Here is a 56749-nt window from a genome sequence, read left to right as displayed (position 1 = left end):
CAGCAGCCAGAAGTAGGGGAACGCGCTCAGCGCGACGACGAGGGCGCCGGTGAGGTAGATCGGCCTGCGGCTGACGCGGTCGGAGATCGCCCCCGCCACGGGGATGAGCGCGAGCCCGAGGAGGTTGTAGAGCACGACGCCCGTGAGCGCGACGCCGGATCCGTACCCGAGGCTCGTGGTCACGTAGCTGATCGCGAACGGCTAGTAGATCTGGGAGCTGCCGGCCTCGCCGAGTCGCACGCCGAACGCCACGGCGATGTTGCGCGGGTAGCGGCGCAGCGCCGCGAGCAGCGGGATGCGCTCCTCCTGCCCGGCTTCCTTGACCCGCTGGAACGCTGGCGTCTCCTGGATCTTGAGCCGGACGACGAGGCCGACGACCAGCAGTACCGCGCTGAACAGGAACGGGACCCGCCAGCCCCACGACAGGAACTGCTCCTCCGGCAGTGCGGCGAACAGGCTGACCACGCAGACGGCGATCAGGTAGCCGATCGGCCGCCGGTCTGCGGGAGGCTGCCCCAGAACCCGCGGCGGTGGCGCGGCGCGTGCTCCACCGTGAGCAGCGACGCCCCGCCGAACTCGCCGCCGAGCCCGAGCCCCTGCACGAGCCGCAGGAGCACGAGCAGCGCCGGGGCCCAGAGACCGATCGTGTGGTAGTCGGGCAGCAGCCCGATGAGGAACGTCGCCGTCCCGATGATCATCATCGTGGTCACGAGCACCTGCTTGCGGCCCAGGCGGTCGCCGAGGTGGCCGAAGACGAGCGCCCCGATGGGACGGGACACGAACCCGACGCCGAACGTCGCGAGCGATGCGAGGGTGCCGAGGACGGGGTCGATGTCGGGGAAGAAGAGCTTGCTGAAGACCAGCGCCGCCGAGATCCCGTAGAGGTTGAAGTCGTACCACTCGAGCATCGCGCCGGAGAGGCTCGCCGCCACCACCTTGGGCATGGGTTGGGTGGTCGGTCGCTGCGCCATCGCTGCCTCCCGTGTTATTCGATTAACACGGCACGGTAGGGGTTCTCGCCTCCGCTGTAAAGCCGGGTTACGGTCTTCGGCGTGCCGCCGCGCCGCCCCACCCAACGCGACATCGCCGAGCGCGCGGGCGTCTCCACCGCCACGGTCTCCTACGTGCTCTCCGGGCGGAGGGGAGGCGCGAAGCCGCCCCCTCCCGAGACGCGGGAGCGGGTGCTGCGGGCCGTCGCGGAGACCGGGTACCAGCTCGACCACGCCGCCCGCAGCCTGCGGCGGCAGCGCACGGACGTGGTGGCGCTGATGTACCCGGCGCCGTCCAGCCCGTGGTCGGACCGGCTCGCCGAGGAGCTGCAGGTGGCCGCGGCCGGGCGCGGGTTCGCGGTCGTCGCGCTTCCGGTCATCACCGGTGCGTCCACGGCGGCCATCCTGCGGGTGCTGAAGCAGCGCTACATCGACGGCGCCGTCCTGTTGCCCGACTGCCCGCTCGACGGCGCCGAGCTCGCGGCGCTAGCAGCACAGGGCTGCTCGCTCGTGGTGTTCGACGACGACCTCGAGCCCGGCGGCTTCGACGTGGTCCGCCAGGACCGCGCGAGCGCCTGCCGCGCCGCGGTCGAGCGGCTGATCGGCGCCGGCCACCGTCGCGTCGCCTTCCTCGCACACGCCGACGAGCACGGTGGCGCGCTGGCCGACGTCAAGATGCGCAGCTACACCGACGGTCTCGTCGCCCACGGCATCGCGGTGGACCCGGAGCTGGTCCGCCCCGTCGCCGACTCGCGCTCCGATGCCTATGCCGCGGTCCGCGACCTCCTGCGCCGCCCGGAACCCCCGACCGCGCTGCTCTCGGCCACCGACCGGGCCGCGGTCGACGGCATCTGGGCGGCCCGCGACCTGGGTGTCGCCGTGCCCGACCAGCTCGCGGTCATCGGCATCGGCAACATCCCCGAAGGCCTGATGATCTCGCCCGCCCTCACCACGGTCGGCGCCGCCGCCCTGGACTTCTCCCGCGAGGTCGCCCGCCTCTTCGAACGCCTCGACGCGTCCGCCCCGCTCCCCGGCGTGGAGCTGGCCGCGACGTGGGAGCTCATCACCCGCGCCTCCGGCTGACCGCCCGCGAGGCGCCCTCGACGCTCAGGTCGCGGCGAGCAGCACCGCGCCGGTGAGCACGGCGAGCACGGCACCGGCCTGACGCAGCGAGAGCCGTTCGCGAAGAACCATCCGCGCGAGCAGCACGCTCACCGCGGAGTCCAGCGAGGCCAGCACGCTGACGACGGCGATGTCTCCCCGGGTGAACGCGATCGCCAGTGCGACGTCGCCCGCCGCGGCCAACAACCCGGCGACGAGCAGCACGGGCAGAGCGGCACGGGGCACGGCCAGCCGCACCAGGGGCCCGGCGAGCGCGATCGGCAGCAGGCCGAGCAGGCCACCGGTCTGCAGTCCGGCCGCGACCCACAGCGGTGACGTCCCGCCGGAGCCACCCAGGTCGATCAGAACGAACGCCGATCCGAACGCCGCGGCAGCGAGCAGTGCGCCCAGCGGCGGCGGGATCCGCGGCGATCGGGCGGCGCCCTCGTCCATGCAGCCCGGACGGGCGCCGGGGCAGGGTGGGTTCGGCTCCGCGGTCCGCCGCCGCATCGCGGTCGCGAGCACCAGCACGCCGAGCACCGCGATCCCCAGGCCCACCTACCCGAGCGCGCCGGGTACCTCGCCGCGAGCCAGGCCCACCGCGACCGGGACCACTGCCCCGGACGCGGCCAGGGGAGCCACGATCGACACCGAACCGCGGGCCATCGCCCCGTAGAACAACACCAGTCCGATCGCCGCGACCGCACCCGCGAGCAGCCCGAACGCCAGGCCGCCCAGCGGTGGCCGGCCTGCCACCGTCCACGCGATCGCACCGACGGCCAGCGTTCCCGCGAGGTGGCCCCAGAACGCGATCGCGATCGGCCGGGCGAGACGGGCGGCGAGCCCGGCCGCGAGGTCGCTCGACCCGTAGGCGATGCTCGCGGTCAGTGCCAGCAGCGCCGCGACTACCAAGGCGCACGACCCCGGCACGCGACGACTCGGTCCCGGATGCGCGCCCCACCATCCGGCGCGGCCCTGCTCACCCAGGACAACCCCGTCACATCGATCCCTTCTCGCTCACGTCGACCGAAGGTTCGGATCGATCCTGCGGTAATCCAGCGGGTGCGTCCAGTGATCAGGAGGATGCGCGGGTGGGCACCCCGGCAAGCCTGCCGTGGCGCCGGGTGGTGGCGGGTTTCAGGAGGTTGCGGGGGTGCGGTCGACCGGCCGGTACTTCATCAGGACGACTCCTGAGCCGAACGGCTCGGCGGAGATCAGCTCCAGTCGTTCCGGTGGCCGGCCGTCCTCGAACAGAGCTTTGCCTGCCCGCAGGAACACGGGGTGCACCAGCAGATGGAACTCGTCGACGAGCCCGAGTTCGACGAGGGACCGGATCACTGTGAGGCTGCCGTAGATCACGATGTCCCCGCCGTGGCCGCGCTTGAGTTCGACGATCTCGTCCGGGTCGACGCGTCCGAGCCTGCGGGTGTTCTTCCACGCCGCGATGTTCCCCGAGTCGGAGACGACGATCTTCTCCATGCTGTCGACCCGTCGGGCGTACCCGCGCACTTCATCCGTCTCGTCGGGGTTCTGCGCGGCCCGGGGCCAGTAGCCGGCGAAGTCGGCGTGCGTGATCCGCCCCAGCAGCAGGCTGCCGGAGTCCTCCACCAGTTCCCGCTCGTACCTCTGCAACTGGTCGTCGATCAGCAACCAGTCCATCTCGTCCCGCGGGCCGGCGACGAATCCGTCGAGTGTTGTCCACACGGTCACAATGATCTTGCGCATCTGTCGACCTCCATCGCGGTGAACCCGGTGTCGTGCCGGACCGACGCTCGGACTCTCGGGGTGAGCTCCGGGCCAGGCCCGGGAGTGCCCACTACCGGCCGGCACCGAGAGCCGCGAGAACGGGTTCGGGCGTGAGGACCGGGAACCGCTCCTGGAAGTCCAGGACGCCGACCCAGGCCGGGCGCAGGGCGATCCGGACCATCCGCAGTCCGGGCTTGTCGATCGCCGCCACGTAGGCGCTGCCCGCCTCCTCGCCCAGCCCGGCGCGCTGGATGGTGGCGTACTCGGGCAGGACGCCCTCGACCTCGGCCAGGGTGACCTTCCCGCGCAGCATCAGCGCCTGTGGGGGGCTGTCGGCGATGTCGATGGTGATCGCCACCTCGGGGCGGGCCCGCAGGTCGCGGACCTTGTAGGTGTCGGCGAACGCGGCCATGACCACCTCGTCGCCGTTCCACAGGAAGTTCATCGGAATCAGCCGGGGCGCGCCGTCCTTGGCGGTGTAGGCCAGTCGCGCCATCAGAGTGCTGTCGTTCAGCAGGCGCTGCGCCGTGGGGGTGCCCAGCAGTCGCACATCGCCCTGCGGCATGCCCGCCGCCTGGGTGTCGGAGAGGCTCATGGGCGTCAACGTAGAGGGAGTAACTCCTGAAGAGCAAGTAGGACTCCTGAATTAGGATCGCTGAGATAGCATGAGCGGCATGCGCAGCTATGGAGACCCATGCGGGGTCGCCCGTGGCCTGGACGTCATCGGCGAACGCTGGGCCCTGCTGGTCGTGCGCGACCTGCTGCTGGGCCCCAAACGCTTCAACGACCTGCACGCCGGCCTGCCGGGCGTCAGCCCCAACGTGCTCAACCAGCGGTTACGCGAACTGACCGAGCACGGCATCGTGCAACGCCGCGACCTTCCGCCTCCGGCCCGGGTTCGCCTCTACGAACTGACCGACCGGGGCCGTTCCCTGGAACCGGTCCTCCTCCACCTGGGCCGGTGGGGCAGCCAGGCCCCCACCACCCCCGACGGCGCCCTCGGCATCGACTCCATCCTGCTCAGCATCAAGGCGTCCTTCGACCCGGTGCGCGCCACCGGGTCGGGCTGCGTCTACGAGCTCTGCATCGACGCTGACACCTACTGCGTCGAGGTCACCGACGACTCGCTCCACATCAGCCGCGACACCGCCCCGAGGCCCCCTGACGCCACCCTCGTCACCACCCTCGACACCCTCCGCGCCATCAGTGACCACCGGATCACCCTGGCGGCGGCATCGGACTCGGGCTCACTGCACCTCGACGGCGCGGAACATGCCAAGCAGGGCCTCACAGGCCTGCTGCTGGCCACGTTCGACCCCTCACCCCACGCGACCGACGTGCCCCGCCGCTGAGCTGCCCGGCCTGCGTCTCCTGCCGTCTCGGCCTGGGCGACCGACCGGCACGACGGCGCGGCATGATCCGCGGTTTCGGTCGTCCATGGTTGTGGCAACTCGAAACCGAGATCACTGGGGATGCGGGGCCGGAACGGCCCGGCGGCCGCGAGCATGACCGCGTCATCGCCCGCGCACCGACGCGGCAGCGTCACGACCACCGCGGCCGCGTCGTACTGCCCGCGCCCACCTATCCGCGCCTGGCTGGTTCGTTGCCGAACATCTCGAGCGCGCCGATCTTGTTCGTCGCGTCGAGGGCGGCCACCTTGTACGCCGCTGTCCCATGTTATTCGATTAACTCGGCACGGTAGGGGTCCTCGCCTCCGCTGTAAAGCCGGGTTACGGTCATCGGCGTGCCGCCGCGCCGCCCCACCCAACGCGACATCGCCGAGCGCGCGGGCGTCTCCACCGCCACGGTCTCCTACGTGCTCTCCGGGCGGAGGGGAGGCGCGAAGCCGCCCCCTCCCGAGACGCGGGAGCGGGTGCTGCGGGCCGTCGCGGAGACCGGGTACCAGCTCGACCACGCCGCCCGCAGCCTGCGGCGGCAGCGCACGGACGTGGTGGCGCCGAGCTCGCGGCGCTGGCGGCACAGGGCTGCTCGCTCGTGGTGTTCGACGACGACATCGAGCCCGGCGGCTTCGACGTGGTCCGCCAGGACCGCGCGAGCGCCTGCCGCGCCGCGGTCGAGCGGCTGATCGCCGCCGGCCACCGTCGCGTCGCCTTCCTCGCACACGCCGACGAGCACGGTGGCGCGCTGGCCGACGTCAAGGTGCGCAGCTACACCGACGGTCTCGTCGCCCACGGCATCGCGGTGGACCCGGAGCTGGTCCGCCCCGTCGCCGACTCGCGCTCCGACGCCTATGCCGCGGTCCGCGACCTCCTGCGCCGCCCGGAACCCCCGACCGCGCTGCTCTCGGCCACCGACCGGGCCGCGGTCGACGGCATCTGGGCGGCCCGCGACCTGGGTGTCGCCGTGCCCGACCAGCTCGCGGTCATCGGCATCGGCAACATCCCCGAAGGCCTGATGATCTCCCCCGCCCTCACCACGGTCGGCGCCGCCGCCCTGGCTTCTCCCGCGAGGTCGCCCGCCTATTCGAACGCCTCGACGCCGCGACCATCCTCCCCGGGACCGAGCTCTCCGAGCCGTGGGAGCTGATCGTCCGTGCTTCCGCCTGACGGCGAGTTCGCCGACGACGGCGGGTAGAGCTCGACCGGCGGGGTGGTCCGAGGCAGCGGTGACGGCCGTCCGCCGGGAACGGGTACTGCCCCCGGTGTGGACGCACCGAGCGACCGGACGAACCCCGGCCATGGGCAGCCCGCCCCGGCATCCGCACCACGACCACAACGCGGCCGGTCGGTACTGGTCGCATTCGGTATCGGGGTCGGGATCATGGCCGCGATCGACGAGATCGTGTTCCACCAGATCCTCGGCTGGCACCACTTCTACGACCGCTCCACCCCGCAGATCGGGCTGCTGTCGGACGGCTTGCTGCACACGGCCGAAATCGTCGTGATCGTTGCCGCGCTCTTCGCCCTCGGCGACCTCCGCCGCCGCCGCGCCCTCGCCCCGATGTCCGCCTGGGGCGGGTTCTTCCTCGGGCTCGGCGCGTTCCAGCTCTTCGACGGCATCGTCGACCACAAACTCCTCCGGGTCCACCAGATCCGCTACGGCGTCGACGACCTGCTCGCCTACGACCTCGCGTGGAACACCGCCGGCGCCGTCCTGCTGCTGATCGGCGCCGCGCTCGTGTGGCGGGCTCGCGCGGACAGCACCCGCTCGTCGGCCAGCCACAACCGCTGACCCCGGCGATGCCGCTCACCCACGACGTCCATGCATCCGGTGACGCGGACATCGCCGGCTGGCTGCTGGTCGCGCTGGTCGTCCTGGTCCCGTCGATCGCATACTGCCGCGCGGTCCGTTCCCGCAGGGTCGCAGGCCGGAACTGGTCCCGCCTGCGCACGGCCGGCTTCGTCATCGGGTTCGTGCTGGTCGCGGCCGCCGTGTCCCCCGCCATGCACGCGCTCGCCCGGCGCGGCCCGCGCGGACACGTGATCCAGCACCTGCTGCTGGGCATGTTCGCGCCGCTCGCGCTCGTGCTCGCCGCTCCGATCACGTTGCTGCTCGCCGTACTCCCCGTGGCCTGCCGCGGCACGGTTCGGCGCCTCCTGCGCAGCCGGGTCCTGCACGGCCTCGCCCACCCGGCCACGGCGGCCGTCCTCGACGTGGGTGGGCTCTACCTGCTCCACCTGACCCCGCTGTACGCCATCACCACCACCAACGCCCTCGCCCACCACGTCGTGAACCTGCACTTCCTGCTCGCCGGCTGCGTGTTCACCTGGTCGATCGCCGGCCCCGACCCCGCACCTCGCCGCCCCACGATCACGACTCGCGCTCTGGTGCTCGTCGCGGCCGGCGCGGCGCACGCGTACCTCGCGAAGCTCCTCTACGCCCGAGCACCCGGACCTCCATCGCACGGGCCGGACCAGGTGCGGGCGGCCGCCCAGCTGATGTACTACGGCGGAGACCTCGCCGAGCTCGCACTCGCCGTCGCACTGTTCGCCATCTGGTATCGCCGCACCCCGGTTAGCGGGGATGCCGCGGGTTACCCGGACAGCGCGACCGAGTGGGCATGGAGGAGGCGCCGATGCGGGCGATGGTGTACCGGGGTCCGTACAAGATCCGGGTCGAGGAGAAGGACGTCCCACGCATCGAGCATCCGAACGACGCGATCGTCCGCGTGACGCTGGCGGCGATCTGCGGCTCGGACCTGCACCTCTACCACGGGATGATGCCGGACACGCGGGTCGGCACCACCTTCGGCCACGAGTTCATCGGTGTGGTCGAGGAGGTCGGCCCGTCGGTGCGCAACCTCGAGCGCGGCGACCGGGTGATGGTGCCGTTCAACATCTTCTGCGGGTCGTGCTGGTTCTGCGCGCGCGGTCTGTACTCCAACTGCCACAACGTCAATCCGAACGCCACCGCCGTCGGCGCCATCTACGGGTACTCGCACACTTGCGGTGGTTACGACGGTGGCCAGTCGGAGTTCGTCCGGGTGCCGTTCGCCGACGTCGGGCCCAGCCGCATCCCGGACTGGATGGACGACGAGGACGCCGTGCTGCTGACCGACGCGCTGGCGACGGGCTACTTCGGGGCGCAGCTCGGCGACATCGTCGAAGGCGACGTGGTGGTGGTCTTCGGCGCGGGCCCGGTGGGGCTCTACGCCGCGAAGTCCGCGTGGCTGATGGGAGCGGGGCGGGTGATCGTCATCGACCACCTGGAGTACCGGCTCGAGAAGGCGCGCACGTTCGCGCACGCGGAGACGTACAACTTCACCGAGTACGACGACATCGTCGTGCACATGAAGCGGATCACCGATCACCTCGGTGCCGACGTGGCGATCGACGCGGCGGGCGCGGAGGCCGACGGCAACTTCCTGCAGCACGTGACGTCGGCGAAGCTGAAGCTGCAGGGCGGCTCGCCGGTGGCGCTCAACTGGGCGATCGACTCGGTGCGCAAGGGCGGCACGGTCTCGGTGATGGGTGCCTACGGCCCGATGTTCAGTGCGGTGAAGTTCGGCGACGCCCTGAACAAGGGACTGACGCTGCGCATGAACCAGTGCCCCGTGAAGCGGCAGTGGCCGCGCCTGTTCGAGCACGTCCGCAACGGCTACCTCAAGCCGAGCGACATCGTGACGCACCGCGTGCCGCTCGAGCACATCGGCGAGGCGTACCACATCTTCTCGGCGAAGCTGGACGGCTGCATCAAGCCGCTCGTCGTGCCGAGCGCAGGCTGAGGGAAAGGCAGTCATGGCGTACACCCGCGAGAAGCCGTCACCCATCGAATCGCGCGACCAGCTGCGGGCCCGTATCCCGGGCTGGGGTGTGGATCTGGACCCACAGGACCGCCCCTCGGTGCCGAAGCTGCGGTCCGAACCGGACGGGAACGGCGCGCACTGGGACTTCCCGGAGCGGCAGCTCGAGCACCGGCCGCGGGAGAGGTCGGTCGAGCACGCGTTCCTCACGCCGGTGTTCGGCACCACGTGTCCGGCCAGGGGAGTGTCCGGCCTGATGAGGAAGGCGGCGTACCGGCGCTACAGCGAGGGCCGCGCCGCACACTGGTTGCTCCTGCTGGCCGCCGACCGGGTCGACGCGTGGGAGAGCCACGTCCGTTCGTTCCTGACCCTGCGCCCGGACAACCCCATCACCGAGACCGGCGTGCTGAGCGAGTTCTCCCACCACGGGATCGCGTCGCGGATCGGGAAGAGGCGTGCCGACGTGGGACACCAGCTGCTCGATCCGCTCATCGTCGCCGGGCCATGGGTGGTGGCGTGCGGCGTCGCGTACTCGGCCATCAGGTCGATTGCCGGGCGGCGCCGCTGACCATGGAGTCCGGGGAGGTGTCTGGTCACCTCGAAGGGGTAATCCCGGCTCCATGGTTGCTGGCGAGCACGGCGACGACGGCAGCTCGCTGACGTTCGTCGGGACCGCGACCACACTGCTGCGGCTCGGCGGTTCACCGTGCTCACCGATCCGAACTTCGTGCGGCGCGGCGAGCGGGTGCACCTGGGGTACGGCCTGACGGCGAAGAGGCTCGGATCCCGCGATGCGGATCGATCAGCTCCCGCCGCTGGACGCCGTGCTGCTGTCCCACCTGCACGGCGATCACTTCGACCGGGTGGCGAAGCGGGATCTCCCGCGCGAGCCACCCGTGGTGACCACCCCCCACGCCGCCCGGCGCCTGCAGCGCTGGGGGTTCGCTGCCGCGACCGGCCTGGCGACGTGGGACGACTGGGAGGTCGTGCGCGGCGACGAGCGGCTGCGGGTGACCGCGGTGCCCGCCCGGCACGGCCCGGTCGGGGTCCACCGCCTGCTGCCGCCGGTGACGGGCACCATCGTGGACCTGGAGCGCGGCGGCATCCGGGTGCTGCGGGCATACGTCACCGGCGACACGCTGCGCGTCCCCGAGCTGCGCGCTGTCCGCGAACGCTTCGCAGGAATCGACGTGATGATCACTCACCTCGGCGGCACGAGGGTGCTCGGCGTGCTCGTCACGATGGACGGCCGCCAGGGCACCGATCTGGTCGAGCTGATCGAGCCCGCCACCGTCGTCCCCGTCCACTACGACGACTACCGGGTGTTCCGCAGCCCGCTGGAGCACTTCGTCGCGGAGATGCGCCGCCGCGGGCACGACGACCGCCTGCGCACGGTCGCGCGGGGCGACACGGTGGAGCTCGCTCCCCGCACTCGCTGAGGCACCGCGGCCCGGTGATCAGAGGCGCCGCCGATGGAACAGGCGGCGGTGGAGGCAGCCGCGCGCTCCGTCGCCCGTGCTCCCGGGCTCGCGGAGCAGCCCGCCGACCCGGTGCATCCTCCCGAGGCTGCGGTTGGTGTCGGCTCCGGTCGCCTACGCCGGTTCGTTGCCGAACATCTCGAGCGCGCGGATCTTGTTCGTCGCGTCGAGGGCGGCCACCTTGTACGCCTCGGAGAGGGTGGGGTAGTTGAGCACCGTGTCGACGAGGTAGTCGACGGTGCCGCCGCATCCCATGATCGCCTGGCCGATGTGCACGAGGTCGGTGGCGCCGGTGCCGAAGACGTGCACGCCGAGCAGGGTGCGGTCGTCGGTGGAGACGATCAGCTTGAGCATGCCGTAGGAGTCGCCGACGATCGCCCCGCGCGCCAGCTCCCGGTAGCGCGACATGCCGACCTCGTAGGGCACCGCCGCAGACGTCAGCTCCGCTTCGGTTCGGCCGCAGAAGGAGATCTCGGGCACCGTGTAGATGCCGATCGGCTGCAGTTCCTGCAGCTCACGGGCCGGCTCGCCGAAGGCGTGGTAGGCCGCGAGCCTGCCCTGGTCCATGCTGGTGGCCGCGAGCGCGGGGAAGCCGATCACGTCGCCGACGGCGAAGATGTGCGGCACCTCGGTGCGGTACTGCTTGTCCACGGTGATGCGGCCGCGCTTGTCGGCGGACAGCCCCGCCTTCTCCAGGTCGAGCTCGTCGGTCACGCCCTGGCGACCCGCCGAGTACATCACCATGTCGGCGGCGATCCGCTTGCCGCTGGCCAGGCTCGTGACCGTGCCCCGCGGCGTCACCTCGACCTTGGCGACCTCCTCGCCGAACCGGAAGGTGACGGACTGGTCGCGCAGGTGGAACTTCAGCGACTCGACCACCTCCGGGTCGCAGAAGTCCAGCATCGACGGGCGCTTCTCGACCACCGTGACGCGGGTGCCGAGGGCGGCGAACATCGACGCGTACTCGATCCCGATCACGCCTGCACCCACGACGACCATCGAGCCCGGCACCCGTTGCAGCTTGAGCACGCCGTCGGAGTCGAGCACGTGCTCGTCGTCGAACTCGACCTCGGCGGGGCGGGCCGGCTTCGTGCCGGTGGCGATCACGACGTTCTCGGCGGTGACGGTGCTGCGGTCGCCGCGTGAGTCGCCCTGCACGGTGACGGTGTGCTCGTCCTCGAACCGGGCGGTGCCGCCGATGATCTCCACGTGGTTGCGCAGCAGCTGGTTGCGGATCACCTCGACCTCGCGCCCGACCACGTGCTGCGTGCGCGCCAGCAGGTCGGCGATCGTGATCTCGCTCTTGACCCGGTAGCTGGCTCCGTACAGGTCGCGCTGGGCGAAGCCGGTGAGGTACAGCACCGCTTCCCGCAGCGTCTTGGACGGGATCGTGCCGGTGTTGACGCAGACGCCGCCCATCATGTTCCGGCGCTCCGCGACGGCGACCCGCTTGCCCAGCTTCGCGGCCGCGATCGCGGCCTTCTGGCCGCCCGGTCCGGATCCGATCACGAGCAGGTCGTAGTCGTACACGCGACGGTCCTCCCCACGGTCGGCGGGCCGTTCACGCCCCGCAGGAGGACAGCGTTGCCGCACTCCTGCCCCGCGGCAAGCGCAAGAGGTTAACACTCGTCGACGACATGACCGCGGACAGAACCGGGCCGTGGAGCGGACGTGTCCACATCGGCCCGATCCAGCCCGTTCAGCCGCACGTTGTCCACAGCCGAACGGGGCAACGCCCCCATCGCCGGCCCTCGCCACGCATTCTCGCCGCATGACGCCTCCCGCCGACCGTCCTCCCGTCGCACTCCCGGTCGACGACCGCCCCGTGCTCCGCGTCCGCGACCAGGGTGAGCTGGTCGCCGCGGTCCCGGCCATGCTCGGGTTCCACCCCCGCGAGTCGCTCGTGCTGATGGCCACCGGCGGCCGATCCGGCCGCAGGCTCGGCCTCACACTGCGGGTCGACCTGCCTCCACCCGAGCACCCCCAGTACGCCGAACACGCCGAGCTCGTCGTCGCGTCGGCCGTGCGGGGCCTCCTCCTCGACGAACCCACCGGCGCGATCGCCGTCGTGGTGAGCGAAGCCGGGCCGCTCCCGCATTCGCTGCTCGCCTGTCACGTCGAGTCGGCACTCGACGCGCAGCGCATCCCGATCCAGGCCCTGATGTGGGCGGAGCGCACCGCCGGTGGAGCAGGCTGGGCCTGCTACGAGTCGTGCGGGTGTGCGGGGCTCGTCCCGGAACCCGCCGCCACGCCGTTCGTGGCCGCGGTGGTGGCGGAGGGCAGGGTCGTGCACGCCGACCGGGCCGCGCTGGAAGCGGTCGTCGCTCCCGCCGACCCGGCCGTACTCCGGCGCCGCGAGGAACGGCTGATCCGGGCGGCGGACGGAGAGCTCGACGGCGCCGAGGGCGGGATCGTCCTCGATCCCGCCGCGGGGATGTCCGTGGTCGACGCCGCCATCGCCGACGCCGCGGCCGGGCGGCTCGCACTGGCCGACGACGGGATCGTCGTCGCACTGGCCACGGCGCTCGGGATGCCGGAGGTGCGCGCATGGGCGCTTCGGCGCAGTGCGGCCCAGGACGCCGCGGTGGTCGAACAGGTGTGGGCCGCCCTCGCCCGGGAGACGCCCGACCCCGAGGCGGCCGAGCCCGCCACGCTGCTCGCGGTGTCGGCGTTGCTGCGCGGCGACGGCGCACTGGCCAACATCGCTCTCGATCGCGCGGAGCGGGCGTGGCCGGGCCACGCCTTCGCCGCGTTGGTCCGACGCGCCGCCACGGCCGGCCTCCGGCCGTCCTCGATTCGCGAGATGCTCACCGGGGGCGATCGGTGAACGCCCTGTCAGGCCGTCCTGCTCCGGGTGAACTCCCATGCATCGCCCACGATCGTGGCGAGGTCCGTCCGGGACGGCCGCCAGCCCAGCTCGGCCTTGGCCGCCTCGCTCGAAGCGATGAGCACGGCGGGGTCGCCGGCCCGGCGAGGGGCGGCCACCGCGGGAATCGGGTGCCCGGTCACCGCGCGGCAGGCCTCCACCACCTCGCGCACCGAGAAGCCGCTGCCCGAGCCCAGGTTGTAGATCGCGTGCCGCCCCGGCTGCGCGTGCTCGAGCGCCAGCAGGTGGGCGTCGGCGAGGTCGTCCACGTGGATGTAGTCGCGCACGCACGTCCCGTCGGGGGTGGGCCAGTCCTCGCCGTACACCTGCACCGCCTCGCGGGTGCCGGAGGCCACCTGCAGCACGATCGGGATCAGGTGGGTCTCCACCGTGTGCCGCTCGCCGAAGCGGCCATGGGCCCCGGCCACGTTGAAGTAGCGCAGGCTCACCGCGGCCAGCCCGTGGGCCACGGCGTAGGAGCCGATGGCGTGGTCGATGGCGAGCTTGCTCGCGCCGTACGGGTTGGTCGGCCGGGTCGGTGCGTCCTCCCGGATCGGCACCTGCTCCGGCTCACCGTAGGTCGCCGCCGTGGAGGAGAACACCAGCCGGCGCGTGCGGTGCCGGCGCATGGCCTCGAGCAACCGGAAGCTCGTCACCACGTTGCCGTTCCAGTACAGCTCCGGTCGCTGCACCGATTCCCCGACGAGCGACTTCGCCGCGAAGTGCAGTACGCCGTCGAACCCGTCGGCGAGCACCTCGTCGACGGCGTCGGCGAGGTCGGCCTCCACGAATCGCGCGCCGTCCGGCACCGCGTCCTTGTGCCCGGTGGACAGGTCGTCGAGCACCGTCACGTCGTGGCCCGCGTCCACCAGGTGGGCGGCGCACACGCTGCCGACGTAGCCGGCACCGCCGGTCACGAGCAGCTTCACAGAACTCCTCCTCGAGGCTCGGCGCGCGTCGTACGGCCGCCGCGCGTCGCGGCCCACCGTCTCACGGCGCACGCCGAGGCCCCCGAAGGGGCTCGCGCCGCGCTCCGGTCAGCGGGCCCGCACGAGCACCGCGTGGGCGATGAGCGGCGCCACCGAGGAGGAGGAACCGTTGCTCGCCACCGTGACGGCGTCGCCGAAGCGGGAGATGGCGTCCACGTCCACGTCCTTCCCCGGCACGATGCCCGCCGACTTGAGATCGGCCATGAGGTCGGCGTCGACCTGCACGTGCTCGGCGATCCGGCGCACCTCCACCGGACCACCGCCGCGGCGGGCGAACTCGTCGAGCCGCTGCAGGCCCACCTCCAGTACCGGTGGCGCCGAGGCGGCCCGTGTCGCCGTGGCGGCGTCGACGTTGTTCACGAGCTCGTCGAGGCCGGGGATGGGGTTGCCGTAGGGGGAGGTGGTGGGGTTGTCGAGCAGCTTCACGAGCTTGCGCTCCACCGCCTCGCTCATCACGTGCTCCCAGCGGCAGGCCTCGGCGTGCACGAACTCCCATTCGAGTCCGATCACGTCCACGAGCAGCCGCTCCGCGAGCCGGTGCTTGCGCATCACCGACACCGCCCGTGCCCGGCCGGCCTCGGTGAGCTCCAAGTGCCGGTCGCCGGCCACGACCACCAGCCCGTCGCGCTCCATCCGGGCCACGGTCTGACTCACCGTCGGCCCGCTCTGGCCGAGCCGTTCCGCAATGCGCGCGCGCAGCGGGACGACGCCCTCCTCCTCGAGTTCGTAGATCGTGCGGAGGTACATCTCGGTGGTATCGATGAGCTCGTTCACGCCCCCAGCCCTTTCGTCAAGTCCCCATTCTATCGGTGCAACGGCTCGCAGCCGCCCCGCCATCCCGGGCAGGATGTGCGGGTGTTCGCACCGATGGATCCGCTGCTCGCTCCCTCCCGGCTCGCGGAACTGCTCGACGATCCGGATCCCGCGCGGCGCCCGGTGGTGCTCGACGTGCGCTGGCGGCTCACGGGCCCGCCGGCCCGCCCCGATCACGACGCGGCGCACATCCCCGGAGCCGTCTTCCTCGACATGGACACCGACCTGGCCGACCCGCCCGGGCCGGCGGGGCGGCACCCGCTGCCGTCGGTCGAGCGGCTGCAGGCGGCTCTGCGCGGGGCCGGGGTGCGGGACGGGTCGCTGGTCGTCGCCCACGACGACGCCCAGGGTGTGCAGGCGGCGCGCGCCTGGTGGCTGCTGCGGTGGGCCGGGTTCGCCGCGGGCCGGGTCGCGGTCCTCGACGGCGGGTTCCGCGCCTGGGTGGAGGCCGGGCTCCCCACCACGGCCGAGCCGTCCCGCCCGGCTCCCGGCGACGTCACGGTCCGGCCCGGTGGTATGCCGGTGCTCGACGCCGACGAGGCGGCCGCGCTCGCCCGGACCGGCGTGCTGCTCGACGCCCGTGCACCGGAGCGCTACCGCGGGGAACACGAGCCGGTCGACCCGAAGGCGGGCCACATCCCGGGCGCCCGCAACGCGCCGGCCACCGACGTCCTCGGGGACGACGGGCGCTGGCTGCCACCCGTGGCGCTGGCCGAGTGGCTGGCGGGGGTGGCGGAGGCGGGGGAGGGCGAGGTCGGGGCCTACTGCGGGTCGGGCGCCACCGCCGCGGCGCTCGTGCTCGCGGCCGAGCACGCCGGCTTCCGACCGGCGGAGCGGCCTATCCCGCTGTACGTCGGGTCGTGGTCGAACTGGTCCGCCGATCCGAGCAGGCCCGTGGCCACGGGAGCGGCGCCGTGAGCGGGCGGGCCGCGGTCGTGTGGACCCCGGACTTCCTGGCCTACGACCTCGGCGGCGACCACCCCCTCGACCCGGTCCGGCTGGACCTCACGATGCGGCTGGCCACCGACCTGGGTGTGCTCGAGGGCATCGAGCCGCTGGTGCCGGAGCAGGCTCCTGACGAGGAGGTGCAGCGGGTGCACGTCCCGTCGTACCTCACGGCCGTGAAGTCGGCGCCCGAGCACCCGTTCGGCGTGGGCCACGGGCTCGGCACCGAGGACAACCCGATCTTCCTCGGGATGCACGAGGCGAGCGCGCTGGTCTGCGGCGGGTCGCTGCTCGCCGCGCGCGAGATCGCCGAGGGCCGCGCCGACCGCGCCGTCAACATCGCGGGCGGGCTGCACCACGCGATGCGCGACCGGGCGGCGGGGTTCTGCGTGTACAACGACTGCGCGGTGGCCATCTCCTGGCTGCTCGACCACGGGTTCGACCGCATCGCCTACGTGGACGTCGACGTCCACCACGGCGACGGCGTGCAGGCCGCGTTCTACTCCGACCCCCGCGTGCTCACGATCTCGTTGCACCAGCACCCGATGACGCTGTGGCCGGGCACGGGGTGGCCGGGAGAGTACGGCGACGGCCAGGCCGCGGGGTCCGCGGTCAACGTGCCGCTGCCGCCGGGCACACCCGACTCGAGCTGGTTGCGTGCCTTCCACGCGGTGGTGCCGTCGCTCCTCTCGGAGTTCCGGCCGCAGATCCTGGTCACGCAGTGCGGCGTGGACACCCACGCCGAGGACCCGCTCGCCGACCTCGGGCTCACGGTCGACGGCCACCGCGCGATCTACCGCGCGCTGCGCGAGCTCGCCACCCACACGGCCGGCGGCAAGTGGCTCGCCGTGGGCGGCGGCGGGTACGGCCTCTTCCGGGTGGTGCCCCGGTCCTGGACCCACCTGATCGCCACCGTGCTCGACCGCGACGTCGAGCCGGACCGTCCACTGCCCGCGGGCTGGGTGGCCCACACCGCGGGTCTCACCGGCCAGCAGCTGCCGATCTCGATGACCGACGGCGGCGACACCGGGTACATCCCGTGGACCGAGGGCGCCGACCGGGTGGACACCGCCGTGCTGGAGACCAGGCGGGCGGTCTTCCCGCTGCACGGCCTCGACCCCGACGACCCGAGGGACTGACGGGCATGACGACCAGCGGTGAGACGGCGAGCAGCGACCCGCGCAGGGACCCGCCCGCGGCGGAGCCCGAGCCGGGATACCCCCGCCAATGGGAAGCCGACGTCGTGGCCTCGGACGGCGGCATCGTGCACCTGCGCCCGATCCTGCCCAGCGACGCCGACACACTGCTGCGGTTCCACCAGAGCCTCTCGGAGCGCACCCGCTACCTGCGCTACTTCGGCCCCTACCCGCGCATTCCCCCGCGCGACCTCGAGCGGTTCACCAACGTCGACCACCGCACGCGGGTGGCGTTGATCTGCCTGCTCGGCGACGAGATCATCGCCGTGGGGCGGTACGAGGGGCTGGATCCGCGGCCCGACGGGCGGGTCGAGTCGGCCGAGGTCGCGTTCGTCGTGCGCGACGACCACCAGGGTCGCGGGCTGGGCTCGATCCTGCTCGAACACCTCGCGGCGGCCGCGCGGGAGAACGGTCTGCGCAGGTTCGAGGCCGAGGTGCTGGTGGAGAACCACCAGATGGTCCGGGTCTTCCGCGACGCCGGCTACCAGGTGAGCCGGGAGTTCGCCGAGGGCGTGCTGCACCTCGAGTTCGACATCGACCCCACGGAGCGCTCGCTCGCCGTCCGCGACTCGCGGGAGCAGCGGGCCGAGGCACGGAGCGTGCACAACGCGCTGCACCCCACGTCGGTGGCTGTGATCGGGGCGTCCACCGACCCGTCGAAGATCGGCCACGCCGTGCTCGCCAACCTCCTGCGCGCCAACTTCACCGGGCCCGTCTACCCGGTGAACCCGGCCACGCGCTCGGTGCGCGGGGTCCGGGCCTACGCGTCGGTCACCGAGATCCCCGACGAGGTCGACCTGGCCGTGGTCGCGGTGCCCGCCGCGGGCATCGACGAGGTGATGGACTCCTGCCTCGAGAAGGGGGTCACCACGCTCGTCGTGGTGAGCGCCGGGTTCGCCGACGTCGGTGCGAGCGGTGTCGTCGCGGAGCGGCGCCTGGTGTCCGAGGCCCGGGCACACGGCATGCGGGTGATCGGGCCCAACGCGCTCGGGGTGGTCAACAACGATCCCGCCGTGCGGCTCAACGCGACCCTCGCCCCCGATCTCCCGGGCACCGGCCGGGTCGGCTTCTTCTCGCAGTCCGGTGCGCTGGGCATCGCGATCCTCGCGGCGGCGAAGGAGCGCGGGCTCGGCCTGTCCACGTTCGTCTCGGCCGGCAACCGGGCCGACCTGTCCGGAAACGACCTGCTGCAGTACTGGCAGACCGACCCGAACACCGACGTCGTCCTGCTCTACCTCGAGACGTTCGGCAACCCGCGCAAGTTCGCGCGGCTGGCGCGGCGGCTCGCGCGCACCAAGCCGATCGTCGCGGTGAAGAGCGGGCGCCACTCCGGCCCCACACCGGCATTGGCGGCGAGCGCGACGCAGATCGACGAGGCCAGCGTGCGCGCGCTGTTCGAGCAGGCGGGCGTGATCCGGGTCGAGACGCTCACCCAGCTGTTCGACACCGCACTCCTGCTCGCCTACCAGCCGCTCCCGGCAGGGCCGCGGGTCGCGGTGGTCGGCAACTCGAGCGCGCTGGGCGTCCTGGTCGCCGATGCACTGCTCGACGGCGGGATGGAGCTCGCGGGTCCGCCGGTCGACGTCGGCACCGCGGCGCCGCCCGAGGAGTTCGCCGCCGCCGTCGCCAGGGCGATCCGGGACGACCCCGAGGGTGGAGAAGCGGGCCGGGCCGATGCCCTCATCGCCGTGTTCGTCCCGCCCATCGCCATCCCGGGCGCGGAGTACGCCCGGGCCCTGCGTGAGGCCGTGGCCGGCTCCGACAAGCCGGTGGCCGCGGTGTTCCTCGCCGTCGAGGGGGTGCCGGCCGAGCTGTCCGTGGCGCGGGAGGACGGCTCGCCCGGGCCGGGATCGGTGCCCAGCTACCCCAGCCCGGAGCGGGCCGCGGCGGCGCTCGCGCGGGTCAGCCGCTACGCCGCCTGGCGGGCGCGTCCGGTGGGGGAGTTCGTCAGTCAGCCCGGGATCGACACGGAGCGGGCCCGGGCCGTGGTCGCCCGCCTCGGCGCGGAGCACGACCACCGGCTCGGTGACGCCGACGCCGTCGAGCTGCTGGCCTGCTACGGCATACCGGTCACCGACTTCCGCGAGGTGTCGGACGCCGACGCGGCGGTCGCGGCTGCCGAGGAGCTGGGATACCCGGTGGCGATCAAGGCGGTCGGCGACCGCTGGCGCCATCGCACCGACCTCGTGGGCGTCCGGCTCGACCTCGACGACCCGCTCGGTGTGCGCCGCGCCCACGCCGACCTCGCCCGGCTCACCGGGCAGAGTGAGGTCTACGTGCAGCGGATGGCCCCGAAGGGGATCTCCTGCGTGCTCGAGATCGTCGACGACCCGTCGTTCGGGTCGCTGCTGTCCTTCGGGCTGTCCGGGATGGCCACCGAGCTGCTCGGCGACCGTGCCTTCCGCGTGGTCCCGGTGTCCGACCAGGACGCCGCGTCGCTGGTGCGCGCACCGCGGGCCGCGCCGCTCCTGGCGGGCTACCGCGGCACCGAGCCGGTCGACCTGGCCGCGCTGGAGGACCTCGTGCTGCGGGTGGGCCGGATCGCCGAGGACCTGCCCGAGGTGCGCTCGCTCGTGCTCGACCCGGTGCTCACCTCCGCCGACGGGGCGTTCGTCACGGGCGCGCGCATCGTCCTCGGCCCGCCGCCCACCCGGCAGGACAGCGGGCCGAGGCGGCTGTCCTAGCGTTCCTACCGGCGGAAGGAGACCTGCAGCGTCGGCCGGCTCACCTCGGCGAAGAAGTCGTTGCCCTTGTCGTCCACCACGACGAAGGCGGGGAAGTCCTCCACCTCGATGCGCCAGACCGCCTCCATCCCGAGCTCGGGGTACTCCAGCACCTCGACCTTGCGGATGCAGTCCTGGGCCAGCCGGGCGGCGGGCCCACCGATCGAGCCCAGGTAGAACCCGCCGTAGGTGGCGCAGGCGTTGGTCACCTGCTTCGACCGGTTCCCCTTGGCCAGCATCACGAGCGAGCCGCCCGCGGCCTGGAACTGCTCCACGTAGGAGTCCATCCGCCCGGCGGTGGTCGGCCCGAACGATCCCGACGCGTAGCCCTCTGGGGTCTTGGCCGGTCCGGCGTAGTAGACGGGGTGATCACGCAGGTACTGCGGCATCGGCTCGCCCGCCTCCAGTCGCTCCGCGATCTTGGCGTGGGCGATGTCGCGGGCCACGACGAGCGGGCCGGTCAGCGACACGCGCGTCTTCACCGGCAGCGTCGAGAGCTGCGCGCGGATCTCGGCCATCGGGCGGCTGAGATCCACGTGCACGACCTCGTCGGACAGGTCGTCCGCGGTGGTCTCCGGCAGGAACCGGGCCGGATCGCGCTCGAGCTGCTCGAGGAACACGCCCTCCGGGGTGACCTTGGCCTTGGCCTGGCGGTCGGCGGAGCAGGACACCGCGATGCCCACCGGGAGCGAGGCGCCGTGGCGGGGGAGGCGGATCACCCGGACGTCGTGGCAGAAGTACTTGCCGCCGAACTGCGCGCCGATCCCGAATCCGCGGGTCAGCTCGAGCACCTGCTGTTCGAGGTCGCGGTCGCGGAACGCGTGGCCCAGCTCCGATCCCTCGGTGGGCAGGGTGTCGAGGTAGCGAGCGGAGGCGAGCTTGGCGACCTTGAGGGTGTACTCGGCCGACGTGCCGCCCACCACCACCGCGAGGTGGTACGGCGGGCACGCCGCGGTGCCGAGCGAGCGCAGCTTCTCGTCGAGGAACGCGGCGAGCTTCTTCGGGTTCAGCAGCGCCTTCGTCTCCTGGTAGAGGAAGGTCTTGTTCGCCGAGCCGCCGCCCTTGGCCATCACCAGGAACTCGTACTTCGGCGCCCGCCCCGGCGCGGTGTACAGCTCGACCTGCGCGGGGAGGTTCGTGCCCGTGTTCTTCTCGTCCCAGAACGAGACGGGGGCCATCTGCGAGTAGCGCAGGTTCAACTCGTCGTAGGCCTCGAACACGCCCTGCGAGATGGCGCGCTCGTCGTCACCGCCGGTGAGCACGGTCTCGGAGCGCTTGGCCACGACGATCGCGGTGCCGGTGTCCTGGCACATCGGGAGCACCCCGCCCGCCGACACGCACGCGTTGCGCAGCAGGTCGGTGGCCACGAAGCGGTCGTTGGGCGACGCCTCGGGGTCGTCGATGATGGCGCGCAGCTGCGCGAGGTGCGACGGCCGCAGCATGTGCTGGATGTCGCGCACCGACTCGCGCACGAGCGCGGTGATCGTGGCGGGGTCGATCTCGAGGAAGGTGCGGCCCGCCGCCTCGACGACCCGGCCCGGGGGCAGGTCGAGGAGCCGGTACTCGGTGTCGTCAGGGCCGAGGGGAAGCACGTCGGTGTGGTGGAAACCGGGCACCCGCAGAAACTAACAGCGCTCGGATGAACGCCGCGCTCGGATGAACGCCGCACAGAATGGTCGGGAGGCCGGACCGGCCCCCGACCAGTCCGACCTCCCGTGGTGTGCACGTCCGGACGGGCCGGCGCGCGAGGTCTCCCGGTGGGAGAGGTTCTCCCGACATCAGGTCCCACGTCAACTGCTGGGCAGGGCCCGGTTTCGGACCGTAGGGTCATTCGCATGCCTGGATCGATTCTCGGTACCTCCGTTCGCCGCGTCGAGGACCGTGACCTCATCACCGGCGCGAGCACCTACGTCGGAAACCTCGCCCTCGAGGGCGTCCTGCACCTCGCGTTCGTGCGCTCCCCGCTCGCGCACGGCACCATCACCGGGATCGACACCTCCGCGGCCAAGGCGGCCCCGGGAGTCGTCGCCGTCTTCACCGCCGCCGACCTGGACCTGCCTGCGCACGGCGGCCTGTTCGTCGTCAACCCCGACATCCTGCGCCCGCCGCTCGCCTCCGACCGGGTCCGCTTCGTGGGGGAGGCGGTCGCCGTCGTCGTCGCCGAGACGAAGGCCGCCGCCGTCGACGCGGTCGAGCTCGTGGAGGTCGACTACGACCCGCTGCCCGCCGTCGTCGACATGGAGGCCGCGCTCGAGCCGGACGCGGAGCTGCAGTTCCCGGATCTGGGCACCAACCTGGCCAAGGGCGAGCGGTCGGCCGACGCCGAGGTGCTCTCGGACGCCGAGGTGGTCGTGCGGGCCCGGCTGGTGAACCAGCGGCTCGCTGTGATGCCGATGGAGGGCAACGCGATCGCGGTCCTGCCCGGGGGCTACGAGGGCGCGGACCACGACCTCACGATCTGGGTCTCCACCCAGATGCCGCACGGCTTCCGCGCGCAGGCGGCCGCGCTGTTCGGGCTGGAGCAGGATCGGGTGCGGGTGATCGCGCCGCACGTCGGCGGCGGGTTCGGCGGCAAGGCGGGCATGCTCGCCGAGCACACGACGGCCGTCGGGGTCGCCAGGGCGCTCGGCCGTCCCGTGACCTGGGTGGAGACCAGGTCGGAGAACCTGGTGTCGATGCCGCACGGGCGCGGGCAGGTCGCCTACTACGAGCTGGGCCTCACCCGCGACGGTGTGATCACCGGACTGCGGGCGCGCGTCGTGGGCGACAGCGGCGCGTACGCCGGGTTCGGCGGCGGCCTGGTGTTCCTGTCCACGCACACGATGGCCACCGGGGTGTACCGGATCCCGAAGCTGGCCTTCGACGGCGCGGTGGCGCTCACCAACACCACGCCGATGGGCGCCTTCCGCGGTGCGGGCCGCCCGGAGGCCACGGCGCACATCGAGCGGATGATGGACCTCGCCGCCGCCGAGCTGGGGATCGACCCGGTAGAGCTGCGGCGGCGCAACTTCATCCAGCCGGACGAGTTCCCGTACCAGACCCTTTCCGGGGTGCGGTACGACGTCGGCGACTACGACCTGTCGCTGCGCGAGGCACTGCGGCTGGTCGACTACGAGAAGCTCCGGGAGGAGCAGGCCACCCGGCGCGAGGCCGGTGACCCGGTGCAGCTCGGGATCGGCGTCAGCGTGTACGTCGAGATCACCGGGGGCGCAGGCGACGAGTTCGGCTCCGTCACCGTGCACCCCGACGGCTCCGCGACGATCTCGGCGGGCACCTCCGCCCACGGGCAGGGCCACGCCACCGCGTTCGCCATGGTTGCGAGCGACAGGCTCGGCATCCCGGTGGAGAAGATCCGGTTCGTGCAGTCCGACACCGCCACGGTGCCCCGCGGCGGCGGCACGGGCGGGTCGCGGTCGCTGCAGATGGCCGGCAACGCCGTGCGGGCCGCGGCCGACGACGTGCTCGAGCAGGGCCGCAGGCGGGCCGCGGCGATGCTGGAGGCGTCGGTCGACGACGTGCAGCTCACCGAGGACGGCGAGTTCGGCGTGGTCGGCGTGCCGTCGGCCACGGTCAGCTGGGCGCAGGTCGCGAGCGGGGCGCAGGCCGAGGGCGAGCAGATCTTCGCCGGGCTGGACTTCCACCAGGACAGCGCGACGTTCCCGTTCGGCGCGCACGTTGCGGTGGTGGAGGTCGACACCGACACGGGCCGCGTCACGCCGCGCCGTCACGTCGCGGTGGACGACTGCGGGCGCGTGCTCAACCCGCTGATCGTCGAGGGCCAGCAGCACGGAGGGCTCGCGCAGGGGATCGCGCAGGCGCTCTACGAGGAGGTCGTCTTCGATCCCGACGGCCAGCCGCTCACCGGCACGCTCGCCGACTACCGGATGCCGAGCGCGGCGGACCTGATGATGTTCGAGACCGCCAACACCGAGACGCCCACCCCGCTCAACCCGCTCGGGGCGAAGGGCATCGGCGAGTCGGCCACCGTGGGATCCACGCCGGCCGTGCAGAACGCCGTGGTCGACGCGCTGAGCGCGCTCGGCGTGCGCCACGTCGACCTGCCGTGCACCCCGGAGCGCGTGTGGCGCGCGGTCCAGGACGCGCGGGCAGGGGCGACCACCGACCCGTGGCGGGAGCCCCCCGCCGTCTTCGCGACGCTCCCGGTGCGCAGCGAGGGCGACGCGGTCGCCGACGAGGGCACCATCTGACAACCGCACCACGACTGGCGGGGGCCGGAGCCTCCGGTCCCCGCCAGTCGCGTTACGAGTGCGCGCGAGTCGGGGTCAGCCGTGCGTCGGGTTCACAGGGAGACCATCCCGCACCAGAACAGCGGGCCTGCGCTGACGTCGACGTCGTACTTGCGCGCGAAGGTCAGCCGTCCGTCGTCGCCGATGCCGAACACGGAGAATCCGGCGGGCACGTCGCGCACCTGGTCGCCGTTGCGCTCGGACAGCGGTGCGACGGCCGCTGTCACCAGCATCCTCCCGTTCGGATGGATGGAGAAGGTGCGCGCGTGGTAGGCGTCGATGCCGATGGTCTGGATCAGGGTGGGTTCGCCGCCTGCCTCGTCGATGGAGAAGACGGCGACGGTGTTCTCCCCGGGCCCGTGGACCTTCCTCCCGCCGAAGTCGACGGTGCCGTCGGACCGGTTGACGAGATAGACGTACCTGCCGTTGGGGTGGACGTGGATCGGTCCCAGGTACTGCGCGGGCGCGCGGAGCGCGGGTTGGCTCACGGTCGCCTTGGTGAACAGTGGGGACGGGGTGATCCCGTCGTCCTGCACCCCGAAGGTCAGTAGCTCGTTGTTCCGCTCCATCGAGACGTACATCCACGGTTTCGTCGGATGGAAGTCCACGTGCCGCGGACCGAAGTCCAGCCCGTCGCCGTCGGCGATCGATGATCCGTCCGACAGTCGGCCGTCGGAGAACCGGAACACCCGAATTGCGCCGGGGGCCGCGGGTGCCGTGGCGGTGGCGTCGCCGCCACGGGCGCTGACCACGACGAGGTTCGCCGAGGGCGCGACGCGCACCTGGTGGGCGTAGACGCCGACGTCGACGGGTTCTCGTTGCGCGACCGGATCATCGATCGAGCCGTCCGCGTTCAGCGTGTGCACGGTCAGGTTGGACGGCTGGTTGTAGGCGATCAGGAGGTGGCGCCCGGCCGGGTCCACGCTGATGTGGATCGGTCGGTTGTCGAGCGCGAGCGGCTGGTCGAATTCGGTCAGGCGCCCGGTTCCGCGATCGATCCGGTAGGCGGCGACACCGTGGTTGTCGTTCGCCTTCGCCCGGTTGCTGTAGGCCACGTACATCACGGGCAGCGTCGGGTGCACCCAGACGTACTGCACGAGATCGGGTGTGCGCGTGACGCTGTCCCGGGTGAGGGTCAGGGCGTTCTCGTCCACGGTGTACGAACCGAGGTCGGCGCCGACCGAGGCGTAGAACACGGTCCGAGCGGGCTCTGGCGATTCAGCCGGCCCTGCCGATGCGCACGCGACGCCCGATGTCGCACTGGCCGAGATCCCCGCCATCAGCATCACGAACTTTCGTCGACCCAGTCGGGGCAGCCCGTTGCTGCACGTGTCCATGCCCTCAGCCTCCGTTGGCCGGAATGCCGCGAGGCTAGGGCGCCAACTGATACTCGTCCAACACCGTGTGAGCATTGGGCGATGCGCTCACGGTATCGCCCGTTCGAATGATCCCGAACGGTTCTTCCTGTTCGTCCTCATCGCCGTCTCGGTCACGGATGTCGGATCTCTGACGAGTGGCCCCCCGATCGTGTGCCCCGCGCCCGATTGGACGAGACTGCCCGCCGTGACGACGGGTGAGGTGAGGAAATGAGGCTGGCGACGATCCGCACGGCGACGGGCAACCGTGCGGTCCGGGTGGATGCGACCGCAGCGGTGGAGACGGGCGAGGCGGACGTCCGCGCGTTGCTGGAGCGGCCGGACTGGGCGGAGCACGCCGCCGCGGCCGCCGGGCCGTCGCACCCGCTGGAGGGCCTGGACTACGCGCCGCTCGTGCCATCGCCGGAGAAGATCATCTGCGTCGGCCTGAATTACCGCGACCACGTCCTCGAGATGGGCAACCAGCTGCCCGACTTCCCGACGGTCTTCGCGAAGTTCGCCCCTGCGCTCGTCGGGGCCCGCGACGACATCGTGCTGCCGCGGGCGTCGACGGCGATCGACTGGGAGGTCGAGCTGACGGTCGTGATCGGCCGGTCGATCCGGCACGCCACGCCGGAGCAGGCCGAGGCGGCGATCGCCGGCTACACCGTCCTCAACGACGTGAGCGTGCGCGACTTCCAGCGCCGCACGTCGCAGTTCCTGCAGGGCAAGACGTTCGAGCGCACCACCCCGCTGGGGCCGTGGCTCGTGACGCCCGACGAGCTCCCGGACGGCGGCTGGGAGGTCTCCACCGTGCTCGACGGCGAGACGATGCAGCGCTCGTCCACCGAGGAGCTGGTGTTCTCGCCGGTGGACCTGATCGTCTACCTGTCCGGGATCGTGACGCTGAACCCGGGCGACGTGATCGCCACCGGCACGCCCGGCGGCGTCGGCCACGCCCGCAAGCCCCCGCGCTACCTCACCGACGGGGCCGAGCTCGTCACCCGCATCGAGGGCGTCGGTGAGTGCCGCAACACCTGCTGCCTGGAGGCAGCGCCGTGAAACAGCGGGCGATGACGGTTGCCGGTCCCCGCTCGCTCGCCCACACGCTCGCGTGGGCCGGCGACGGTGCCGCCCACCTGCGCGGCCTCATGATGCGGATGGGGGAGGACGCGTTCGCGGCACCGTCCGCGCTACCGGGGTGGAGCCGGGCGCACGTGCTGACGCACGTCGCGCGCAACGCCGACGCGATGATCAACCTGCTGACCTGGGCGAAGACCGGCGTCCGCACCCCTGCGTACGCGAGCCGCGAGCAGCGCGACGCCGACATCGATGCGGGTGCGCGCCGGGCGCCGGTGGAGATCCGCGCGGACGTCGTGGAGTCCTCCGACCGGCTCGCCCAGGTGGTGCGGGGGATGCCGGAGGCCGCCTGGTCGGCGCACGTCGAGAACGCGCAGGGCAAGGACCTGCTCGCGATCGACATCCCGTGGCTGCGCGCCCGCGAGATGTGGATCCACGCCGTCGACCTCGACGTCGGCGCCTCGTTCGCCGACATGCCTGCTCCGATGGTGGCCACGCTGCTCACCGACGTCGTCGCCACGATGGGGGAGCGGCCCGACTGCCCCGCTCTGCGCCTTGCAACCCCGGACGGTTCCGTCTGGGAGGTCGGCGACCAGGCCACGGCGACGACGATCACCGGCCCTGCCTCCGGCCTCGCGGCCTGGCTGCTCGGCCGCAGCAAGGGGCGCGACCTGAACAGCTCCGGCGGCAGGAAGCTCCCCGCCCTGCCCCGCTGGCTCTGACGCGACGCCCGACTCGCCGCGCCAGAACGTCGGACTCGCCGCGCCAGAACGTCGGACTCGCCGCGCCAGAACGTCGGACTCGCCGCGCCAGAACGTCGGACTCGCCGCGCCAGAACGTCGGACTCGCCGCGCCAGAACGTCGGACTCGGACTCGCCGCGCCAGAACGTCGGACTCGCCGCGCCAGAACGCCCGACTCGCCGTGTCGAAATGTCCGACTCGCCGTGTCGGGGATGTCGGACTCGCCCGGGCGGGGCGCCTCGAGCACGCGAGTCCGACGTTCGTGCACGGTGAGTCAGACGTTTGTGCACGGCGAGTCCGACGTTCGCGCGCGGCGAGTCCGACGTTCGTGCACGGTGAGTCTCGCGTGTGGACGCGGTGAGTCCGGCATGTGGCACGGTGAGTCCGGCGATGTGAGTCGGCTCGTGCGGGGTGGCCGTCCGTCCCCGGCGCGCGCTGGTCCGTGGGAGGCTCCGGCCGTGCACCCGTCGCCGCGTCCCACACCGGACTTCGCCGCCGTCCGTGCCGAGTTCGCGCTCCCCGACGCCTTCCCGGCGCCGGTGCTCGTCGAGGCGGCCAGGGCGGCCGCGGGTCGGCCCGGTCCCGGGCCCGGGAGGCGCGACGCCACGGACGTCGAGCTGGTGACGATCGACCCTCCCGGCTCGAAGGACCTCGACCAGGCGCTGGGTGTCGCCCGGCGCCGGTCGGGTTTCCGGGTGTACTACGCCATCGCCGACCTCGGCGCGGTGGTGACACCCGGCGGGGCGCTGGACGCGGAGGTGCGGCGGCGCGGGCAGACGATCTACCTCCCCGACGGGTCGGTGCCGCTGCACCCGGCCGAGCTGTCCGAGGACGCGGCGAGCCTGCTCCCGGACGGGCCGCGCGCGGCCGTGCTGTGGACGTTCGACCTGGACGACGCGGGCGAGCAGGTCGCGGTGTCCGTGGAGCGGGCGGTGGTGCGGTCGCGGGCCCGGCTGGACTACGCGGGCGTGCAGGCCGACCTGGCCGCGGGCCGCGTGCACCCGGCTCTGGCCGCCCTTCCCGAGCTCGGGCCGCTGCGCCGCGCCCACGCGGTGCGACGAGGGGCGATCGAGCTGGAGCTTCCCGAGCAGGAGGTCGTGCCCGACGGGTCCGGTGGCTGGACGGTGCGCGTGCGGCGCAGGCTCGACGTCGAGTCGTGGAACGCGGAGATCTCGCTGCTCACGGGCATGGCCGCAGCGCGGATCATGCTCGACGCGGGCGTCGGCCTGCTGCGCACGCTGCCGGCGCCGGAACCGGACGCGCTGGCGGCGTTCCGGCGCACGGCGCGCGAGCTCGGCTTCGGGTGGCCGGAGGACGCGCCGGCGGCGGAGCTGCTCGCCGGGCTGCCCGCGGACACGCCGTCCGCCCTCGCGGTGCGCCGCGCGGCCACCGCGCTGCTGCGCGGGGCCGGGTACCACGCGTTCGACCGCTCCGCGGGCACGGAGCCGCCGGCCGACGCCGGGCACGGCGGAATCGGCGCGCCGTACAGCCACGTCACGGCCCCGCTGCGCCGGCTGGCCGACCGCTTCAGCACCGAGGTCTGCCTGGCGGTCACCGCGGGAGCCGAGCTGCCCGAGTGGGTCCGCGCGGCGCTCCCGACGCTGCCGGCGGTGATGGACGAGTCGGACGCCCTTGCCTCGCGGGTGGACCGGGCCTGCCTCGACCGCACCGAGGCCGCGCTGCTGCGGGGGAGCGTGGGGCAGGAGTTCGACGCGGTCGTCCTGCGGGCGGACGGCGAGGCGGGCGAGGTCTACCTGCCCGACCCACCCGTGCTCGCCCGCTGCACCGGTGCCTTCACGGCGGGCGCGGTCGTGCGTGTGCGCCTCACCGCAGCGAACCCGGAAACCGGCCAGATCGAGTTCGCCGCTTCCTGATTCGGCCCGTCGTGCGCGGCTACGCTCGTCTGCGGCGGGCGGTCCGCCGATGACACGGGGAGGTGGGCCGGTGCCCGGCCGTGCGTTCCGCTACGGGATCGAGCACGAGATCGCGCTCGTGCACGTCGGCGGCGGGTTCGCCGACTACACGTCCACCACGTTCGACGAGCTGCAGGCCGTTGTGGACGCGCTGCCCGAGGACTCGGCCGACTACCCGGACCTGCGGGTCGGTGATCAGGGCATCAAGCGCAAGCGGTGGTACGTCGAGGGCTACGAGCGATTCGACGAGCACGGCGGGCTGATCCGGTGCGACCCGAAGGGCCTCGAGGTGCGCACCCGCATCCACGACTCGATCGAGGCCGCCGTCGCGGCGCTGCGCGATGACCTGCGCCTTCTCGACGCGGAGCTGGCCGGCACGGAGCTGCGCGCCACGACGGTCGCGTTCAACCCCGTCCGCTCCGAGTACCGGATCGAGCCACCGCTCAACGCGTGGGAGCAGGCCCACCGGCAGGACTCGCCCGAGGAGCGCACGGCCCACCTGCACATGTCGACCTACGGGCCGGACCTGAACCTGTCGTGCGCGGGCCTCGACGAGCCCGCCGTCGTCGACGCCGGGCGCAAGCTCACCTACTACAGCCCGTGGCTGGTGCCGCTGTCGTTCTCCTCCCCGTTCCGCGACGGCGGGCCGTGGGGCGGGCTGTCGGCCCGCACGGCGGTCCGCACCGGCGTCCGGCCCGCCGCGCTCGTGTTCCTCGCGGGCTCGGACGGGCAGCTCGACGCCGACCCGTCGCTCACCCAGGTGGCGCGCCTGCCCGCCGAGGTGGGCCGCATCGAGTTCAAGGCGTTCGACGCCTGCCCCGACCCCGAGCTCTACGGCGAGCTGCTCTCCCTGCTCACCGGCGTCGTGCTGGACGCGACGCTGCCGGGGCGACGCACCACGCCCGACGCGGGCCTGCACAAGCACGTGGCCGGCGTGGGGCTCGCCGACGACGACGTGCACGCCGGCACCGGGGAGCTCCTCGACGCGGCCGAGCGGGCCATGGCGGACCGCCCGGCCGACCTCGCTCGCCTCGCCCGGCTGCGGGAGCGGTGGCTCCGCCGGGAGTCGCCCGCAGAGGCGATGCTCGCGGCGTACCGCGCAGGGGGGCCGGTGGCCGGGCTGCGCCCGTGAGCGATTCCCGACGAACGCGCCGTTCGTCGGATCAGGTGTAGGAGTGCTCCTCGGCCGGGTAGCGGCCGTCGGCCACGTCCGCGCCGAAGCGGCGCGCCGCGTCGAGCAACACCGCGCCGACGTCCGCGTACTGCTTCACGAACCGCGGCTTGCGTCCCCGGTTCATGCCGGCCATGTCCGACCACACGAGCACCTGGGCGTCGCAGTCCGGGCCCGCGCCGATCCCGATCGTGGGGACGTCCAGCTCGGCCGTTACGCGCTTCGCGACGTCGGCCGGAACCATCTCCAGCACCACCGCGAAGGCGCCCGCCGCCTGCAGGGCGAGGGCGTCCTCCACGAGCCGGTCGGCCGCTCCGCCGCGCCCCTGCACGCGGAACCCGCCCAGCGCGTGCTCGCTCTGCGGGGTGAAGCCCAGGTGCGCCATCACCGGGATGCCGGCGCCGACGAGGGCGTCGACCTGCGGGACGAACCGGGCCCCGCCCTCGAGCTTCACGGCGTGTGCGCCCGCTTCCTTCATGAAGCGGAACGCCGTGGTGAGCGCCTGCTCGGGCCCGGTCTGGTAGCTGCCGAACGGCAGGTCGGCCACGACGAGCGCGGTTCGCGCGCCCCGCGACACCGCCTTGACCAGCGGCAACAGTTCCTCGACCGTCACCGGCAGGGTGTTGTCGTACCCGTAGACGTTGTTGGCGGCGGAGTCGCCGACGAGCAGCACCTTGATGCCGGCCTCGTCGAAGATCTCCGCGGTGTAGGCGTCGTAGGCGGTGAGCATGGCCCAGCGCTCGCCGCGTTCCTTGAGAGCGTGCAGGTGCGGGATGCGGACCCGCTTCGGCCGCTCGGCGGTGCGGTACGGGGACTCCTCAGACATCGCTGTCCGTCCTCCCTCGAGGCCCGTGCGGGTCCCCGGGTCGTCAGGTGCTAACGGGAGAAGCGTGACACCGGGCGCGGACGACGGGCGCGCCGCTGGGACGAGGTTCACACGTCCGGGATCGAGCGGGACGACACGCGGGACTCGCCGTGACGACATGCCCGTCTCGCCGTGACGAGACGTCGGACTCGCCGGGGCGAAACGTCGGACTCGCGGCGAGCCCTGCGCAGCGGCCGGCGAGTCTTGCGTTCCGACACCGCGAGTCTTGCGTTCCGACACGGCGAGTCTTGCGTTCCGACACCGCGAGTCTTGCGTTCCGACACGGCGAGTCTTGCGATTCGGCACCGCCAATCTTGCGTTCCGTGGCGACTCCTCGCGTAGAGGCAGCCCTGACGCGCCCGGTCGGTTCACCGGGCCGGAACACGGCGCGCTGGCATGCTGGGGTCCGTGCTCGACCCACTGCGCTCCGTCGTCGTCGCCGCCTGCTCCGCCGCGCTCGTGCTGGCGGGTTGCAGCCAGCCGTCATCGCCGGTGCCTGCCGCCCCGCAGCCGGCGGCGCAGCCTGCCGAGCTCACGCGCTTCTACGAGCAGCAGCTCAGCTGGGGTTCGTGTGTCGACTACGCCGCGAGCGCGAGCGACCGCGCCGCGTTCGACGACGAGGCGCTCGAGTGCGCCCGGCTGGAGGTCCCGCTCGACTACACCGAGCCCGACGGGCGCACCGCCCACATCGGTGTGCTGCGCCAACGCGCCACGGGGGACCGGATCGGGTCGCTGCTGGTGAACCCGGGCGGGCCGGGCGCGTCCGGGATGAGCCTCGGCGCGTCGATGTCGCGCAGGCTCGCGAGCAGCCCCCTCGGCCAGCGCTTCGACATCGTCGGGTTCGACCCGCGGGGCGTCGGGGCCAGCACCCCGACCATCGACTGCCTGAACGACGCCGAGTGGGAGGTCGAGCGCGCCGACCTGGACGTGGACCCGTCCCCGACCGGCGTGGCGCAGACGGAGGCGGAGAACCAGCAGTACGCGCAGCGGTGCACCGAGCGCTCCGGCGGTGCGGACGTGCTGGCGAACGTCGGCACCCGGGACGTGGTCCGCGACGTGGACATCCTGCGCCACGTCCTCGGCGACGAGAAGCTGACCTACCTCGGCTACTCCTACGGCACGCGCATCGGCTCGGCGTACGCGGAGGCGTTCCCGCAGAACGTGCGGGCGCTGGTGCTCGACGGCGCGCTCGACCCCGAGCAGACCACCGTGCAGCGGACCGTCGACCAGAACGCGGGCTTCCAGAAGGCCTTCGACGCCTTCGCCGCCGACTGCGCAACGCAGCCGGACTGCCCGCTGGGCACCGACCCGGCCCGGGCCACCGCCACCTTCCAGGCCCTCACCCGCCCGCTGATAGACCGGCCGGCGCCGGCCGACGGGGGCGCGCGCACGCTCTCCTACCCGGACGCGGTGACGGGCACGATCCAGGCGCTGTACCTGTCGGACTTCTGGCCGCTGCTCTCGGGGGGCCTGTCGGCGCTCGCGTCCGGCGACGGCACGATCCTGATGCGCCTGGCCGACATGTACAACGACCGCGACCAGGACGGGCGCTACGGCAACGGGATCGAGGCGTTCGTCGTCATCAGCTGCGTCGACGAGGAGCGCATCACCGAGCGGGCCGAGCAGGGCGAGCTGATCCGGCGGTCCAACGAGGCGGCGCCGTTCCGCGACGACGGCCGCGGTGTCGTCGCCGCGCTCGACCCGTGCGCGTTCTGGCCCGCTCCGCCCACGAGCGAGCCGCACACACCGCGGGTGCAGGGCCTGCCGCCGACGCTCACGGTCTCGGTGACCGGTGATCCTGCGACGCCGTACCAGGCCGGGGTGGACCTGGCGAAGGCGCTCTCCGGGAGCCTGCTGTCGGTCGAGGGGGCGCAGCACACGGTGGCGCTGCAGGGCAACCGGTGCGTGGACGACATCGTCAGCGCCTACCTCGTGGACCTGCGGCTTCCTCCAGACGGGGCCCGCTGCAGCCTCGCGCCGACCCCGGGCGGGTGACGTGGGTAACACTGTCCCCCGCGCCGACGACAGGAGGGCAGGGCCGGCGAGCAAGAGGGGCGCACCACGGTGCGGGCCGGACCACTGGCAGCGCCCGTCCGGGCACGGACGGGCGCTGTCGCGCGTTCGCGTTCGGAGTGGCCCAGATCGCACGCCCTGAGCAGGCAGGAAACATGTCTGTAACCCGACGTTCCTAGGCTCGGCGCCCATGGACCGACAGCAGGAGTTCGTCCTCCGCACGCTCGAGGAACGCGACATCCGCTTCGTGCGGCTCTGGTTCACCGACGTGCTCGGGTACCTCAAGTCGGTCGCCGTGGCGCCCGCGGAACTGGAGGGCGCGTTCGCCGAGGGCATCGGCTTCGACGGATCCGCGATCGAGGGCTTCGCGCGCGTCTACGAGTCCGACATGGTGGCCCGCCCCGATCCGTCGACGTTCCAGGTGCTGCCCTGGGAGACCGCGCCGGGTGAGCACTACTCGGCCCGCATGTTCTGCGACATCGCCATGCCGGACGGCTCCCCGTCCTGGGCCGACCCGCGGCACGTGCTGCGGCGGGCGCTCTCGCGGGCGGGCGAGGCGGGTTTCACGTGCTACGTGCACCCGGAGATCGAGTTCTACCTGCTGCGCGGCCTGCCGTCCGACGGGTCGCGGCCCGAGCCCGCCGACTCCGGTGGCTACTTCGACCAGTCCAGCCACGACGTCGCCCCGCACTTCCGGCGCAACGCGATCGAGACGCTCGAATCGATGGGCATCTCCGTCGAGTTCAGCCACCACGAGGGCGGTCCCGGCCAGCAGGAGATCGACCTGCGCTACGCCGACGCCCTGACGATGGCCGACAACATCATGACCTTCCGGTACGTGGTGAAGGAGGTCGCGCTCACCCAGGGCGTCCGGGCGTCGTTCATGCCCAAGCCGTTCTCCGAGCACCCCGGCTCGGCGATGCACACGCACTTCTCGCTCTTCGAGGGCGACCGCAACGCCTTCCACGACCCCGACGACCCCTACGAGCTCTCCGAGACCGGCAAGGCGTTCGTCGCCGGGGTGCTGCGGCACGCGCGGGAGATCAGCGCCGTCACCAACCAGTGGGTGAACTCCTACAAGCGGCTCATCATCGGCGGTGAGGCGCCCACCGCCGTGTCGTGGGGCCACGCCAACCGGTCGGCGCTGGTGCGTGTGCCGATGTACTCGCCGGGCAAGGCGTCCACGCGGCGGGTGGAGATCCGCACGCTCGACAGCGCCTGCAACCCCTACCTCGCCTTCGCCGTGATCCTCGGCGCCGGCCTCACCGGCGTGCAGAAGGGCTACGAGCTGCAGCCGCCCACCGAGGACGACGTCTGGTCGCTCACCGAGACCGAGCGCCGTGCCCTCGGGTACGAGGCGCTGCCGCAGAACCTCACCGAGGCGCTATCGGTGATGGAGCACTCGGAGCTCGTGGCCGAGATCCTCGGCGAGCACGTCTTCGACTTCTTCCTGCGCAACAAGCGCAGGGAGTGGGACGGCTACCGCCGCCAGGTCACCCCGTACGAGCTGGCGACGTACCTGCCGGTCCTGTAGGTGTCGGCAAAGCCACTTTCACGACGCCAGGCGTCATGAAAGTGGCTTTGCTGACACGGGCCGGGGCGGCATCGTCGGTGCATGGAGATCGTTCTGCACGATGACCCCCGCGCGTTCGCCGCGGCCGCCGGCCCGCTCCTGCAGGCCGACCCGCTGCGCCACACCATGGCGCTCACCGTGCTCGACGCGATGCACCGGGGCGGCGAGCCGAGCGCGGTGCTGCTCACCGTGCAGGAAGCGGGCGAGGTGACGGGGGCGGCGTTGCGGTCGCCGGGCCGGGCGACGCTCGTCTCGGCCGTGCCCGCGCGACACGCCGCGGTCGTCGAACGGGTGCTGGCCGAGGCGGACCCCGTCGCGGACGGGGCGCACGGACCCGTCGCCGAGGCCGAGGCGTTCGCCGCCGCGCGCGTCGCGCGCACCGGCTGCCGGGTGGAGCCTTCGATGCGGACGCGACTGTTCGCGCTGGACGTGCTCGCACCCCCGCACGGGGTGCCCGGGCGGGCCCGCCTCGCGGAGGCCGGCGACATCCCGCTGCTCGGGGCGTGGCGCCGGGCGTTCGGCGCGGAGGCCGGGCACGACAAGGAGCACGACCCGGAGGGTCTGGTTACCCGCTCCCTGCGGCTCGGGGCAGGCGAGATGCTATGGGAGGTCGGCGGAACGCCGGTCGCGCAGGCGTGCGCGAAGCCGGTGATCGCCCGCGCGTCCCGGATCGGGCCGGTCTACACCCCGCCGGAGCACCGCGGACACGGCTACGCCGCGGCCGTGACGGCAGCGGCGTCGCAGTGGGCGCTCGACGCCGGCGCGGAGCGGGTGGTGCTCTTCACCGACCTCGCCAACCCCACGACCAACCGGCTCTACCCCCGCATCGGGTACCGCCCCGTGCACGACGCGGTCGAGCTGCGGTTCATCGCATGATCGTTTCGAGAAATCTCGGAACGATCGATCAGTCGGAGGTGCCGCGGAGCGCCCTAGGACGGGCGCTGGAGGTGATCCGGGAACGATCATGCGCGAGCACCCCGCTCGCGGCTCTGCGCGCGGTACGCAGCCTGCGCCGCCCCGGCGAGCTCCGCCAGGCGGCAGGGCGAGAGCGGCGCGACGTTCAGGCTGCTCGGACAGCCCCGGCAGCGCCCGTCCGGCCCGGCGACGTGCACCACCAGCAGCTGCGACCACAACCGCGTCCACCCGGCGATCACGGCCCCGGCCTCGGTGATCCGGTCCCGGGGCTTCCCCTCGATCTGCATGTCGGGGGAGGGTCCGGGTGGCCGGTGTCGGCTGGATCTTTCACCTGACACCTCCCACCTGCCACGATCTGTTGTCGAGCGGTCGCGGAGAGCGGGGAGGGTGGGGCGTGCGCAACGGTTCCCTCGTCCGGAGACGTCAGCTGGCGCGCACCCTGCGGGAGCTGCGGGTGCACGCCGGCCTGACCATCGAGGCGGCCGCGCCGCTGCTCGACTTCTCCCCGAGCAAGCTCAGCCGCATCGAGAACGCCCACCAGGGCGTCGACGTGCACATCGTGCGCAGCATGCTCGACCTGTTCGACGTCGGCGGCGACCGGTGGACCGAGATCCTGGAGCTGACCCGGGAGGCCAGCGCCAAGGGGTGGTGGCGGGCCTACGGGCTGGACGACCGGGGTTACGTCCCCCTCGAAGCCGAGGCGAGCACGATCCGCGACTTCACGGTGACCTACGTGCCCGGGCTCCTGCAGACGGCGGACTACGCCAGGGCGCTGTTCGAGACGTCCTTCCGCCGCCGCAGCGAGGCCACCCTCGAACGCGACGTGACGGTCCGGATGATCCGGCAGGCCCGCCTGACCTCGGCGGAGCGGCCGTTGGAGCTCTTCGCGCTGATCGAGGAGTCGGTGCTGCACCGGCCGGTGGGTGGAACCGCGGTGATGCGCGCCCAGCTCGCACGCCTGGTTGAAGCCGCCTCACTCGAGACGGTGACGGTCCAGGTGCTCCCGACCGGCATCGGAGCACATCCCGGGATCGACGGTGCGTTCACCGTGCTCAGCTTCGAGGGTCTCGGCGAGCCGGACATGGGGTACGTCGAGCACCCGATGGGTGCCGTGCACGTCGACAAGGAGGAGGACGTCACGCGGGCTAGGCTGGTGTTCGACCACCTGCGCACGGTCGCGCACAGCCCGGCTGAGTCGGTCGCACTGATCGAGCGGGTGGCCGCGCAGATGTAGCCGCGACCGCGAGAGGTGCCCGATGCTCGCCCTGGATCCCTCAGGCGCCTGGCGGAAGAGCAGTTTCAGCGGCGGCAACGGAGGTGGCGACGGCTGCGTCGAGGTCGCCGTCCTGCCCGTCGGCGTGGTCGCCGTCCGGGACACGAAGGACCGGGCCCGCCCTCCGCACGTCCACTCCGCACCCGCCTGGCGCGAGTTCCTGGCGGGCGTCCGCGCCGGGGAGTTCGACGCCTGACCCCGGCGGGCGCCACGCACCCGACGATTGCTCACGCACCCCTCGCCGGCTCGCGCGATCCGTCGACGGGGCGCGTCGGCCGAGCCGGGGTGTGTGAGCGGGCTCGGGGAGCGTGGAGCCGCACCGCCCGGTGAGGCCTCAGCGTAGGCGCGTCAGCAGGCGGGCCGACTGCCTCGCCGTCACGTCCGGCAGGTAGGCGCGGGCTATCGCGAGGCCGATGGCGGGCAGGGCCGCGGGGTCGGGGTAGCAGAGGTGCAGCGGCCGGTACTCCGGCTGGAACTTCGCCTTGAACGCGAGCAGCGACCGGAACCCGTACACCGGTTCGAGGGCGTGGCCGATGACGTCGAGCAGGCGCTGCAGGGCGGCGGGCTGCTCGCCGCGGTCGAGGCGGGCGAGCGGGGCCCCGGACAGGCTCAGGAACTGCGCGTCCTCCTCCTGGAACCGCTGCACGGCCGAGGCGATGAGGAACTCCATCACGCCGCGGAAGCCGGTCTCGCGGCGGCGCATGAAGTCCAGGGTCCAGCCGACGACGGCGCCGTCGCGGTGGACGGGCAGCCAGCTGGTGACGCCGTGCACGGTGCGGTCGGCGTCCACCGCGAGCAGGCAACGCACCTCCTGGTCGGCGAGCTCGTCGAGGCCGCCGAGGGTGAAGCCCATCTCGGGGAGGCCCTTGTCGGCGACCCACTCCTCGCTGATCGCGCGGATCTGGTCGGTGAGGGCGAGCGGGGCGTCGGCGTAGCGGATCCACTCGGCGGTGATCCCGGCCTTCGCGGCGCGGTTGAGCGCGGTGCGCACGTCCTGCCACTTCTTCCCGGTGAAGGTCAGCTCGGGCAGCGGCAGCACGGTCTCCTCGGCCACCTGCACCGAGCTCCAGCCCAGCGCCTCGCACGCCTTCCGGGTGTCGTCGGTGACGCTGTAGAGCGCGGGGGTCCAGCCGTGCTCCCGGCAGAACGCGGCGAACTCGGCGACGGTGTCGCCGCTGGGGGTGCCGATCGGGTCGGCGGTGGTGAGCGCGACGGAGCCGATCACCCGGTGGGCGATGGCCGCCTCGCCGCGGGCGTCGAACCAGTAGGAGTTGCCGGGCCACGTCGCGAGCCAGCCGAGGTTGGAGCCGCCGCGGCGGGCGAGCTCGCGGGCCCGCTCGGTGTCGCGGGCCTCCGGGTCGGCGCGCGGGCGGCGGAACGTCGCGAGCAGGCCGATGGCCACGACCAGCCAGAACACGACGCCGGTCCACTCGAACAGGAGCGTGGCGAGATAGCCCTGGGGCAGGAAGTCGGGTTCGATCTCGCCGAGGTAGCCGGGCGGGAGGAAGCGCTCCGGCAGGTCGGCGAGGAGCTGCCCGGGGGTGGGCGGCCGGTCGAACTGGTCCGCGATGGCCGCGCCGAGCCCCACGTACAGGGCGCTCACGGCCGCGAGCACGGCCAGGGCGGTGAGCAGCAGTTTGCGGTAGGTGCCGGCGGGGGCGCGCACGGCGAACCGGTCGCGCGTCCACCACAGCAGCACGGCCACGGCGAGCGGCAGGAGCGGCGGCAGCGCCAGCGCGAGGATCCGGCGCGCACCGGGCGCGGCCTGGTAGACCATCAGCTGCTCGACCGGCGTGGACACCACCAGCACGGCGAGCAGCACACCGAGCACGGCGAGCACGAGGTTCAGCGCGATGCCGACGACGAGGGCGGCGCGCCTGCCGCGACGCAGCCCGTCGGCGACCACGAGCAGCAGCAGCACGGGGATCACGGATGCGAGCGCCGGGCCGATTCCCGACAGGCGCAGCTGCGCCTGCAGGCTCCGGCAGAGGCCGGCGTCACCCGTGGCGCAGATCTGCTGCACGGTCACGGCGTCCGGCGGCGGGGAGAGCACCACGAACTGCAGCACCGACAGCGGGCCGATCGGGGCGCGGGAGATCGCCGCGACGAGCGGGCCGACGGCCGAGGCGGCCACCACCAGCGCGATGAGCACCCGCACCTCGGTGCGGCTGGCGGGGCCGGGATGCCGGTCGGGCGGGGCCAGCAGCCGACCGGCGGCGAGCCCGACCAGCCCGGAGCACAGCATGATGACCTCGGGCAGCTCGCCGGAGTACGCCACCAGCATCACCAGCGCGGCGAGTACGAGGAGCCGCAGCCTGCGCCGCCACAGTGCCGAGAGCGTGCTGCTCACCGCGAGTACGAGCCCGACTGCGCCGGGCGCGGCGCCCACGACCACCTGGGCGGCGAGATCGCTGGGCCAGCCACCGCCCCTGACGGCGGCCCCCGCCGCGACGAGGCCGAGTGCGACCAGGGTGCCGGCCACCTGCGTGCCGACCAGCAGCGCCGCCGTGCGCATCGCGCCGATCCGGTGCTCGGCGATCGCGCCGCCGAGGAGCACGAGCGCCGTGGTCGCGACGGCCGCGCCGACGGTGCCCCACCACAGCATCGCCGAGAGCGGGGTCCACCAACGGCCTGCGGCGAGCGGGCCGACGCCGGTGCCGACGTGCTCCATCAGGCGGTCGTTGGGGCCACCGGGGAGGCTGCGCGTCGCGAGCCCGTAGGCCCAGACCATCGCGACGAACGCGACTGAGAGCGGCGCCCGCCGGATCACCCGCACCAACGACCGGGCGACCCCGAGTAGCCCGGTCACGGCGTCATCCCCAGCCGCCTGGCCAGCCACGGCAGGGCGTCCTCCAGGCCCGGGCCCCACACCTCGAAGGTGTGCCCGCCGGGCTTGACGTCCAGCCGCACGTCCATGCCGGCCGCCTCGCAGGCCGCGAACACCCGCTGCGCCTGCGGCCCGTACTCCGTGTCCTGCTCGCCTGCGACGAGGAAGCCCGCTGTGTCGGGGAACTCCTTCCTGGCCAGCACGTCGAGCGGGTTGACGGCCGCGAACGCGGCCTCGTCGCCGCCGAACGCGGCCTGGACGGTGGAGGCGTGGTCGCCCAGCGTCGGTTCGGCCTCGCCGGAGATGTCCACGAACGTGGGGTACACCTGTGGCGCGTTCACGGCCATCTGCAACGAGCAGGTGCCGCCGTTCGAGAACCCGCCGATCGCCCAGCCGGACGGCTTCGGGTCGACCTGCAGGGTGTCGCGGATCCACGCGGGGACGTCCACCGACAGGTAGGTGGCGACGTTGCCGAGCCGGGAGTCCATGCACAGCGGGTTGTCGAGCGGGGTGCCGAGGTGGTCGGGCATCACGACCACGGGGGCGAGCCCGTCGTGGGCGGCGGCGAAGGCGTCCATCCGCTCGGCGAGCCGGCCGCCGTTCAGCCAGTCGTCGGGCGACCCGGGCTGGCCGGACAGCAGCACGAGCACGGGCAGCTGGGCCCGGGGCCGCGCCAGATACGCCGGCGGCAGGTACAGCCACGCCGGCCGCGCGGTGAAGCCCGACACGGTGGCCGGGATCGTCACCTCGGTGACGACGCCGGTGCCGGGCATCCCGGCCGGTGGGCGCCAGATCGCCGACAGCGGCAGCCCCGACCGGGCGACGATGACCTGCTCGCGCAGCGGGACCTGCGTGAACGGGATCTCGTCGACGGCCGGCAGTCCCATCGCCGTGCGCAGGGTCGGGTACTCCCGGTACACGACGTTCATCCCCTCCAGGGAGCCCGCCACCACCAGTAGCACCGCCACGACCGCACCCACCCGGCCCGGCCAGTGCCGCCCGCGCATCCCGAGCGCAGCGAGCCCGATCGCGGCGAGCACGGCCCCGACGAGGAGCAGCACCGGCAGCGGGACCGCGTCCGGGAACGGCTGCCAGACCTGGTCGACCAGCCCCGCCAGCAGCGCGGTCACGGCAGCGGCGACGAGCAGCACGGCGGGCACCGTGCGCGTCCACCAGCGGCGGGAGCGCCCGGCGAGCAGGAAGAGCCCCCCGGCCACGCCGGCTGCGCCGACGAGCACCGGGAGAGGGCCGCTCAGGAGCGGCGCGTCGAGCAGCCCGGACACAGGCGCAGAGCCTGCCACTCCGACGACGGCGGTCCGGCGCCGACACGTCTCCCGCCCGGGTGCCGACGGCCGGGTCAGCCGCTGAACGGACGCGCTCCCGTCAGGTAGCGCTGGAAGGTGGGGGCGATCCACGTGACGATCTCCGCCGGTGTCATGGCGACGATCGGCGGCAGCCGCAGGACGTAGCGACACAGGGCGGTGCCGAGCGCCTGGGTGGCGACGAGGCCGGCGCGGGTGAACGCGATGGCTTCGTCGCCCGTGATCGCGGCGATCTGCGGGGCCAGCTGCCCGGCGAAGATCGCCCGCATCCGCTCCGCAGCGTCGTCGTCGGTGGTCGCGGTGCGGAGCAGGATCTGCAGGCCGTCGTCGCCCTCCCAGCGGTCGAGCAGGTGGGTGGCGAGCACGTCGCCGAGCCGCTCGCGAGGTGCGGCGGTGAGGTCGGGCAGCCGGAGGTCGAACACCGCGGCGCGGGCGAACAGCTGCCTCTTGCTGCCGAAATAGCGAATCACCATCGACGGGTCGACCCCCGCGTCGGCTGCGATCGCCCGCACGGTGGCCCGGTCGTACCCGTCGGCGGCGAAGCGTGCGCGGGCCGCGCCGAGGATCGCCTCGCGGGCCGGGAGCGAGCGGTCGGTGAACGCCATGACCAGATACTAGTCAACAGCTGTTGGCAAACGTGCCCTCGTCGCCTAGAGTGTTTGCCAACAGACGTTGACAACGAAGGGAAGCGGCCATGCCACACGTGCTCGTCCACCAGCGCTTCGAGGAGTTCGACCGATGGAAGGAGGTGTTCGACCGGCTCGCGCCCGCTCGTGCCGCGGCGAGCTGCCGCAGCACCACCCTGTTCCGCAACCGCCAGGACCCGCACGAGGTCGTGGTGCTCTTCGAGTTCGACGACCTGGCGCAGGCCCGGGCGCACATGGGCGGTGACGAGCTGCGCGCCGCGTGGCGCGACGCCGGGGTCACCGACCCGGGGACACCCGCGATCCTCGACGCCGTGCCGCTCGACGGCGGTGCGCGATGAGCGAGGTCGTCGTGGTCGGCGCGGGGCCGACCGGCCTGCTGCTGGCGGGCGATCTCGCCGCCGCCGGGGTGCGGGTCACCGTGCTGGAGCGGCGGCTGCACGAGTCGAACCTGACCCGGGCGTTCGTGGTGCACGCCCGCACTCTCGAGCAGCTGGACGCTCGTGGGGTGGCGGACCGGCTCCTCGCGACCGGCACGAAGGTCGACCACTTCCGCCTGTTCGGCAGCGTCTCGGTCGACCTGGCGCCGCTGCCGAGCCGGTTCCCGTTCATGCTGGTCACGCCGCAGTTCGAGGTCGAGAGGGTGCTCACCGAGCGCGCGCTCGCGGCGGGGGCGACGCTGCTGCGCGGCGCCGACGTCCGCGACGTGCGGCAGACGGCCGACCACGTCGAGGTCACCTACACCCTCGACGGCGCCGAACGGACCGTGCGTGCCGCGTACCTCGTCGGGGCGGACGGGCATCACAGCGCCGTCCGCCGTGAGCTGGGGCTGGGGTTCCCGGGCAGGTCCGTGGTGCGGTCGCTGGTGCTCGCCGACCTGCGGATGACCGACCCGCCCACCGAGCAGCTCACGGTCGACGGGAACGCCGACGGGTTCTGCTTCGTCGTGCCCTTCGGCGACGGCTGGTACCGGGTCATCGCGCGGGACCGCCGCAAGGAGCTGCCCGACGACGCTCCTGTCGAGCTCGACGAGATCGCGTGGGTGGCGCGGCGCGTGTTCGGCACCGACTTCGGCATGCACGACCCCCGGTGGATGTCGCGCTTCCACAGCGACGAACGGCAGGTCGAGCGCTACCGAGTGGGGCGGGTGTTCCTGGCGGGCGACGCGGCGCACGTGCACTCCCCGGCAGGCGGCATGGGGATGAACACCGGGCTGCAGGACGCCGCCGACCTGGGCTGGAAGCTCGCGGCCGCCGTGCAGGGCCGCGGCGGCGACCGGCTGCTCGACACCTACCACGACGAGCGCCACCCGGTCGGCCGGATGGTGCTGCGCATGAGCGGCGGGCTGCTCCAGGCAGCGCTGCTGCGCTCCCGGCTCGCCCGGACGATCCGCAACATCGTCTTCCCCGCGGCGTTCGCCCTGCCGCCGATCGGGGCCATGGCCCGGCTGCGGCAGAGCGGGATCGGGATCTCGTACGGCCGGCCGCGCGGGGCACACCGCCTGGTCGGGACCCGCGCCGCCGACGTCACGGCCGACGACGGGACGAGGCTGTACGAGGCGCTTCGCGGCGGCCGGTTCGTCCTCGTCGCCCCGCCCGGCTTCGCGACGCCCGGCGGAGTCGCGGCGCACGTCGTGTCCGGCGCGGAGACCGCGCTGCTGGTGCGCCCGGACGGCTACGTCGCGTGGGCGGGCAGGAACCCCGACGGCCTGCGTGCCGCACTGGCCGACTGGGGTGCAACGCCCGCGGTGGCGGCCTGAAGGGCGCGGTCGCTGTCTCCGTGCGCGTGTGTCACGGGCTTCGCGAAGACCCACACTGTGGATGTCGGCTCCGGCGGGGCAGGATCGACCCGTGACGCGCACCGGTACCTCGCTCGCACGGCTGGGGCTCACGGAACCGTGGGTGGAGGCCACGGCCACCGAGCTGGGTTGGTGGGCCGGGGACAAGCCGGCCGCCGGCGCCGAGGCGATCATGTGGGCGCTCGGGCGCAGCCCCGACCCGGATCTCGCACTGCGATCCGCCGAACGCCTGCTGAACGCCGTGCCGGACCGGCAGGAACTGGACGCCGCCCTGCGTGCCGACCAGGTGCTGCGGGGGCGGCTGATCTCGCTCCTGGGCAGCTCCACGGCGCTGGCCGACCACCTGGTCGCCCACCCCGACCGGTGGCACCGGCTCACCGGGTCCGCGCCGCCGCCGGGGGAGGGCGCGCGGGAGGCGCTCCTGCGGGCGGTCGGGGCCGGTGCGGACGTGCTCACCGGCGCGGAGGCCGTCACGGCGCTGCGCACCGCGTACCGCGACGAGGTGCTGGTGCTGGCGGCTGCCGATCTCGCGGCCGTCGGGGAGCCGGACCTACCGGTGATCGACGTCGCCCACGTGGCCGCCCAGCTCGCCGACCTCGCGGCCGCCGCGCTGCAGGCGGCGCACGCCGTGGCCGTTGCGGAGAACCCGTCGAGCGGCCGGCTCGCCGTGATCGCGATGGGCAAGTGCGGCGGGCGCGAGCTGAACTACGTGAGCGACGTCGACGTCGTGTTCGTCGCCGAACCCGCCGACCAGCAGACCACCCGGCTGGCCAGCAGGCTCATGCGCATCGCGGGGGACGCCTGCTTCCAGGTGGACGCGAACCTGCGCCCGGAGGGCCGGCAGGGGGCGCTGGTCCGCACCCTCGACGGGCACGTCTCGTACTACAAGCGGTGGGCGAAGACCTGGGAGTTCCAGGCGCTGCTCAAGGCGCGGCCCGTGGCGGGCGACCCCGAGCTGGGGGCCGCCTACGCCGACGCCGTCGCGCCGCTGGTGTGGAGCGCCGCGGACCGCGACGACTTCGTCGCGGACGTGCAGGCGATGCGCCGCCGGGTGGAGGACCACATCCGGCCCGACCACGCCGAGCGTGAGATCAAGCTCGGGGCGGGCGGGCTGCGCGACGTCGAGTTCGCGGTGCAGCTGCTGCAGCTCGTGCACGGCCGCACCGACGAGGCGTTGCGGTCCCCGTCCACGCTCGACGCGCTCACCGCCCTCGCCCGCGGCGGGTACGTCGGCCGTGAGGACGGGGCGAACCTCGCCGCGTCCTACCGGTTCCTGCGCCTCCTGGAGCACCGGCTCCAGCTGCAGCGGATGCTGCGCACGCACCTCATGCCCGCGGAGGACGCCGTCGCCGCGCAGCGCTGGCTCGCCCGCGCCGCCGGGCTGCGCCCCGACGGGCGGCATGACGTCGTGGGCGTGCTGAACGCGGAGTGGTCGCGCACGGTGCTGCGGGTGCGCAGGCTGCACGAGAAGCTGTTCTACCGGCCACTCCTGACGGCCGTGTCGCGGTTGCCTGCCGATACCGCGCGGCTGTCGGAGAAGGCGGCCTCCGCCCGCCTCGCGGCACTGGGCTGGGCCTCGCCCGACGGGGCGCTCGGGCACCTGAGGGCACTCACATCGGGCGTCTCGCGGGCCGCTGCGATCCAGCAGACGCTCCTCCCGGTGCTGCTCGACGAGCTGGCGCACAGCCCCGACCCGGATCGCGGGCTGCTCGCGTACCGGCGGGTGTCGGAGGCGCTCGCCGAGACCCCGTGGTACCTGCGGCTGCTGCGCGACGAGGGCCTGGTGGCCGAGCGGCTGATGCGCCTGCTCGGCACGTCGGCGCTGGTGCCGGACCTGCTGGTGCGCGCGCCGGAGGTGCTGCGGCTGCTCGCCGCGCCCGTGGCCGGACAGGTCGACGAGCTGCGCCGTGACCCCGCCGACTTCGCCTCGGCGTTGCGCACCACGGTCGCCCGGCAGCAGGATCCGGACGGCGCCGCCGCCACCGCGCGCTCCCTGCGCAGGCACGAGCTGCTGCGGGTCGCGTCTGCCGACCTGCTCGGCCTCCTCGAGGTCGAGCAGGTGTGCGCGGCGCTCAGCTCGGTGTGGGTGGCGGTGCTGCAGGCCACGCTGGACTCCGTGCTGCGGGCTGCAGGCGACGCGGTGCCCGCGCGGCTCGCCGTCATCGGGATGGGCCGGCTCGGCGGGGCGGAGCTGGGGTACGGCAGCGACGCCGACGTGCTCTTCGTCTGCGAGCCGGTGGGCGGCGCGTCCGACCACGAGGCCGCCAAGTGGGCGACGGGCGTGGCCGAGACGGTCCGGCGCAAGCTCGCCGCGCCCAACCCCGACCCCGCGCTCGTCGTCGACGCCGACCTGCGGCCGGAGGGCCGGTCCGGGCCGCTGGTCCGCACGCTGGACTCGTACCGCGCGTACTACGCCCGCTGGTCGGAGCCCTGGGAGGCACAGGCGCTGCTGCGCGCGAGCGCCGTGGCGGGCGATGAGGACCTCGGCAGGCGGTTCCTGCACATGGTCGACCCGATCCGGTACCCCGCCGCGGGTATCGACGCGGCGACCGTCACCGAGATCCGGCGGATCAAGGCGCGCGTCGACGAGGAACGGCTGCCCCGCGGCGCCGACCGCAGCACGCACACCAAGCTCGGCCACGGCGGGCTCGCCGACGTCGAGTGGACGGTGCAGCTGCTGCAGATGCAGCACGCTGGCGACGTGCCGGAGCTGCGCACGACCTCGACCCTGGAGGGGTTGCACGAGGCCGCAGAGGCGGGCCTGCTGCGCCGCGAGGACGCCGACGAGCTGGTCGCGGGCTGGCGGATGGCCACCCGCGCGCGCAACGCCGTGATGCTCGTGAAGGGCAAGCCCGGCGACCAGCTGCCCCGCTCGGGCCGGGAGCTGGCGGCGGTCGCGTCGGCCCTCGGCTACCCGGCCGACGGCGACCCCGGCGTCTTCCTGGACGACTACCGCCGCGCCACCCGCCGCGCCCGCGCGGTGGTGGAGCGGGTCTTCTACGGCTGGTGAGCCGTCACCCGACCAGTGGTTGACGTTGCAAGTTCCCGGGTCCATGGTGCTCGGCACCTGGAACCACGGAGGTGGCCATGAGCGCTGAGTGGAACTTCACGGACCCGGCGAGCCGCAGCAACCTCATGCGCGCGGTGCGCGCCGAAGCGGCATCGTTCTTCGAGCTGGCGGCGAACACGGAGTGGGAGGCACCGACGGCTTGCGAGAGGTGGCAGGTGCGCGACCACGTCGGGCACATGATCGACGTCACCGAGGGCTACTTCGTCGGCTTCGACCACGCCCGCGCCGGCACCGAGGCGCCGGGCGCGTTCGGGCTCCCCGTGATGGCCGAGCGGCTCGACGAGCACGCACGCGCCTTCCGCGGCCTCGGCAGGGAGGACGCGCTCAAGCGCGTGCACGAGGACTTCGAGCGGATGCTGGCGATCAGCGACGGTCTCACCGACGAGGAGTGGACCGGCCTGATGGTGCCGCACCCCTACATGGGTCCGCTGCCGGCCTGCTGCTACCCGGTCTTCCAACTGGTCGACTACACCGTCCACGGCTGGGACATCCGGGAACGCACGGACGCGGCCCGCCCGCTCGCGGGGGACGCCGCCGACCTGCTCGTGCCCGTGGCACTCATCGTGTGGCAGTCCACGGCGCTCACGTCGGAACTCGCCCAGCCGTTCGCGGTGGGCATCCGCGTGACGTCCGGGGCGAACGCGGGCGACTACCGGTTCGACTGCGGCCCGGAGGGCCTCACGTACGCCCTCTCGGACCTGTCCGACGTGCCCGCGGTGCTGGAGTTCGACCCGGGCACGCTCGTGCTGGCGTCCTACGGGCGGCTCCGGGGCGGGACGGTTCGCGGCGACCAGGCCGTCGCCGACCGGTTCCGCCGCCTCTTCTTCCCGATCTGAATTGCAGCCCAAACGCACTTCCGGGGAGCCACCGCCGCGGCGAAGCAAGGCGGGGGCTCGCCGGGGAAAGCGAGGCCACCTTCACGCAACCTCGTTGCATGAAGGTGGCCATGCTGCAACCAGGGGCCGTCAGAACAGGCCGAGACCCTTCACGGCCTCGCGCTCCTCGACCAGCTCGGCGACGGACGCGTCGATCTTGCCGCGGGAGAACTCGTCGATGTCCAGGCCCTGAACGATCTCCCACTTCCCGTTCTTCGACGTCACCGGGAAGCTCGAGATGATGCCTTCGGCCACGCCGTAGGAGCCGTCGGACGGGATGGCGGCGGAGGTCCAGTCGCCCTCGGGGGTGCCGTTCACCCAGTCGTACACGTGGTCGATCGCGGCGTTGGCCGCCGACGCCGCCGACGACGCGCCGCGCGCCTCGATGATGGCGGCCCCGCGCTTGGCGACCGTCGGGATGAACTCGTCGCGCAGCCAGGACTCGTCGACCTGCTCGGCCGCGGTCTTGCCGCCGACCTCGGCGTGGAAGAGGTCGGGGTACTGGGTGGCGGAGTGGTTGCCCCAGATCGTCATCCGGCGGATCTCGGTGACGGGTACGTCGAGCTTCTTGGCCAGCTGGGCGATCGCGCGGTTGTGGTCGAGGCGGGTCATGGCGGTGAACCGCTCGGCCGGCACGTCCGGTGCGGCGGACTGCGCGATCAGCGCGTTGGTGTTGGCCGGGTTGCCCACCACGAGGACGCGCACGTCGTCGGCGGCGTGGTCGTTGATCGCCTTGCCCTGCGGGGCGAAGATCCCGCCGTTGGCCTCGAGCAGGTCGCCGCGCTCCATCCCCTTGGTGCGCGGGCGGGCGCCGACGAGCAGGGCGACGTTCGTGCCGTCGAACGCGACGTTCGCGTTGTCGGTGATGTCGATGCCCGTGAGCAGCGGGAACGCGCAGTCGTCGAGCTCCATCGCCGTGCCCTCGGCTGCCTTGACCGCCTGCGGGATCTCCAGCAGGCGCAGCCGGACCGGCGTGTCGGGCCCGAGCAGCTGGCCGGACGCGATCCGGAACAGCAGCGCGTAGCCGATCTGGCCGGCGGCTCCGGTGACGGTGACGGTGACGGGGGAGGAGGTCGACGAAGACACGCGGGCAGGCTAGCCCTCCTGCCGGGTTCGCGCCGCGACGGGGACCACGTTTTCAAGGTGCGTTTTCGCACCACATGGGTACTCCACAGCGCTGGATGTGCGCCCGGAACGCGAGGAGGCACCGTGGCCGACATCGACAACCCGGCTGACAAACCGGCGGAGATTCCAGTACCCACCGTCTACCAGGAGGTGCAGCGAACTCCGGAGTTCCAGGAGCTGCGGCGCCGGCTGCGCGCCTTCGTCTTCCCGATGAGCGTGGCCTTCCTGCTCTGGTACCTGCTGTACGTCCTGCTGGCCAGCTTCGCACCCGCGTTCATGGCCACGAAGTTGTGGGGCAACATCAACATCGGACTGATCATCGGGCTCCTGCAGTTCGTCTCGACGTTCGCCATCACCACCGTCTACGTCCGCTACGCGAACCGGCACCTCGATCCCGCCGGCGCGAAGCTGCGCGAGATGATCGAGGAAGGAGAGGTGTGATGGGCTACCTCGCGCAAGGCGCCGCGCCGGCGAGCGTCGGCAACCCGCTGCTGAACATCGGCACCTTCGCCTTGTTCGTCGTGATCACGCTGGTCGTGGTGTTCCGGGCCAGCCGTGCCACGAAGACGGCAGCCGACTACTACGCGGCCGGCCGTTCGTTCACGGGCCCCCAGAACGGCATCGCGATCTCCGGGGACTACCTGTCCGCTGCGTCGTTCCTGGGCATCGCAGGGGCCATCGCGGTCAACGGCTACGACGGCTTCCTGTACTCGATCGGCTTCCTGGTCGCCTGGCTGGTCGCGCTGCTGCTGGTGGCGGAACTGCTGCGGAACACCGGCAAGTACACGATGGGCGACGTGCTGAGCTTCCGGATGCGGCAGCGTCCGGTCCGCGCGGCCGCTGCCACGTCGACCCTGGTCGTGTCGTTCTTCTACCTGCTCGCCCAGATGGCCGGCGCCGGCGCATTGATCGCGCTGCTGTTGAAGATCCCCAACTCGAACACGCTCGGCCAGGGCGTGGTCATCGCGCTCGTCGGCATCCTGATGATCACCTACGTGCTCGTGGGCGGTATGAAGGGCACCACGTGGGTGCAGATCATCAAGGCGGCGCTGCTGTTGACGGGGACCGCCCTGATCACGGTCTGGGTGCTCGCCCTGTTCGGCTTCAACCTGTCGGCCGTCCTCGGCCAGGCGGTGAGCGCGAATCCGGTCCTCGAGACCGCCGGAGGCCAGCCCAAGGAGCTGGGCGAGAAGCTGCTCGGCCCGGGCCTGCAGTACGGGGCCACCTTGACGGCGAAGATCGACTTCATCTCGCTCTCGCTGGCACTGGTGCTGGGCACGGCCGGGTTGCCGCACATCCTCATGCGCTTCTACACCGTCCCGTCGGCGAAGGAGGCCAGGCGCTCGGTCGTGTGGGCGATCTGGTTGATCGGGATCTTCTACCTGTTCACGCTCGTGCTGGGCTACGGCGCCGCGGCGCTCGTGCCCGGCGGCGCGACGACGATCGCCAACGCACCGGGCCGGACGAACTCCGCCGCACCGCTGCTGGCCTACCAGCTCGGCGGTGAGGTGCTGCTGGGCTTCATCTCGGCGGTCGCCTTCGCCACGATCCTCGCGGTCGTGGCCGGCCTGACGATCACCGCGTCGGCGTCGTTCGCCCACGACGTCTACGCCAACGTGATCAAGAGTGGTGAGGTCCCACCTGACGCGGAGGTGCGGGTCGCCCGGATCACGGCTGTCGTGATCGGGGTGATCGCCATCGCCGCCGGCATCCTCGCCCGCAACCAGAACATCGCGTTCCTGGTGGCGCTGGCGTTCGCGGTGGCGGCGTCGGCGAACCTGCCGACGATCCTCTACTCGTTGTTCTGGAAGCGGTTCAACACCACAGGGGCCCTCTGGAGCATCTACGGCGGCCTGGCGAGCTGCGTGCTGCTGATCGTCTTCTCGCCCGCGGTGTCCGGGAGCCCGACCGCCATGGTCCGGGGCGTGGACTTCCACGTGTTCCCGCTGGCCAACCCCGGCCTGGTGTCGATCCCGCTGTCGTTCCTGCTGGGCATCGTCGGCACCTACGTCGGCGGTCGCCAGCCGGTGGTGGAGGCGAAGTTCGCGGAGATGGAGGTCCGGTCGCTCACCGGGGCGGGCTCCGAGAAGCCGATCGTGCACTGAGCCCCGGGACCCGTGAGTGGATACGAGTGCTGGAGCACTCGTATCCACTCACGACCGGTAGAGGCGCCGGCTGGTGCGGGCCTGGGCGGTTGCAGAGGCGGCCGCGCGCAGTTCGCCGAGCGTGTGCACCCCGCGCGCGGCGAGCAGGGGCACCTGCCGGAGGAAGATCTCCCCGGTGAGCAGGGCGTCGCCCAGCGCGGTGTGCCGGCCGACGAGGTCCACCCCGAGTCGCTCGGCCATCGACTCGAGGGTGTGCGCGTCGTGGTCGGGGTGGACCACCCCGTCGATGAGCAGGGTGTCGAGCAGCGGAGCGGTGAGCCCCGTGCCGGTCCGTCGCTGGGCGGCGGCGAGGAACGCCATGTCGAACGCGACGTTGTGGCCGACGAGCACGCTGCCCGAGGCGAACGCGGCGAACGCCGGCAGCACCTCGTCGAGCGGGGGCGCACCGCGGACGAGGTCTCGGGTGATCCCGTGCACCGCGGTGGCCGTGCGCGGGATGCTCCGCCCCGGATCGACCAGGCGCTCGAAGGTCTCGGTCCGCAGCAACCGGCCACCCACGATCCGCACCGCCCCGATCGAGACGATCTCGTCGCCCTCGTCGGGCGCGAACCCGGTCGTCTCGGTGTCGAAGACCGTGTAGGTGAGCCGGTCGAGCCGGCTCGCCTCCCACTCGGACCACGCGGCCGGGTCGGGCTGGAACCGCTCGAGCTCGAAGTCGTAGAGCGCAGGTGGCGGCTCTTCGACCCGTGCCGGCGCCGCCGGCCGGGGCTCGGCCGGTGAGCGGGGCAGCAGCACCCGCACCAGGGGGTGGTGGGCGTCGGCCCAGAGCTCGCCCCCGTGCCGGCGGACGACGTCCGCAGCGTCCGGAACGCCCCGTTCGAGATCGCCCGCCCCCAGCGGCGGACCCTCCCAGCCGAGGTCGACCCGGCCGAGCCGGCCGGCGTCGTCGGACCCCGCCGCGAGCACCACCTCGGAGACCCCGTGCCGATCGGCCAGCAGCCTCACAACGGACGCGAGCGCGTCGGCCACAGCGAAGCTGTCCACGGTGAACCAGACGTCCTCCGCGGGGTCGCCGAGCCCGGCCTGCGGGGTTCGCGCCGCGACGGCGGTGAGCAGGTCCCGTGCGGAGATGTCGTTCACCGCCCAGCCGCGCGCGTCGATGCCGGGCTCGGCGGTCAGACGCCGGGTCGCCTCGCCGAGCCGGCCCGCCTCCTCGGCGATCACCTCGACGAACCGGCGGCGCTGCTCCGCCGGCACGTCCGGGTAGTCGAGGAGCGCCCCGGCGGCGGCCCCGATGCTGCCCGCGGCGCCGCGCACCAGGTCGGCGGTGGAACCCAGCAGCTCGGCGTGGCGGGCGGCCGCCCGCCCGGGTCGCGTGGCGTCCTCGCAGACCAGGACGAACCCGGCCGTGCCCGACGGCACGCGGGCGAGGCGGACGCGGACCAGCCTGCCCTCCCGCTCGGCCGTGGCCTCGTGGGGCGTTGAGCCCGCGTCCACCCGGGCGAGGCCGTGCACGACGAGGTCGCGGTCGAGCACGCCGAACACCGACCTGCCCAGGCCGACGTCATCGCCGAACAGGTCGCGGGCGGCGGCGTTGTAGAGCAGGATCCGCCCGTCCTCGGCGCACACCAGCACCGCGACGGTCAGCACCCCCATGAGGCTCGCCAGCCGGTGCCGCTCGCGTTCGAGGTCGGCCGCCGCGGCCGCCACCTGCTCGGCCACGTCGCGGCGGGCGGCCGCGTACCGCTCGGCCAGCTCGTTCAGCGCGGTCGCCAGTTCACGCAGCTCGGCAGGTCCGGACGGTGTGACGCGGTGGTCGGGGTTGGCGTCGAGCACCACCCGGGCGTCGGCCGCCAGCCGGCGGGCCGGGGCGACGTAGCGGCGCAGTGCCGCGGCGAGCAGCAGGCCGGCCACGAGCGTCACCAGCACCGCGGCGACCGCGAGGAAGGCCGCCTGCTCGCGCAGCACCCTCGCCAGCACGGCCCGGTCGCCGGGCGGTGTGCTGACGTAGACCCCCGCTCCGACGGCCGCGACCACCGCGGCAGGCGCGAGGACGACGGCCGCGAACGCTCCGAGGCGACCCGGGTTCATGCCCCCGCCCCGAGCAGCTGCCGCACCCGGGCCACCAGGTCCTGGGTGCCGAACGGTTTGGTCACGTAGTCGTCGGCGCCGACGGCCAGCCCCTTGGCGATCTCGGCTTCTCGTCCCTTCGCCGTCAGCATGAGGATCTTCATCCGGTACCCGTCGGCGCGCAGTGTCTGGCAGACCTCGTAGCCGTCCCGGCCCGGCAGCATCAGGTCGAGCAGCACGAGGTCGGGGTCGAACTCGGCCACCGCCGCGATGGCCGCGTCCCCGTCGCCGACCGTGCGGACCTCGTGTCCCTGCTGGCGCATGAGGAACTCCAGCGAGACCACGATGTTGGGCTCGTCGTCGCAGATCAGGATCCGGGCCACGCTCTACCGCCTCCTGGCCGGCACCGGGAGCCCGATCGTGAACGTGGCGCCCCGGCCGTTGCCCCCGCAGTCCGACACCTCGAGCGTTCCCCCGAACTGCTCGACGATCCGCCTGCTGATCGCCAGGCCGAGCCCGGTGCCGCCGGCCCCGCGGCGCCGGAACCTGTCGAAGATCAGCTCCTGGTCCGCGTGCGGTACGCCGGGGCCGTTGTCCGCGACGTCGATGCGGGCCGTGCCGTCGTCGGTGCGCAGCCTGACCCGCACCCGGCCACCCGTCGCCGGGGTGGCCTTCACCGCGTTGGAGAGCAGGTTCAGCAGCACCTGCATGACGCCGTCCCGGTCGGCCTCGGCGACCGCACCCCGACGGGGGACGTCGACGTCGAGCGCAACGCGCTTGTCGGTGAACAGCTGGGCCGTGGCGGTGGCGGCCTCCTGGATCACCGAGCCGAGATCGACGTCGGTGAGCTGCCACTCGGCGCTCCCGGACTCCAGCCGCGCGAGGTCGAGCACCTGGTTCACCATCCTCGTCAGCCGCTCGGTCTCGGTCGCCATGATCTCCAGGTAGCGTGCCCGCTCCTCGGCGGGCAGGTCGGGGTTGTCGCGCAGGATCTCGGTGAACGCGCGGATCGCGGTGAGCGGCGTCCGCAGCTCGTGCGTGACGGTGGCGACGAATTCGTCCTTGAGCCGGTCCAGCTCGCGCAGGTGCTGTGCCTCGCCGACCAGCTCGACGACCTCGGCCATGCCGAGCGGTTCCTCGTCGGCCACCGACGCGACGAGTGCCCGGGCAGCGGCCGGCCCGACCGCGCCGGTCAGAGCGGTCTCCACCTGCCGGACCAGCTCGGGTTCGGCCTGTGCGTCGTCGGGCAGCGGCGCGCCCCTGCGCGAGGCGTGCTCGGCGACGAGGGTCGTGGCGGCCTCGGCGCCGACGAACCGCGCGAGCAGATCGCGCAACCGCTCCACCGGCACGCTGCCGCGGTAGAAGCGGGTGCCGGGCCCCGGTGTCCGGCGGTCGATGTCGACGAACAGGGCGGCGTGGCCGGCCTCGGCCGGTGTCCGCTGCCCGGCCAGCGACACCACGACGAACAGGACGACGTTGACCAGCAGGCTCCAGAACACCCCGTTGCCGACCGTGCCCGCCCCGGTGAGGCCGAACAGCTCCTGCGGGCGCAGCAGCGCGACGCCGAACGGCCCGTCGCGCACGACCGACGCGGGCACCCAGCCCGTCCTGGCCAGCTCCGGCAGCAGCAGCGTGTAGGCCCACAGCACGATGCCCGCGACCAGGCCGGCGAGCGCCCCGTTGCGGGTGGCGCCCTTCCACCACAGCCCTCCGAGCAGGGCGGGGGCGAACTGCGCGACCGCGGCGAACGAGACCAGTCCCATGTCGACGAGGCCCAGCGCGTCTCCGGAGATCCGGAAGAACCCGAAGCCCAGCAACAGCACCACGAGGATCGTGACCCGGCGGATCCTCAGGACCAGCCGGCCGAGATCGCGCCGGCCGGCGAGGCCCGCGTGTCCCCAGCTCGGTCGACGCAGCAGCAGCGGCATGACGAGCGAATTCGACACCATCGTGGAGAGCGCGATCGTCTCGACGATCACCATGCCGGTGGCCGCCGACAGCCCTCCGATGAAGACCATCAGCGCGAGCGCGCTGTGCTGCTGCAACGCGAGGACGTAGGTGTCCGGGCTCACCGCGGGGCCGAGCGTGAGGAGGCCCGCGAGCGCGATCGGCAGCACGAAGATGTTGATCACGAGGAGGTAGAGGGGGAACAGCCAGGAGGCCGTGCGTACGTGCCGCTCGTCGACGTTCTCGACGACCCCGATCTGGAACTGCCGGGGCAGCAGGATCACCGCGAACGCCGACAGCACGATCAGCCAGAACCAGTTGCCGTACCCGTCGATGCCGATCGCGTCCGCGAGTGCGGGCGATGCCGCTGCCCGGTCGAACAGGTCGGTGAACCCGCGGAAGAGCCCGAACGTGACGTACAGCCCTGCCGCCAGGAACGCGACGAGCTTGACCACCGACTCGAACGCGATCGCGGCGACCATGCCCTCGTGGCGCTCGGTGGCGTCGAGGTGCCCGGTGCCGAACAGGATGGCGAAGAGGGCGAGCACCAGCGCGACGTAGAGCGCGGTGTCCGCGTAGGGCGGCACGCCTGCCGTCGACACCGGGCCGCCCGACACCACGCGGAACGTGCTCGACACCGCCTTGAGCTGCAGCGCGATGTACGGCACGGTGCCGACCACCGCGATGAGCGCCACCAGCCCACCGAGCAGCCTGCTGTTGCCGTAGCGCGCAGCGGCGAAGTCCGAGAGCGACGTGATGCGGTAACGCTTGCTGACCCTGATGATCTTCTGCAGGACGACGGCGGAGCAGGCCATCGCCAGGGTCGGGCCGAGGTAGATGGTGAGGAACTCCAGGCCTCGCGTGGCGGCCCGCCCGACGCTGCCGTAGTAGGTCCAGGACGTGGCGTACACGGCGAGCGACAGCGCGTAGACGACGCCGCTGGAGATCAGGCTCCGGCCCGCCGCCGCCCGCTTGTCGCCGTGGTGGGCGATCCCGAACAGCAGGCCGAGGTAGGCCAGCGAGACGACCACCACCACCCACGCCGGAACCATCAGTGCTCCTGCCTCGACAGGACGGCGACCGCCACGACGAGCAGCGCCCAGACCACGAACAGGTACGCCCACACGAGCGGTACCCCGAACACCCGGACCGGCCGGTCGAACAGCGACAGCAACGGGTAGGTGAAGCACGCGGCCGCGAGCGCGGTCACGGCGATCAGCTTCGCTCGCACGCCGTCACCCCGTGCCCGGGTGGGTCAGGGCGCTGGCCTGCAGCGCGGACCGCACCGCGCGCAGCGCGCCCATCAGCTCGCGGCGCCGCGGGGCGGAGAGCGCGAGGGGAACGTCCTCGCCGAGCTCGGCCGCCAGCCGGACCGAGAGGAGCGCGGCGTAGGCGTCGATCAGCGTGTCGGCCGTGTCCGCGGAGATCAGGTTCGTCGTCGCGGCGGCGCGCAGCCGGCCCGCGGTGGTGCGCTCCGGGGAGCCGGCGGCCAGGCCGTAGAGCCTGCCGAGCAGGACGATCGGGACGGTGCCGCGCAGCTTCAGCTCGGCGGGCGGGAGCCGGTCGACCCGCAGCCGCCCGAACCGGCGCACCCGGGGAGCGAACCTGCGGGCCGTCTGGGCGAACGCCAGCTGGATTCCCGGGCGGTTGCGGCCCCGGGCCAGCACGCGGTCCAGCACGCCGATGTCCAGCTCCCCGGCGACCGGGCGCAGGTCCAGGAACACCTGCGCGTCGAGCAGGCTGCGGGCGTCCGGCTCGTCGAGCCAGCCGT

52 protein-coding genes (2 of these 52 cut by a window edge) are annotated in these 56749 nt (G+C 72.9%); 29 read left to right on the top strand and 23 right to left on the bottom strand.

Going from position 1 to position 56749, the window contains the following annotated elements; translation table 11 throughout:
- The 3 genes in view from FHX44_RS03540 to FHX44_RS03530 are tightly spaced (at most 18 nt apart) and all read right to left on the bottom strand, a layout consistent with a single transcriptional unit that may run on beyond the window.
- Positions 1-183, bottom strand: partial view of an MFS transporter gene (locus FHX44_RS03540; protein WP_170308753.1) — the 5' portion only. It extends 345 nt beyond the left edge of the window; the window shows 183 of its 528 coding nt (coding positions 1-183); the start codon lies at positions 181-183; its stop codon lies off the left edge, out of view.
- Positions 184-201: 18 nt separating this feature from the next.
- On the bottom strand, positions 202-465 hold the full coding sequence (locus FHX44_RS03535) for an MFS transporter (RefSeq protein WP_147254146.1): 264 nt from the start codon (positions 463-465) through the stop codon (positions 202-204).
- Between the two features lie 11 nt (positions 466-476).
- Positions 477-971 (bottom strand): MFS transporter, encoded by a 495-nt coding sequence (locus FHX44_RS03530; RefSeq protein ID WP_147254145.1) that lies wholly within the window; start codon positions 969-971, stop codon positions 477-479.
- An 81-nt stretch (positions 972-1052) separates the two neighbouring features.
- Here FHX44_RS03530 and FHX44_RS03525 point away from each other — a divergent pair, with 81 nt between their 5' ends.
- Positions 1053-2072, top strand: a complete 1020-nt coding sequence (locus FHX44_RS03525) for a LacI family DNA-binding transcriptional regulator (protein WP_147254144.1) — start codon at positions 1053-1055, stop codon at positions 2070-2072.
- Positions 2073-2096: 24 nt separating this feature from the next.
- On the opposite strand, the gene FHX44_RS03520 is transcribed toward FHX44_RS03525, so the two are convergent.
- From FHX44_RS03520 to FHX44_RS03505, 4 genes are all read right to left on the bottom strand, one after another.
- Positions 2097-2648 carry an EamA family transporter gene (locus FHX44_RS03520; RefSeq protein WP_147254143.1) on the bottom strand — a complete coding sequence of 184 codons (552 nt, stop codon included), beginning with the start codon at positions 2646-2648 and terminating at the stop codon, positions 2097-2099.
- Positions 2649-3002, bottom strand: a complete 354-nt coding sequence (locus FHX44_RS03515) for an EamA family transporter (protein WP_147254142.1) — start codon at positions 3000-3002, stop codon at positions 2649-2651. It abuts the gene before it with no gap.
- 225 nt (positions 3003-3227) lie between these two features.
- Complete coding sequence (locus FHX44_RS03510) at positions 3228-3815, bottom strand: dihydrofolate reductase family protein (RefSeq protein WP_147254141.1); 588 nt, start codon at positions 3813-3815, stop codon at positions 3228-3230.
- Positions 3816-3906: 91 nt separating this feature from the next.
- Positions 3907-4431 (bottom strand): pyridoxamine 5'-phosphate oxidase family protein, encoded by a 525-nt coding sequence (locus FHX44_RS03505; RefSeq protein WP_246170189.1) that lies wholly within the window; start codon positions 4429-4431, stop codon positions 3907-3909.
- Between the two features lie 79 nt (positions 4432-4510).
- Here FHX44_RS03505 and FHX44_RS03500 point away from each other — a divergent pair, with 79 nt between their 5' ends.
- From FHX44_RS03500 to FHX44_RS03465, 8 genes are all read left to right on the top strand, one after another.
- Complete coding sequence (locus tag FHX44_RS03500) at positions 4511-5188, top strand: winged helix-turn-helix transcriptional regulator (RefSeq protein WP_147254140.1); 678 nt, start codon at positions 4511-4513, stop codon at positions 5186-5188.
- Positions 5189-5580: 392 nt separating this feature from the next.
- Entirely contained in the window at positions 5581-5922 is a 342-nt protein-coding gene (locus FHX44_RS42635; RefSeq protein WP_212612310.1) for a LacI family DNA-binding transcriptional regulator, read from the top strand.
- The gene (locus tag FHX44_RS03490; RefSeq protein WP_170308751.1) at positions 5832-6383 is read left to right on the top strand and encodes a substrate-binding domain-containing protein; all 552 of its coding nucleotides are present in this window, start codon (positions 5832-5834) and stop codon (positions 6381-6383) included. The genes FHX44_RS42635 and FHX44_RS03490 overlap by 91 nt, the downstream gene beginning before the upstream one ends.
- 117 nt (positions 6384-6500) lie before the next feature.
- The gene (locus tag FHX44_RS03485; protein ID WP_281287868.1) at positions 6501-7028 is read left to right on the top strand and encodes a DUF2243 domain-containing protein; all 528 of its coding nucleotides are present in this window, start codon (positions 6501-6503) and stop codon (positions 7026-7028) included.
- Positions 7029-7036: 8 nt separating this feature from the next.
- The gene (locus FHX44_RS03480; protein ID WP_147254137.1) at positions 7037-7969 is read left to right on the top strand and encodes a cytochrome c oxidase assembly protein; all 933 of its coding nucleotides are present in this window, start codon (positions 7037-7039) and stop codon (positions 7967-7969) included.
- On the top strand, positions 7873-9021 hold the full coding sequence (locus tag FHX44_RS03475) for a zinc-dependent alcohol dehydrogenase (protein WP_147254136.1): 1149 nt from the start codon (positions 7873-7875) through the stop codon (positions 9019-9021). The genes FHX44_RS03480 and FHX44_RS03475 overlap by 97 nt, the downstream gene beginning before the upstream one ends.
- A gap of 13 nt (positions 9022-9034) precedes the next feature.
- The gene (locus FHX44_RS03470; RefSeq protein WP_147254135.1) at positions 9035-9607 is read left to right on the top strand and encodes a hypothetical protein; all 573 of its coding nucleotides are present in this window, start codon (positions 9035-9037) and stop codon (positions 9605-9607) included.
- Positions 9608-9830: 223 nt separating this feature from the next.
- Positions 9831-10478 carry an MBL fold metallo-hydrolase gene (locus FHX44_RS03465; protein WP_246170188.1) on the top strand — a complete coding sequence of 216 codons (648 nt, stop codon included), beginning with the start codon at positions 9831-9833 and terminating at the stop codon, positions 10476-10478.
- 153 nt (positions 10479-10631) lie between these two features.
- Here the strand turns inward: FHX44_RS03465 and sthA are convergent, their stop codons facing one another.
- On the bottom strand, positions 10632-12047 hold the full coding sequence (gene sthA, locus FHX44_RS03460) for a Si-specific NAD(P)(+) transhydrogenase (RefSeq protein WP_147254134.1): 1416 nt from the start codon (positions 12045-12047) through the stop codon (positions 10632-10634).
- Between the two features lie 241 nt (positions 12048-12288).
- Here sthA and FHX44_RS03455 point away from each other — a divergent pair, with 241 nt between their 5' ends.
- Positions 12289-13344 carry a DUF4192 domain-containing protein gene (locus tag FHX44_RS03455; protein WP_147254133.1) on the top strand — a complete coding sequence of 352 codons (1056 nt, stop codon included), beginning with the start codon at positions 12289-12291 and terminating at the stop codon, positions 13342-13344.
- 8 nt (positions 13345-13352) lie between these two features.
- Here FHX44_RS03455 and galE read toward each other — a convergent pair whose 3' ends face one another.
- Both galE and FHX44_RS03445 read right to left on the bottom strand, forming a co-directional pair.
- On the bottom strand, positions 13353-14312 hold the full coding sequence (galE, locus tag FHX44_RS03450; RefSeq protein WP_147254132.1) for a UDP-glucose 4-epimerase GalE: 960 nt from the start codon (positions 14310-14312) through the stop codon (positions 13353-13355).
- Positions 14313-14420: 108 nt separating this feature from the next.
- A complete protein-coding gene (locus tag FHX44_RS03445) occupies positions 14421-15146 on the bottom strand; it encodes an iron-dependent transcriptional repressor DtxR (protein ID WP_147254131.1) in 726 nt (241 codons plus the stop codon).
- A 93-nt stretch (positions 15147-15239) separates the two neighbouring features.
- Between FHX44_RS03445 and FHX44_RS03440 the strand changes: the two genes are divergently transcribed.
- From FHX44_RS03440 to FHX44_RS03430, 3 genes are read left to right on the top strand one after another with little or no spacing between them, the layout of a single operon-like run.
- Positions 15240-16103 (top strand): sulfurtransferase, encoded by an 864-nt coding sequence (locus tag FHX44_RS03440; protein ID WP_147260896.1) that lies wholly within the window; start codon positions 15240-15242, stop codon positions 16101-16103.
- A complete protein-coding gene (locus tag FHX44_RS03435) occupies positions 16100-17269 on the top strand; it encodes an acetoin utilization protein AcuC (protein WP_147254130.1) in 1170 nt (389 codons plus the stop codon). Before FHX44_RS03440 ends, FHX44_RS03435 begins: the two co-directional genes overlap by 4 nt.
- Positions 17270-17274: 5 nt before the next feature.
- Positions 17275-20010: a bifunctional acetate--CoA ligase family protein/GNAT family N-acetyltransferase gene (locus FHX44_RS03430; protein WP_147254129.1), complete on the top strand. Its 2736-nt coding sequence runs from the start codon at positions 17275-17277 to the stop codon at positions 20008-20010.
- 5 nt (positions 20011-20015) lie between these two features.
- Here the strand turns inward: FHX44_RS03430 and FHX44_RS03425 are convergent, their stop codons facing one another.
- Entirely contained in the window at positions 20016-21665 is a 1650-nt protein-coding gene (locus FHX44_RS03425; RefSeq protein ID WP_147254128.1) for a fumarate hydratase, read from the bottom strand.
- Between the two features lie 219 nt (positions 21666-21884).
- On the opposite strand from FHX44_RS03425, the gene FHX44_RS03420 reads away from it, so the two are divergent.
- Entirely contained in the window at positions 21885-24257 is a 2373-nt protein-coding gene (locus FHX44_RS03420; RefSeq protein WP_147254127.1) for a xanthine dehydrogenase family protein molybdopterin-binding subunit, read from the top strand.
- A gap of 92 nt (positions 24258-24349) precedes the next feature.
- Here FHX44_RS03420 and FHX44_RS03415 read toward each other — a convergent pair whose 3' ends face one another.
- Positions 24350-25492, bottom strand: coding sequence for a lactonase family protein (locus tag FHX44_RS03415; RefSeq protein ID WP_170308750.1), 1143 nt, complete (start codon positions 25490-25492; stop codon positions 24350-24352).
- Between the two features lie 390 nt (positions 25493-25882).
- Between FHX44_RS03415 and FHX44_RS03410 the strand changes: the two genes are divergently transcribed.
- From FHX44_RS03410 to FHX44_RS03395, 4 genes are all read left to right on the top strand, one after another.
- Complete coding sequence (locus FHX44_RS03410; protein ID WP_147254125.1) at positions 25883-26713, top strand: fumarylacetoacetate hydrolase family protein; 831 nt, start codon at positions 25883-25885, stop codon at positions 26711-26713.
- An 11-nt stretch (positions 26714-26724) separates the two neighbouring features.
- A complete protein-coding gene (locus FHX44_RS03405; protein ID WP_147254124.1) occupies positions 26725-27453 on the top strand; it encodes a maleylpyruvate isomerase family mycothiol-dependent enzyme in 729 nt (242 codons plus the stop codon).
- Between the two features lie 477 nt (positions 27454-27930).
- Positions 27931-29346 (top strand): RNB domain-containing ribonuclease, encoded by a 1416-nt coding sequence (locus tag FHX44_RS03400; RefSeq protein ID WP_246170187.1) that lies wholly within the window; start codon positions 27931-27933, stop codon positions 29344-29346.
- A 70-nt stretch (positions 29347-29416) separates the two neighbouring features.
- Positions 29417-30517 (top strand): glutamate-cysteine ligase family protein, encoded by a 1101-nt coding sequence (locus tag FHX44_RS03395; RefSeq protein ID WP_246170186.1) that lies wholly within the window; start codon positions 29417-29419, stop codon positions 30515-30517.
- 31 nt (positions 30518-30548) lie between these two features.
- On the opposite strand, the gene panB is transcribed toward FHX44_RS03395, so the two are convergent.
- The gene (gene panB / locus FHX44_RS03390; protein ID WP_147254121.1) at positions 30549-31382 is read right to left on the bottom strand and encodes a 3-methyl-2-oxobutanoate hydroxymethyltransferase; all 834 of its coding nucleotides are present in this window, start codon (positions 31380-31382) and stop codon (positions 30549-30551) included.
- A 447-nt stretch (positions 31383-31829) separates the two neighbouring features.
- Between panB and FHX44_RS03385 the strand changes: the two genes are divergently transcribed.
- The 3 genes from FHX44_RS03385 (at position 31830) to FHX44_RS03375 (ending at position 35883) form a co-directional block, all read left to right on the top strand.
- Positions 31830-33416, top strand: coding sequence for an alpha/beta hydrolase (locus FHX44_RS03385; RefSeq protein ID WP_246170185.1), 1587 nt, complete (start codon positions 31830-31832; stop codon positions 33414-33416).
- 208 nt (positions 33417-33624) lie between these two features.
- Positions 33625-34968, top strand: a complete 1344-nt coding sequence (gene glnA, locus FHX44_RS03380) for a type I glutamate--ammonia ligase (protein WP_147254119.1) — start codon at positions 33625-33627, stop codon at positions 34966-34968.
- An 81-nt stretch (positions 34969-35049) separates the two neighbouring features.
- Positions 35050-35883: a GNAT family N-acetyltransferase gene (locus FHX44_RS03375; protein WP_147254118.1), complete on the top strand. Its 834-nt coding sequence runs from the start codon at positions 35050-35052 to the stop codon at positions 35881-35883.
- An 86-nt stretch (positions 35884-35969) separates the two neighbouring features.
- On the opposite strand, the gene FHX44_RS03370 is transcribed toward FHX44_RS03375, so the two are convergent.
- Positions 35970-36209, bottom strand: a complete 240-nt coding sequence (locus FHX44_RS03370) for a hypothetical protein (RefSeq protein ID WP_147254117.1) — start codon at positions 36207-36209, stop codon at positions 35970-35972.
- A 107-nt stretch (positions 36210-36316) separates the two neighbouring features.
- Between FHX44_RS03370 and FHX44_RS03365 the strand changes: the two genes are divergently transcribed.
- Together FHX44_RS03365 and FHX44_RS03360 are read left to right on the top strand one after the other, a co-directional pair.
- Positions 36317-37156, top strand: coding sequence for a helix-turn-helix domain-containing protein (locus FHX44_RS03365; protein WP_246170184.1), 840 nt, complete (start codon positions 36317-36319; stop codon positions 37154-37156).
- 22 nt (positions 37157-37178) lie between these two features.
- On the top strand, positions 37179-37391 hold the full coding sequence (locus tag FHX44_RS03360) for a DUF397 domain-containing protein (RefSeq protein ID WP_147254116.1): 213 nt from the start codon (positions 37179-37181) through the stop codon (positions 37389-37391).
- Between the two features lie 138 nt (positions 37392-37529).
- Here the strand turns inward: FHX44_RS03360 and FHX44_RS03355 are convergent, their stop codons facing one another.
- The 3 genes from FHX44_RS03355 to FHX44_RS03345 form a co-directional block, all read right to left on the bottom strand.
- Entirely contained in the window at positions 37530-40004 is a 2475-nt protein-coding gene (locus FHX44_RS03355) for a bifunctional lysylphosphatidylglycerol flippase/synthetase MprF (RefSeq protein WP_212612309.1), read from the bottom strand.
- Complete coding sequence (locus tag FHX44_RS03350; protein WP_147254115.1) at positions 40001-41305, bottom strand: alpha/beta hydrolase; 1305 nt, start codon at positions 41303-41305, stop codon at positions 40001-40003. Before FHX44_RS03350 ends, FHX44_RS03355 begins: the two co-directional genes overlap by 4 nt.
- Positions 41306-41379: 74 nt before the next feature.
- Positions 41380-41949, bottom strand: coding sequence for a TetR/AcrR family transcriptional regulator (locus FHX44_RS03345; protein WP_147254114.1), 570 nt, complete (start codon positions 41947-41949; stop codon positions 41380-41382).
- Between the two features lie 89 nt (positions 41950-42038).
- On the opposite strand from FHX44_RS03345, the gene FHX44_RS03340 reads away from it, so the two are divergent.
- The 4 genes from FHX44_RS03340 to FHX44_RS03325 all read left to right on the top strand — a co-directional run bounded on the left by FHX44_RS03340 (position 42039) and on the right by FHX44_RS03325 (position 47692).
- Positions 42039-42329, top strand: coding sequence for an antibiotic biosynthesis monooxygenase (locus FHX44_RS03340; RefSeq protein ID WP_147254113.1), 291 nt, complete (start codon positions 42039-42041; stop codon positions 42327-42329).
- Positions 42326-43747 (top strand): FAD-dependent monooxygenase, encoded by a 1422-nt coding sequence (locus FHX44_RS03335; protein WP_147254112.1) that lies wholly within the window; start codon positions 42326-42328, stop codon positions 43745-43747. The genes FHX44_RS03340 and FHX44_RS03335 overlap by 4 nt, the downstream gene beginning before the upstream one ends.
- Positions 43748-43808: 61 nt before the next feature.
- Positions 43809-46796, top strand: a complete 2988-nt coding sequence (locus FHX44_RS03330) for a bifunctional [glutamine synthetase] adenylyltransferase/[glutamine synthetase]-adenylyl-L-tyrosine phosphorylase (protein WP_147254111.1) — start codon at positions 43809-43811, stop codon at positions 46794-46796.
- Positions 46797-46873: 77 nt separating this feature from the next.
- The gene (locus FHX44_RS03325) at positions 46874-47692 is read left to right on the top strand and encodes a maleylpyruvate isomerase N-terminal domain-containing protein (protein WP_147254110.1); all 819 of its coding nucleotides are present in this window, start codon (positions 46874-46876) and stop codon (positions 47690-47692) included.
- A gap of 129 nt (positions 47693-47821) precedes the next feature.
- Here the strand turns inward: FHX44_RS03325 and FHX44_RS03320 are convergent, their stop codons facing one another.
- Complete coding sequence (locus FHX44_RS03320) at positions 47822-48817, bottom strand: malate dehydrogenase (RefSeq protein ID WP_147254109.1); 996 nt, start codon at positions 48815-48817, stop codon at positions 47822-47824.
- A 162-nt stretch (positions 48818-48979) separates the two neighbouring features.
- Between FHX44_RS03320 and FHX44_RS03315 the strand changes: the two genes are divergently transcribed.
- Together FHX44_RS03315 and FHX44_RS03310 are read left to right on the top strand one after the other, a co-directional pair.
- Positions 48980-49297 (top strand): DUF485 domain-containing protein, encoded by a 318-nt coding sequence (locus FHX44_RS03315; RefSeq protein WP_425469179.1) that lies wholly within the window; start codon positions 48980-48982, stop codon positions 49295-49297.
- On the top strand, positions 49297-50961 hold the full coding sequence (locus tag FHX44_RS03310) for a solute symporter family protein (protein WP_147254108.1): 1665 nt from the start codon (positions 49297-49299) through the stop codon (positions 50959-50961). Before FHX44_RS03315 ends, FHX44_RS03310 begins: the two co-directional genes overlap by 1 nt.
- Before the next feature lie 48 nt (positions 50962-51009).
- Here the strand turns inward: FHX44_RS03310 and FHX44_RS03305 are convergent, their stop codons facing one another.
- The 5 genes in view from FHX44_RS03305 to FHX44_RS03285 are tightly spaced (at most 4 nt apart) and all read right to left on the bottom strand, a layout consistent with a single transcriptional unit that may run on beyond the window.
- Entirely contained in the window at positions 51010-53052 is a 2043-nt protein-coding gene (locus FHX44_RS03305) for a 3'-5' exonuclease (RefSeq protein ID WP_147254107.1), read from the bottom strand.
- Positions 53049-53414, bottom strand: a complete 366-nt coding sequence (locus tag FHX44_RS03300; RefSeq protein WP_147254106.1) for a response regulator transcription factor — start codon at positions 53412-53414, stop codon at positions 53049-53051. The genes FHX44_RS03305 and FHX44_RS03300 overlap by 4 nt, the downstream gene beginning before the upstream one ends.
- 3 nt (positions 53415-53417) lie before the next feature.
- On the bottom strand, positions 53418-56030 hold the full coding sequence (locus FHX44_RS03295; RefSeq protein WP_147254105.1) for a sensor histidine kinase: 2613 nt from the start codon (positions 56028-56030) through the stop codon (positions 53418-53420).
- The gene (locus FHX44_RS03290; RefSeq protein WP_147254104.1) at positions 56030-56209 is read right to left on the bottom strand and encodes a hypothetical protein; all 180 of its coding nucleotides are present in this window, start codon (positions 56207-56209) and stop codon (positions 56030-56032) included. The genes FHX44_RS03295 and FHX44_RS03290 overlap by 1 nt, the downstream gene beginning before the upstream one ends.
- Before the next feature lie 4 nt (positions 56210-56213).
- Positions 56214-56749, bottom strand: the 3' portion of a protein-coding gene (locus tag FHX44_RS03285; RefSeq protein WP_170308749.1) for a DUF294 nucleotidyltransferase-like domain-containing protein. Its footprint extends 886 nt past the window's final position; 536 of the gene's 1422 nt are visible here — the last part of the coding sequence; its start codon lies beyond the right edge, outside the window; its stop codon occupies positions 56214-56216.

The organism is Pseudonocardia hierapolitana, assembly GCF_007994075.1.
Classification (GTDB): Bacteria; Actinomycetota; Actinomycetes; order Mycobacteriales; family Pseudonocardiaceae; genus Pseudonocardia; species Pseudonocardia hierapolitana.
This window is presented reverse-complemented; position numbering and strand designations above follow the sequence as displayed.

Excerpts from the sequence above, each read along its gene's own strand:
- FHX44_RS03530 (WP_147254145.1), bottom strand. The coding sequence starts at position 971 with ATGGCGCAGCGACCGACCACCCAACCCATGCCCAAGGTGGTGGCGGCG.
- FHX44_RS03510 (WP_147254141.1), bottom strand. The coding sequence starts at position 3,815 with ATGCGCAAGATCATTGTGACCGTGTGGACAACACTCGACGGATTCGTC.
- FHX44_RS03505 (WP_246170189.1), bottom strand. The coding sequence starts at position 4,431 with ATGAGCCTCTCCGACACCCAGGCGGCGGGCATGCCGCAGGGCGATGTG.
- FHX44_RS03500 (WP_147254140.1), top strand. The coding sequence starts at position 4,511 with ATGCGCAGCTATGGAGACCCATGCGGGGTCGCCCGTGGCCTGGACGTC.
- FHX44_RS03480 (WP_147254137.1), top strand. The coding sequence starts at position 7,037 with ATGCCGCTCACCCACGACGTCCATGCATCCGGTGACGCGGACATCGCC.
- FHX44_RS03475 (WP_147254136.1), top strand. The coding sequence starts at position 7,873 with ATGCGGGCGATGGTGTACCGGGGTCCGTACAAGATCCGGGTCGAGGAG.
- FHX44_RS03470 (WP_147254135.1), top strand. The coding sequence starts at position 9,035 with ATGGCGTACACCCGCGAGAAGCCGTCACCCATCGAATCGCGCGACCAG.
- FHX44_RS03465 (WP_246170188.1), top strand. The coding sequence starts at position 9,831 with ATGCGGATCGATCAGCTCCCGCCGCTGGACGCCGTGCTGCTGTCCCAC.
- FHX44_RS03455 (WP_147254133.1), top strand. The coding sequence starts at position 12,289 with ATGACGCCTCCCGCCGACCGTCCTCCCGTCGCACTCCCGGTCGACGAC.
- FHX44_RS03440 (WP_147260896.1), top strand. The coding sequence starts at position 15,240 with ATGGATCCGCTGCTCGCTCCCTCCCGGCTCGCGGAACTGCTCGACGAT.
- FHX44_RS03430 (WP_147254129.1), top strand. The coding sequence starts at position 17,275 with ATGACGACCAGCGGTGAGACGGCGAGCAGCGACCCGCGCAGGGACCCG.
- FHX44_RS03420 (WP_147254127.1), top strand. The coding sequence starts at position 21,885 with ATGCCTGGATCGATTCTCGGTACCTCCGTTCGCCGCGTCGAGGACCGT.
- FHX44_RS03410 (WP_147254125.1), top strand. The coding sequence starts at position 25,883 with ATGAGGCTGGCGACGATCCGCACGGCGACGGGCAACCGTGCGGTCCGG.
- FHX44_RS03405 (WP_147254124.1), top strand. The coding sequence starts at position 26,725 with ATGACGGTTGCCGGTCCCCGCTCGCTCGCCCACACGCTCGCGTGGGCC.
- panB (WP_147254121.1), bottom strand. The coding sequence starts at position 31,382 with ATGTCTGAGGAGTCCCCGTACCGCACCGCCGAGCGGCCGAAGCGGGTC.
- glnA (WP_147254119.1), top strand. The coding sequence starts at position 33,625 with ATGGACCGACAGCAGGAGTTCGTCCTCCGCACGCTCGAGGAACGCGAC.
- FHX44_RS03375 (WP_147254118.1), top strand. The coding sequence starts at position 35,050 with ATGGAGATCGTTCTGCACGATGACCCCCGCGCGTTCGCCGCGGCCGCC.
- FHX44_RS03370 (WP_147254117.1), bottom strand. The coding sequence starts at position 36,209 with ATGCAGATCGAGGGGAAGCCCCGGGACCGGATCACCGAGGCCGGGGCC.
- FHX44_RS03360 (WP_147254116.1), top strand. The coding sequence starts at position 37,179 with ATGCTCGCCCTGGATCCCTCAGGCGCCTGGCGGAAGAGCAGTTTCAGC.
- FHX44_RS03345 (WP_147254114.1), bottom strand. The coding sequence starts at position 41,949 with ATGGCGTTCACCGACCGCTCGCTCCCGGCCCGCGAGGCGATCCTCGGC.
- FHX44_RS03340 (WP_147254113.1), top strand. The coding sequence starts at position 42,039 with ATGCCACACGTGCTCGTCCACCAGCGCTTCGAGGAGTTCGACCGATGG.
- FHX44_RS03335 (WP_147254112.1), top strand. The coding sequence starts at position 42,326 with ATGAGCGAGGTCGTCGTGGTCGGCGCGGGGCCGACCGGCCTGCTGCTG.
- FHX44_RS03330 (WP_147254111.1), top strand. The coding sequence starts at position 43,809 with ATGTCGGCTCCGGCGGGGCAGGATCGACCCGTGACGCGCACCGGTACC.
- FHX44_RS03325 (WP_147254110.1), top strand. The coding sequence starts at position 46,874 with ATGAGCGCTGAGTGGAACTTCACGGACCCGGCGAGCCGCAGCAACCTC.
- FHX44_RS03310 (WP_147254108.1), top strand. The coding sequence starts at position 49,297 with ATGGGCTACCTCGCGCAAGGCGCCGCGCCGGCGAGCGTCGGCAACCCG.
- FHX44_RS03305 (WP_147254107.1), bottom strand. The coding sequence starts at position 53,052 with ATGAACCCGGGTCGCCTCGGAGCGTTCGCGGCCGTCGTCCTCGCGCCT.
- FHX44_RS03295 (WP_147254105.1), bottom strand. The coding sequence starts at position 56,030 with ATGGTTCCGGCGTGGGTGGTGGTGGTCGTCTCGCTGGCCTACCTCGGC.